The sequence below is a fragment of the Rahnella aquatilis CIP 78.65 = ATCC 33071 genome, from assembly GCF_000241955.1.
Classification (GTDB): Bacteria; Pseudomonadota; Gammaproteobacteria; order Enterobacterales; family Enterobacteriaceae; genus Rahnella; species Rahnella aquatilis.
Window position 1 is genome coordinate 3850978 of record NC_016818.1, and the last position, 57671, is coordinate 3908648.

Genomic DNA, 57671 nt, shown 5'->3' on the forward strand with positions numbered 1-57671 from the left:
TCGAGCAGGGCGATCAGTTGCTGACCGCAGCCGGTTACCAGCAATACGAAACCTCGGCGTATGCCAAACCGGGCTACCAGTGTCAGCACAACCTGAACTACTGGCGCTTCGGAGATTATCTCGGCATCGGTTGTGGCGCACATGGCAAACTGACACAACCCGACGGACACATCCTGCGCACCGTGAAAACCAAACACCCGCGCGGTTATATGCAGGGACGCTACATGGATAAACAGCATCCGGTAGAAACCGCAGATTTGCCGTTTGAATTCTTCATGAACCGCTTCCGTCTGCTGGAAGCCGCGCCGCGTGAAGAGTTTGGGTTGTATACCGGGCTGGACGAATCCGTGATCCGCGCACAGCTTGATGACGCGATCGCCAAAGAATATCTGCTGGAAACCGACACGCACTGGCAGATCACCGGCAAAGGTAAACTGTTCCTCAATTCACTGCTGGAGCTGTTTCTGGCGGAGTAAGCGGTAATATCGCGTAGAGCCAAAAAAGAAAAGGCCTTCCGGTTTATCAGCGGAAGGCCTTTTTATGCCTGACGTTTGAAACTGACGATTATTGTTTCAAATCTGCCAGCAAGGCTTTGTGCTGAGTATCCAGATTGGTTACGCGTTTACAGACGTCATCGCCAAAGGCTTTGAACTCTTTTTCCTGCCTGTTCCACTCTTCCTGAATGGCTTGCTGCAGGCCGCCAAGATTCCCCATCATTGCCTGCAGCGGATTTCCGCCGCTGGTTGCCTGTTTGAGGCCCATCTCGTTGATGCTGTCCTGCATCACACCGCCCATGGTTTGCTCCATCAGCTTCTGGCCATTCTGCTTAACCTGATCCACCGCTTTATGGTGGAAAGTCAGGCCGTCAGTGCGGTGCTCAATAATGAGGTTCATCTGCTCTTTCAGTTGCTTATCGAGCTTAACCAGACGATTACGCACATTGCTGTCAGAGCCCAGTTTCTCGACGATCACCCGGTCAACCGCCACACGGCCTTTTTCGAGATGCGCCGTCGCACCCTGGTCAATCCATGGCAGGTCACGGCGTAAACCGGCCTGATAGTCGATGGCTTCCTGACGCTGTCTGGCGCTCAGGGTGATGTCTTTACCGTTGAGGGTCACGTTACCATTTGGGGTGATCAGCAAATCACCGCTGTTACCGACCACCTGAACGGTCTGCGGCTTGATGATCACGTCATCTTTAGGCTGTACGCCACATTGATAATCAGCCTGAGCACTCCATGCACTTAGCGCCAGCAATGCAGCAAGTCCGGTTTTTACCACTCCACTTTTTACTAACATGTACTCTCCCTTAAGACAGCAAACTCAAAAAATTGAACGGCCAATACGTTGCGCCAGTAATTCTAAGGCAGCAATACCTGCCAAAGAGTTCCCTGCCGCATCAAGTTCCGGCGACCATACCGCGATGCACATCTCCCCCGGCACCACGGCAATGATGCCGCCGCCGACGCCGGATTTGCCCGGCATCCCGACGCGATAGGCAAATTCACCTGCACCATCGTACATACCGCTGGTCACCATCATCGCATTAATCTGCCGCGCCTGACGGGCATCAATAAGCGGTGTCTCACTGCCGAGCGGGTGCCCTTTATTGGCCAGATACACAAAGGTGCGCGCCAGTTCTTCACAACTCATCCGCAGTGCGCAGTAATGAAAATAGGTATGCAAAACGGTGATGACATCGTTATCAAAATTGCCGAAAGATTTCATCAGATAAGCAATGGCGGCATTGCGGTCAGAGTGTTCAAATTCAGAACGCGCAACGTGCCGATCGTAGTTGAGATCTGCCGATCCGGCCAGCTGACGCACCACTTCCAGCATTCTCTGCTTCGGTGCCGAAAGACGTGTTTGCAGCATATCGCAGACCACCAGCGCGCCCGGATTGATAAACGGATTACGCGGTTTTCCCTGTTCCAGCTCAAGCTGTACCAGAGAATTAAACGGCTGACCAGACGGCTCCTTGCCGACACGCTGCCAGATTTCGCTTTCCTGATAACGGGTCAGCGCCAGCGTCAGGCTAAGAACTTTTGAGATCGACTGGATCGAGAAACGCATATCGGCATCACCGGCACGAAAGATCTGCCCCTGCGTGGTACACACGGCGATGCCTAAATGATCGGGGCTGACTTCCGCCAGCGCGGGAATGTAACCGGCCACTTTACCGCGACCTATCAGCGGCCTGACCTGCGCAAGAATATCTTCCAGCAAACTGTTATCAAGTTCAGTACCCAACGTCCTGCCTCCAGATGTAACAAAGGTGCCGGAGAGGCACCTTTTTGAGATTCAGAGATCCTTAAGATCTGCGGGGATTAATCCCACCAGATATCGAATAAATCGCTGACTTCTACGTCTTCCATTTTATGGTCTTCCAACCATTTTTTAACCTGCGCGCGCTGTTCATCAGTGCAATGACCGATGTCCTGACGGCATACCAGACCTTCCCATTGCAGATAGCCACTGCCGTCGAAGGCCAGTTTGTTTGGCTCGATCACACCGTCAATAAATTTATCCAGTGACTCGTCAATGGTTTCTACCGCGGTACCTTCCGGGAAACGCCATTTTACAGAGAAGCCCAGTTCCTGGAACTCGGCAATGTGTAACTTCTTACGTAAACGACGACTGCGATTTGTAGCCATTATTGCTTCCTCTCAAACATCAGATCCCATACGCCGTGGCCTAAACGCTGGCCACGCATTTCGAACTTGGTCACCGGACGAGATTCCGGACGCGGAACATAATTGTTTTCCTGCGACAGGTTCGCCCAGCTTTCTAAACCGGTCATGACTTCAAGCATGTGCTCCGCATACGGCTCCCAGTCGGTTGCCATGTGGAATACACCGCCCACTTTCAGTTTCTTGCGCAGCTTCTCAACGAATTTCGGCTGCACGATACGGCGCTTATTATGGCGCGCTTTGTGCCACGGGTCAGGAAAGAATAGCTGCACCATGTCGAGCGAGCCATCCGGAATCATTTTTTCCAGCACTTCAACCGCATCGTGACACATCACGCGCAGGTTACTGACGCCCTCTTCATGCGCGGTCGCAAGACAGGCACCCACGCCAGGCGAGTGAACTTCAATGCCAATGAAATTCTGCTGCGGATTCTGTTTCGCCATCGTGACCAGCGACGTGCCCATTCCGAAACCGATTTCCAGCACAACCGGTGCTGAGCGACCAAATAAGGCATCAATATCCAGAGGTTCTGCCTGAAACTCCACGCCCATTTCCGGCCAGAAGTTGTCCAGCGCGAATTGCTGACCTTTGGTCAGACGGCCCTGGCGGCGGACAAAACTACGGATACGGCGCATCGCGCGACCGTTCTCGTCAAACTCCGGTGAAATGACGTCGTTTTTCATGGTGTTTCCACTCCGATTGGCAAGACGCGGGACCCGCGCGCGGATGCCTGTGCTTTGGTCACTGAATATAAGGAAAGGCGCATTATCCAAACTTACCTCCGATTAGCAAGGTTTGCGGGCAGGAAATCCGTCAATACAGTGCGGAAAGTTCCGGTTTACAGCCAGACGGGAACTGTGATGTGATCAGCCCCGTCTTTTAACCCTGCCGGACCGTCATTCACCCATGTTGGAAGCCCCTGATTTTATGGAAGCAAAAAGTTTTTCGCCGCTGGTGCTCGACTGGTATCAGCGCTATGGCCGCAAAACGCTGCCCTGGCAAATCGCCAAAACGCCCTATAAAGTCTGGCTTTCAGAAGTGATGTTGCAGCAAACACAGGTAGCGACTGTCATCCCCTATTTTGAACGCTTTATGGAACGTTTCCCGACGGTGTCTGATCTCGCCGCCGCGCCGCTTGATGAAGTACTGCATCTTTGGACCGGGCTGGGTTACTACGCCCGCGCACGAAACCTGCATAAAGCGGCCCAGACTATCGCCAGCCAGCACGGCGGCGTATTTCCGACAACCTTTGATGAAATCCTTGCTCTGCCCGGCATTGGCCGTTCCACTGCGGGCGCCGTTTTGTCGCTGGCGCTCAATCAGCATTACCCCATTTTAGACGGCAATGTGAAACGCGTGCTGGCCCGCTGCTATGCCGTTGACGGCTGGCCGGGCGAGAAGAAAACCGAAAATAAACTGTGGGCGATCAGTGAAGACGTCACACCTGCCGAAGGGGTCGCGCAGTTTAATCAGGCAATGATGGATCTGGGTGCAATGGTTTGTACCCGCAGCAAGCCGAAATGCGAGCTATGCCCGGTGAAATCAGGCTGCGCAGCTTACGCACACAACAGCTGGGCAAAATATCCGGGTAAAAAGCCTAAGGCGACGTTGCCGGAAAAAACGGCCTTTATGCTGATGATCCAACAGGAAGATAAAGTCTGGCTGGAGCAGCGTCCGCCGGTGGGCCTGTGGGGGGGATTGTTCTGCTTTCCACAATATTCGACCGAAGACGAACTCGCGCTGGGGCTGCAAAAATACGGTGTTACGCAAAATGCGTTGCAGCAGCAGACCGCCTTTCGTCACACTTTCAGCCATTTCCATCTGGATATCGTCCCGATGTGGTTAAATCTGCGTTCTACGGCGGGTTGCATGGATGAAGGTGCGGGTCTCTGGTATAACTTAGCGCAACCACAATCCGTCGGGCTGGCCGCGCCGGTAGAACGTCTGCTGATGCAGTTAGCAAAGCAGGCTCCTGGCAAATAACCGCCCCAACAGAACGATCGATAAGGAATTAGCATGAGCAGAACGATTTTTTGCACCTTTCTCAAGCGCGATGCCGAAGGGCAAGACTTCCAGCTGTACCCTGGCGAGATTGGCAAACGTATTTTTAATGAAATTTCTAAAGAAGCCTGGTCGCAATGGATGGCCAAACAGACCATGCTGATCAACGAAAAGAAACTCAGCATGATGAACCCGGATGACCGTAAATTGCTGGAACAGGAAATGGTAAATTTTCTGTTTGAAGGTCAGGACGTTCATATCGAAGGCTATACCCCGCCATCAAAATAATCATTTGTAATAATGGTTGAAACATTAAGGCAGGCGCTCCGGGCGCCTGCTTCTTTCATCAGAAACGGCTTGTAAGATGAAGAAAATTTTAGCTTTGCTGGTTATCGCCCCCATGTTGATCTCCTGCTCCGGCAGTAAGAAAGACCAGTTCAACGAAGCTTATGTGAAAGATACCAACGGATTCGACATTTTGATGGGGCAGTTCGCCCATAACATCGAAAATATCTGGGGCCTCAATGAGGTCCTGATCGCGGGTCCGAAAGACTATGTGAAATATAGCGATCAGTATTACACCCGCAGCCACATCAACTTTGATGCGGGTACCATCACTCTTGAAACCATTTCAGGCACCGATCCGGCTGCCAGCCTGCGCAAGGCAATTATCAGCACCTTGCTGGTGGGCGATGACCCGGGCAACGTTGATCTCTATTCCGACGTCAACGATATCCAGATCAGCCGTGAACCGATGTTGTACGGTCAGGTTCTCGACAACACCGGTCAGCCAATCCGCTGGGAAGGCCGCGCAGCCAGCTTTGCCGACTATCTGATCCAGAACAAGCTGATGCGTCGTCAGTCCGGTCTTCATGTGATTTATTCCGTGACGATTCAGATGGTGCCAAACCACCTGAATCAGCGTGCGCATAAATACCTGCCGATGATCCGGGAAGCTTCCGCGAAATATGGCGTCGATCAGTCGCTGATACTGGCGATCATGCAAACAGAATCGGCCTTTAACCCGTATGCGGTCAGTAACGCTGATGCGCTGGGGCTGATGCAGGTTGTGCAGCACACCGCTGGCGTGGATGTGTTTAAATCGGAAGGGAAATGGGGCAAGCCAAGCCGCAGCTATCTGTTTGATCCGCAGAACAATATTAATACCGGCACCGCGTATCTGGCGATGTTGCAAAATGTGTATCTGGGGAATATCAGCAACCCGACATCGCGCCGTTATGCGGTGATTACTGCCTATAACGGTGGGGCGGGCAGCGTGTTGCGCGTGTTCTCACAGAACAAAGCGCAGGCGTTTAACATCATCAACAATATGTCACCGGGCGATGTCTACACCACGCTGACGACCAAACACCCGTCAGGGGAATCACGCCGTTATCTGTATAAAGTGAACAACACGCAGCGCAGCTACCGCCGCGTGGACTGACCGTTTTGTCAGCAAACAGCCCTGAAGCGGAGGCAGAATAGCCGCCGCTTCAGGGCAAGACTTGCTTGATTGCCTTCAGATAACGGGAAATAACGATCTTTTCATCGAACTCCCTGACCATCTTTTTCCGGCTCTCATTGCCCATTTCCAGGCGTTGCATATGAGTCATATTAATTAGCCGCTCCATCGCCCGTGTTAAGCAGTCCGTATCTTGTAGCTCACACAGAAAGCCATTTATCCCGTCGTCTACCGTCTCCTGACAGCCAATATTACGGGTGGTAATCAGCGGCTTTCCCATTGCTCCGGCTTCAAGTAATGATTTCGGCACGCCTTCACGATAAAAAGAAGGCAGCACAATACAATCAACCTGCGCGATTTCCTGCTCAACATTATCGGATGTACCCAGATATAGAATATTGCCTTCCTCAATCCAGGCGGCCATACGTTCAGTCTTCACCGCTGCCGGATTGCTAACGTCCAGAAATCCCAACAAGCGAAATTCGCAGCGTTGACCATGACGCTTCTTGAGTTTACGTGCGGCTTCAACATAATGCTCAACCCCTTTGGAATAAAGCATGCGTGCAATCAGGATGAAACGCACGACATCATCGTCGGGTGCCGGTGTCACATTAAAACGAACCAGATCAACCCCAGAACCCGGTAACCGTTCGGTATGTAAGTAATCAGGTAGCATTTCAGTCAGGAATAATTCGCGGTCATCCTCATTTTGAAAAAATATTTTGGCCGCGTAGCGCTGGCTGAACCGATACAGATGCTGACAGATTACCCTTACCATCCCTTTGCTCATGAAAACACTACCCAGTCCGGCGATATTATTAATAGCTGGAATATTCAATACCTTTGCTGCGAGCGTAAAGTAGATATTATTTTTAGGTGTGAAATTAAGAATGACATCCACTTTTTCTTTACGTAATACATACCAGGACGAAAGCAGAGTAATAAAATCTTTAATAATGCTCGTCCCACCAGAGTCTATTTTCACTGAAACTGTTTTACATCCCAGTTCAGCAAGACGGTGAGTATATTCATCCACAGGTGAGATGGCTATAACCTGATAGCCATTCTCTAACAGAGCAAGAATAGTGTTTTTACGAAAATTATAAAGATACCAACTGGTGTTGGCGGTGATTGCGATGGTGTTTTTCTTATCGATTCCGTTCAAAATTATCGTTCCTTTTTGTTGCAAAAAATAACTTTTAACTTTTATTGCAATACATCCTGTTTTATCCTTAAAGATTTCCAGCATGAATCAGAATATTTTTCTATTGCAGGAAGATTGTTACCTGTCACAGCATTGACATTACAAATGCTGTAATCTCCTTTACTTGCAGATGAACTCTTATTATCAAAGATGTGAAAATTATTATTAACCTGAATGGTCGGAATTACTGATTTGATGAGAATACCCCGGACAACCTTGTCGAAGATATTATCTTTGATCGTGACGTTATCAGGAACAGTCCCTCCCGCATGCCTCAGACTTACCACAATAGCAGCCATTCCATGCACATCGGTGAAATGATTACGACTGATCATGATGTTATAAATACGCTGAAGCGAAGTGTTAGGCTCCAGATCAATGCTGCCAGGCATTCCTTTACGGGAAATACGGGTAAAGCGATTTCCATCAATAAGGATATCATGCCCGTCAATAATACTAATGCCGTTACGGTTACTGAAGTTAACGCCGTCAAAGACGACGTTTCTTATGATAATATGGTGGTTTGAAACAACATTCCCCTGCCCGACATAAACTCCATCGCCACGAAACCCTGTGAGGTTTAAATTTGAAAGCGTAACATCGTGTGCATTGAATATACTGATCAGAGGGTTATGCTCTGCAAACCCATTTTTTTCTGCACCACCAATAAAAGAAACCTCCGAAATTTGCACATTACTGACAGCCCTTGTGCCATCGCCCGAAGAAATATTTATCACGCCGACAGTATCCGGTGAGATAAAAGTCTGTTGAATTTGCGCCCCTTTTTCACCGGAAAGCGATGTATTGCTGTCAATGAAGAGAGGATGACCGAGAAAACAGCCCGGATGAATTATTTTAATCTTCGTATTTTTTATTTTTCTCTCTTTAAAAAAGTGATAAATGTCAGGCGTAATCAGGCAGTCAATGATGACTGTTTCAGCCCGACATAAAGAGCCGCTCATCAGAAATATCAGTACAATGCAAAAAAAACACAGAGAATTTTGCACTCTAGACACTCCTGCGGGAAAGCAAAAAATATTTATAGTGGTTGAAGAAATCAAAGCGAATTCTTTCTAATAACTCAGGTTGATAAAAACGCGCTTTATTAAATGAGTAACGCGCCATCATTAACATTTCCTGACGGTTATTCAGTAAGTTTTCAATGTTTTTTGCCAACCCGTTTGCATCATCTGGCTTATGCAAATATTTGCTTTGACATAATTCGGGCATTCCTCCGGCAGAACTGGTGATCACGGGGCAGGCTCGCGACATGGCCTCTATCACAGCCCGTGGCAACCCTTCCTGATTACTCGGCTGCACATAGAGATCGACAGCATCAAGAAATGAAATAATGTCTTTCCCCGGCGTTCTTGGCCCGGAAAAAATAATATTGTCACGCAAGGATAACTCATCAATCAGTTTAATATTTTTGAACTTACTTCCCGCACCCGTGATTTCAAGAACGATCGAAAACCCTCGATTTTTTAGCCGATAAATTGCTTTATAAAGGGTATTAAAACCTTTATGTGGACTGTCAAGAGAAGCAATCATGCCTATTTTGAAAGGCCCACTGGAAGACGCAGTGATTTTATTCAGTCTTTGATTAAGAACATAAGCTGAAGTTGGCAATAATTCTACGTTAGAAGCAGACACTACATTATGTGTGTTGGGGTAGCGTTTTTGCAAAAAACTGCCTGTAACATAAATAGCACCCCAGGCTTTTTTAATCACCTGCTTCACTCGCCAGGTTAACACCGGGGCATAGAGTAATCCTTTCAATGAGCCATATCCGATCATCGCATCCCAGGGGCACGCTACCACTTCAACAACATAAGGAATATTCATCTGCCGCGCAAGCTTTGCGGTAATAAGACCTGTTTCGCTGGGTAACCTGATCACAACGCCGTCACAACCTCTGAGAGCTTCTTTAATTACGGTAACATTTTTACGGGAGGTAAATAACACAGATTTCAAAGAGGAATTATTTTCTATTTTTTTAAAAATCATTCCATCGCCGCTGGCCAGAGTCCAGTGCGGCGAAAATGAGGAATCAATTTTATAACGAGATAAAACTATTACTTCATCAAAATGATGAAAATACCTGGCAAAAGCAGAATAAGGAAGTTTACCCGGAGAATATATTTTCTCGCCATGATGAATAAAATAGTGGTCATGCGCAAAAACCATTTTCATGGTAATTCCTTAACTTTCATTGCAGGGGCTCCAGCATACACCCCCGCAGTCAGGTGTTTTTTGGTAACAGAATTCGCTGCTACCACGACATCAGAATCAATGACCGAGCCTGCCAGGATCCTTACTCCGCATCCCACCCATACATTTGAAGCAATACAAACATTTTTCAGGTCGAGCGACTGATATTTAAAGGGCTGTCCGCAAAATTCGTAACGATGTTCAAAGGAGATGATCGAAACAGAATGTGCAAACGACACATCACTGCCCACAGAAATATTTCCAGCAGCATCAACATAAGCACGTTCATGAAAACTGATATTACTACCCAGTGAGAGGTTTTGTGGATTTTTGAATACGCACCATCGTCCGATATAGACATTCTCTCCGCACTTTTTTACCAGCGTACGAATAAGAATATAACGGATCCCCACCCCGATTCTTCCGGGAAAACCGGAGAAGACATCCAGAAGATAAGCGCGAAAAATTTGCGGGAAAAGAGATGTTATGGTACATAAAACGAGAATAACTCCCCGCCAGCGACGAAAAGACGCACGACCAGTTTTTATATTTTCAGACATATAACCTCAATATTTCTGCCGCATTCTGCCTGATTGAAAAACGCCCTGTTATTACATCAGTATTAATTTTTTTCGTTGCTGACTGAGTCATCAATACATCAATTTCTGATGTCCATGCGCAGAGATCGCTGAGTGACTGATGGGAAATACGCTCAGTCACATCAATAAGCCGGGGAACTTGCAAGGACGCTATGACCGGTAATCCGGCGGCCTGAGCTTCAATAGCCGCAAGCCCGAGACCTTCGTGCAGCGACGGAAACAGGAACACATCCATAACATCGCGTAAAATTAACAATGCATCGTTTCTTGCGCCGGTCAGGATAATTTTGTCAGCGAGACCTCGCTCAACGGCCATTTTATGTAAGTCTTTCCGTAAACTTCCTTCACCTACAATCAGTAAACATACATCTTGATCCCGGTATTGCGACAATATTTCAAGCAGGAATTCGTGATTTTTTACGGATTCCATTCGCCCGACGGTTCCCAATACGAACGTGCTTTCAGCAATGCCCAAATCATGTTTAAGGCAAGTGGGGGCAGTAAATACCAGACGATGGAAATTTTTGCCACAGGGAATAATATTGACCGCAGGTGCCCCTGTTTTATAGTGGCAACGCGCTGAATCTTCACTTACCGCGACGCAACAGGTTGAATAACGCTTAGCCAGGAAAATTTTGAAATCGATTTCAATGCGTTTTATCAGACCAGAATTTTGGTAGTGCAGCGCTCGATCTGAATGAGCATGGGAAATAATCCGCGCAATTCCACACCTTTTAGCAATGTACGCCACGAGACCATTATTGAAGCTGACATGACTATGACAGACGTCAAATTGGTTTTTCCTGAAAACGGAGAATAAGGCAGTCAGGTATTTCAGCGGTTTTTTATAAGAAGGAATATGTATTATTTTGCAATCCATAGCTAATAAAACATCTTCGTAAAACCCTTTATGGGGTTTATCGACGATAAAGATGTGCTGAATACTTTCTGAGGTTTCTACTACAAAATCAAAAAGCCAACTTTCAATCCCACCGATATCCAATTGACCTAACAGGTGTACAACGTTAATTTTCTTCATCTGATATCCCTGAGGCGTAGGTTCTTAAATAAAGTAGTATGGAGAAAATAACCAGGGGCATAATGAGCAATTGTTTTCTGAAAACGGCATCCCCCACGCTTCCAAAAGTATAATCGGTACGGATAGCGTAAAATCCAACCAACGTCATTACGGCAGAATAAATCAGGACACACATAATCGATGACATCAGTCTGGGGTCCAAAATGAGTGTGGTATATTTTATTGTCCTGATAAGAAGAAGAACTACAGTCACAATGACACAGAGCGCAGGTAGCAATGTAAACCCCTCATAATTCATCCACTGCGCAGGGTTAGGAGCCATATACATAAAAGCAAAAATCATGGGCCAGTTAATAATCAGCAGAATAGATTTAAAAAATGCGGCCAACATGAGAATAAAAAAAGCCCCTAACGTGATGAACTTCATTGTCCGATAATATTCCAGAGTAAAAACCACATACAGAAGTGCGGTTACGGGAGAATAAGGTCGGAGCAGGAAACAATAGCCAGCCAACATCAGTATCATAACGGCCTTGAATAATCTCACCACGTTCCCCTGCGTCTTACAAAAATCGACTAACGCTAAAGCCAGAAGGATCGTCAGGAAGAAAATAAATATATCTTTACCAAAAACTGAAGAAAAATAATTAAACGTCGGAGAAACAATAATCAGGGATATCAAAACACAGCGAAAATCAACTGAACTCACATTAAAAAATAATCGACTCATTGCCGCGATGCTCATTAATTTAAATATAAAATTGAAAATGATAATATAAAATGGATCTTTGGTAGGCATCAAACTATAAAATATATGGACTGGTGCCCCGAAAATAAAGAAGGATCCCGGCCCTTCAGTCATGCCGTTCTCATGCATTGCGGCCATCCTCGCCACAGCACCGGATAAAATTTCATTCAGCGAATTATTTGACAGTAAAAAATCATAATATCGCACCGCATCTATTCCGGGGAAAATATTAAAAACATTAATACAATAAAAAGTATAAACAGCAGAAAATAGTAGCGCCGAAATGATTAAATAATTATATCGTGCCCCTGGAGTGGTAAGCACGGGAATGCTCAGCGCGGTCAATGTAAAAATCACCCCGACTACAGCATCACGGGCATCAAAAATAAGATGTGTTATACATACAGAAGTGAGCATCATCAAACAAAGGTAAATAACACCGCGTTTTAAATTAATATTCACTGTTACCTCACTGGCCGCTCTCTGTCACAGGCCTGAACACAGTTATATACATCAGCAAAGCCACAAAATTATTTGAGAAAAATAGCACCCATGGCACACAAAACACGGTCATAAACTTACAAACGAAGAGTAATATAACGCAATGAATAACCCCCCCTGTAAATGTACAATAAGAAATTGCTTTACTCTTCCCATAAAAAAAACATGTCGATGCCATAATCAGATAGAATCCCTGCGATAAAAATGCAGGCACCATAATTACTACAAATCGTTTAACGTCCTTATACTCCTCACCCGCTACAAGATTGTATACTCCCTCAGGAATTAACTGTGCGACAATGGTTACCAGTGTGCTCAGGCAAAAATACCCAATGAAGATCAGCGTAAAGTGTTTACGGCTGATTTTATTATTTTTCAACTGACTGTATAGGTGAGGGGTTAATGCTTTATTCAGGGCCATCAGCACCACAGTAATAATTACGCTTAACTGAAATGATGCAGAGTAATTTCCCAGCGTGGAACTGGAAAAATAATTACTGATCATAATCCTGTCCAGTCCTGACCGGGCCAGAAAGCTCATATTATGAATAATGAGTGGAATACCAAAAATTAGCAATTGTGATGATGTTTTTTTAACGGTATCAAAACAAAAATCGGCCTGCTTCAGCCAGGTTCTATTGGAACATGAAGAAATAAATATTGAAATCAGGAAACCAAGAATAATCGCGTAAACCCTGATTTCATAGCTCACCTTAAAATAGTACAAGAACAATAATGTGATAACGAATGACATTGCTGCATTAATGACTTGAGCAGTCATGTATTTCTTCGCTTCTTTCCTGGACTGATTAATCGATACGAGGTTTGTATAAATACATTGAAAATACCCCGCAATCGCGGCAAGAATGATTATATCACTCGGATAAAAAGCATATACCCCAGCAACGCAAAGGATAAAGGCAACGGATGATATAATGACAGAGGAAAAGAAATAGTCTGCCGAGTTGTAATCTTCTTGCGTATATTCGTACTTAATTATTGCGGCAGATGCGTTTAGTCCAATGAAGACAAAAAAGACCGAGACGTAAGCATTAAACAAGGATATTTCCCCATACTGCTCAGGGCCTAAAGCACGTGAGAGAACAGGGAGAAGAAGGAAGGGGAAGATTTTTACAATCAGTTCCCCGCCGACATAAATAATACTATCACTGAATATCTTTCTCATTATTTTCACTAACTGGCATGATAAGCATTGTCATTCAGTCTTGATTGGCAAAAAGTAAGAATCTCTTTTAACCCCGCAATGTCAAAAACTCAGTGGTAAATATTCATGTTTCAGGTGAATGATATTCATATATTTCTTTTTTTCCATAGTTATAAAAACCTGAAGGCTTATTAACTACTGCGTTGAGTATCACTCCATTAATATCAATATTATTTCTGTTAAATACTCTGATTGCGGATTCTATTTCACGTACTGTGCTCTGCTCAAATTTAGCGACCAGCATAGATATACCTGCATATCTACCTATAATAACAGCATCGCTTACCGCAAGGGCTGGTGGCGCATCAAGTATGACGAAATCATAATTGTCTGAGGCCCAATGTATAAGATCGTGATACTGCTTACGCAGCAAAAGCTCTGAAGGGTTTTTTGACAACTTCCCGCGAGTGATAATATCCAGTCGGGGGATTTTAGTGCTCTGAACAGCTTCCTGATATGTGATTGAACCCGTAATGGCCTCTGTTAACCCGACGTTCTTAATATCGAAGATCCGATGCGCGTATCCTTTTCGCATGTCACAGTCAATATATAAGACCCGCTTTTCACCCTGACTCACTACCACTGCAAGGTTGGAGCTGATGAATGTTTTACCTACCTCCGGGGTGGCACCGGAAATCATCAGCACATTTGAACCAGCTTCCATCATTGAGAAATACAAGCTGGTTCTTAAATTCCTCAGGGCTTCTATCGCAATATCTGATGTTTTTTCAAGGGCTAACAAACTAACAGGCCGAGTATCTCTCATAGAATTAGAATAGTGGTTATTCCTCCACTCTGACAAAGGTACATTCGAAACGACATTAAGACCGATATCTTCAAGTATTTCTGCGGAATCGATACCCTGCTGCAATGAGACTTTTGCCAGTATAAATCCAACTGAGGAAATCAATCCCAGGCAAGCAAAGATAAATATTGCCAGGGCTTTATTAGGCTTGACCGGTTTTAATCCTGTGACGGCACGGTCGATAATTCTGACAGAGCCAATTGTACTTGCCTGGCTGATTTTAAGTTCCTGTTGCTTATTCAACAACTGCATATAAATGAGCTGACCCGATTGGACATCACGCGTCAATCTGACGACTTCCTGTTGCATCAGAGGCAAGGTGCTGACTTTTTCATTCAGATTTTTCTTTTCATCTTTCAGAACCTGGATTTTTTCAATCAATGCTAAGTAAGCCGGATGTTGTGTGGTATATAGTTTTGAAATTTCGGTTTCTTTAAGGATAAGCTGATTAATCTGGCCATCGAGTTGCACCATGCTATCGAGAGTTGATTTTGCTTCCATCGGTAAATCAACGGAATTATTACGGCTTCTGAAGGCGTTTAATTTCGTTTCCGCGATACCGAGATTGTTTTTTACCAGTGGAAGCTGACTCTTAATAAATCCCAGACTCTTCTCTGCTTCTTCCGCTTTTCGATGAATACTTTGAAGAGCATAGCAATCAATAATTGTCTGAAGGATGTTCTTAATTTGTTTACGATCCCTGCCATTGTAGCTAATAGTCAAAATACCGGTATCTTTACCCTGATCGATGACGTTAACATTAGCCCGTAACTCCTCAATGACCTTGAGTACTTCAACTTTAGTAACAGAAAACTTATCTCCCTTGAGAGCATTTATTTCGTTCACTTCAATACGAAATTCAGGAGTATCCAGTATCTTCCCTGCCATTCCTGATACGGTAGCACCGGATGGTGACGTTATCTGATACTCAGCGTTACTGAGAATTTCAAGAGTATAAGAATCTCCGATAACACCTCCGCGTGGCTCAAAGATATCCACCGAAATCCGCGGCACTCCAGGCTGTGAATAACGTCGTATCGCCTCTCCAATGATGGGGAAACTGGTAAAACGAACTTCAGTATCCAGATTCAATTGAGTAACCGTTTCTCCAAGGATTGCCCGAGAGGTAATCAGTTGCATTTCTGTTGCAGAAACAGGCGATTTCGCCGGCAATAATTGCGAGATATTACTCATCATGTCGATTTCGCCTGAGGGATCGACCTGAACTAAAGCATCAGCATGATAAACCGGGGATGATAAAAAGGCATATAACAAACCGATAAAAACAAAAATAAACGTAATCACAATAATAATGTATCTTTTATCAATGATAGCTCCCATGTTTTTACGTAAATCAAACTCGTCCGGGATATTTTTATTTCCTGACTGCCCCGTTATTTTTTCAATCATTTTAAACCCTGATAATCTAAAGCAGCCTTCCAGCCAGATACTGACTCTTTTATAAGAGAGAATATATAATCAAATGCTTCCATATCTTTTCCATAAGGATCGGGAATTTCTTTGCGCTGATTCCAGTGGCCCAGCAACATAATTTTCCCTCTGATTTCGGGTAAAGAATGAGTGATAGCACTGATATGCGTCCGCTCCATCACCAGGATAAGATCGAACTCCTTACCCCTTTCTGGTGTGAACGGCTTCGCCTTATGATTTTCCAGTGATATCCCGTGGCGTTCAGCCACCATTTTTGCCATGTGATCAGCCTCTTGTCCGTTAAGCGCAGACAAGCCTGCCGACTGTATATTTTTTTCAGGCAGCCTTTGTTTCATCAGGGCTTCGGCAATCGGTGAGCGACATATATTCCCCACGCATACCACCAGGATAGAATTAAATATCACCTTTTCTTACCAGTTCCGAATATAATGGGCAGTTTCCGTCAGATCGTGAATCCCGGTAATGGTTGGCAATAATTGTCCGATAATGCGGTTCCATTTAGCCAGTGGAGCTGTCGTCACATAAACAATATCGTAAGGCTCAAGCAGGAATTCGGTTCCCAGCACCAGTGCTGCAGCATCACTTGCATTCAACTGGTAAATGTTCGCTATTTTCTTTTTAGCATCCCCTTTCAGGGTTCTGATGACAAATACCCCTGTGGCATCCGCCGTTAACGGATCCATGCCTTCGGCATTAGAGAGGGCTTCGGTCAGTGTCATGCCACTACGATCCATGCGTAATGTTTTTTGCTTTTTCACTTCGCCCATCACGAACACTTTCAGCTCGTCGTTTCTCGGGACATAAAGAATATCTCCCGGCTCAAGCAAACGATTCTGCCGCATATCTCCATGCTTCATTAATGACTGCAGTGAAATGAGGGATTTCTCGCCATTATGCGACAACACAATATTATTCCAGTCTGCATTTTCACTTAATCCCCCCGCCAGATTAATTGCGTCCATAATGGTCATGGGAACGTTAGTAACAGGTAACTGACCGGATTTTTCCACCTCACCGGTGACATAGACTTTCTGCGAGCGGAACGTCGCAACATTGACATCGACCTGCGGCGACTGGATATATTGGGTGAGTCTGGCGGTAATATCACGACGAATTTCAGAGGTCGTTTTGCCTGCCACTTTGACCATACCTATATAAGGGTAAAATATGGCACCCTCGGCGTTAACCCAGTTTCCGGCATCGCCGGCACTTCGATACTGACCAGCAGGTGTCGTCAGTTCAGGGTGATCCCATACCGTAATTGTTAATATATCGCCGATGCCAACATAGTACTGGTACTTGTTAACACGTGAATCAAGGTCGCTATTGACTGTCGCAATGGCAGGATGACGACCAAGTGATTCCACCAGTTTAGGCGTGATGGGATAAATATCGACCATCGCATCAATATCCTGATAAGGGCCGTTTTCTTTCACGACATTTTTACCGGAAGTACTGAAACCGATACCAGGCGATAACGTACATCCACAAAGCGATACTACAAATATGATGAGTGGGATAGTAACAATCTTACCTTTCATGACGTTTTAACCGTTTATTTTCATGGGGAGTAGATTTAATTTTGGTGTTCTTTGCAAAATCCTCACAAGGAGTCTGGAGGGAATGTTGTTACTCAATTCAGGGATCGATAAATATTGCACTAGCATTGAGTATTTTTTCACGCTACCGCCCATGGATGTTGTAGATATCCATTAGAATAATGAAAACGCTAATAAGCACTTTACAAAAAATATAATAACAACCTATCTCCGCTTAAAAGAAGCAGAATTTGAACATATCTTAAACTCAGTATAATGCCGACGATAATAAAAGATCACTTATCGTCGCATTTATTGCACTGATATTTCTATGGTTTTATTATGAGACTCATCTCCTGGGGAGACTTCTGAGTATTTTGTATGAATCACCAGCCAGTGACGAACTAAACAATAGGTGACAAAAATCAGGCAGAATAAAAATAAAGACAGCAGTTCATTTACTTTAAGAATGTTTAATCCGATACCAAATACATTCATCCCAAAAGAGACAAGAAGAATAATACTGAGAGTTTTTTTATTTGAGAAACCATAATTTATGAGCACGTGGTGCAGATGCGTTCTGTCTGGCTGGAAAGGAGAATTTCTTCGAATGAGACGCCCAAACATCACCGCAACCAGATCCATCAGTGGGACAGCGATCAACCAGATTGCCGTTGCAGGTGTCATCACAGCATTATATTCCCCGGTGGCTAGCATGATAGCCCAGATAACCGTAAACCCAAGGAATGTACTCCCCGCATCTCCCATAAAAATTTTCAACCTGGAACAGCTGACATTCAGGAGAATGAAAGGAACAATTGCCGCAATAAAAAGCTGACAGTACAGCGCCATATGCATTTGCCCTGCCACAGCAAAGCAGATTGCCAATCCCGTAAATGACAGAATACTTAACCCGCCTAACAGCCCGTCAATTCCATCTATCATATTGAAAGCATTAACTGATGCCCAGACAGCCAGCAATGAGACAGGGAAACTTAGGATCCCCAACCTGAGCTCGTAATTGTTCCACAAATTGCCGAAAGAGCTAATATATACGCCGTCAGACATAATGATAATTGCACCTGCCGCCTGAACAATCACGCGAAGAAATACTGAAAGTGCATAGCGATCGTCAAGAACACCGATACAAACCAGAAGGAAGCTACTCATCAGAAAAGCATTGTTGTGTGCAACGGAAGGAAAAAAAAGTAAATTTATTACCACCACCGTGAGATAGATAGCAATGCCGCCTACCAGCGGAATATTACTGCTGTGTTTTTTTCTGTAATCAGGCTTGTCGACCAGTTTTAATTTAATACTTATCGCTCTCACCGCCAGTAAAAAAATAAAACAAATGATAGGGGTGGCAAATAAAAATCCGTACATTCCGTTAGCATCCTTTTCCATGGAATTTTTATTTTCAACAGTTCAACTAAGCTTGGCAATTTATAGGAACGGAAAGTAAAAAGCAACATCTGGAAACAAGTTTGATTTGAAAGTTGAGAAGAAGAACATGAAAACAACACGTGTAATTAATATAATACTAAGCATACAAAAAACTAATTATTTGCTGCAACTAATAACGCATGCCAATAATTAAACGAGCTCACACAGACTATCTATATTAATGGCAATACTTGAAACAATAAAACATTTACAAAACATATCAATTCCATAAATAATGGAGAGGCTATTGCCTCTCCATTATTTGAGAACCAGCAAGTGGATAATTTATGTTTTATAGGGAATTACGCAGAAACCACATACCCCATCACACGCTTCCAGCCGACCGTTTTTTTCTCAATATACACACCCTGTAATTCCGGCGAGAAACCCGGCAGCAAATTGATGCCTTCTTCCAGCGCCATAAAATAGCGCTGAACCGCCCCGCCCCATAATTCACCCGGCACGACACACAGCACGCCAGGAGGATATGGCAGCGCGCCTTCTGCGGCGATACGGCCTTCGGCATCACCAATCGCCACCAGTTCGATGTTATCGCGAATAAATTCGTTATGCGCATCCTGCGCATTCATCACTACCTTCGGGAAACTCTTCTCACGGAACATCTCTTTCTGTAACTCTTTCACATCAAAGCTGACGTAGAGATTATGCATTTCCTGGCACAGCTGGCGGATGGTGTAATTGCGGTAGCGGTCTTCGTTTTTACGATACACCGTCGGCAACACTTCGCTGAGCGGCGCATCTTCTTCGATGTACTGCTCAAAGCGCACCAGTTCTTCCACCAGCAACTGCATTTTGGCTGGTGTTTCCGCCGGGGTCAGCAGGAACAAAATCGAGTTCAGGTCACATTTCTCCGGCACGATGCCATTCTCGCGCAGATAGTTCGCCAGAATGGTCGCCGGAATGCCGAACTCCGTGTATTTACCGCTGGAAGCCTCAATGCCCGGCGTGGTCAGCAGCAGCTTGCACGGATCAACAAAATACTGTTTTTCGGCATAACCGTCGAAGGCGTGCCAGCGTTCACCCGGCACAAAATCAAAGAAACGCACATCGTTGGCCATTTCATTGGTTTCGTGATCCTGCCAGCGTTTGCCGCCGACGGTTGGAGGAACGAACGGTAAAATCATCGAGCACTGATCAAGCAGCATTTTGCGGGTTTCGATGCCAAGCTTCACGCACTCCATCCACATGTGTTTTCCGCTGCCACCGGCATGAATGCGCGCATTGACGTCCAGCGCGGCAAACAACGGGTAAAACGGGCTGGTCGACGCATGCATCATAAACGCATTGTTGAGTTTTTTATGGCTGCAATGACGTTTCTGGCCTTTGATATGATTGTCTTTTTTGTGGATCTGCGAGGTCTGAGAGAATCCGGCCTGCTGCTTATGTACCGACTGCGTAACGATAATGCCAGGGTCATTTTCGTTAAGCTCCAGCAGCAGCGGCGAGCATTCTTTCATCATCGGAATAAATTGCTCGTAACCGACCCATGCGGAATCAAACAGGATGTAATCACACAGATGACCGATTTTATCGACCACCTGACGCGCGTTGTACACGGTACCGTCATAAGTACCAAGCTGAATAATCGCCAGACGGAACGGACGTTTTTCTGCCGCGCGGTGAGGTGCCACTTCTTTGATTTGTTTGCGCAGATAGGCCTCATCGAAACAGGCCGCATCAATACCGCCGATAAAGCCGAACGGATTACGCGCTGTCTCGAGATAAACCGGCGTAGCGCCCGCCTGCAACAGCGCACCATGATGGTTTGATTTGTGATTATTACGATCGAACAGCACCAGGTCATCGCGGGTCAGCAGCGCGTTGGTAACGACTTTATTGGCCGCAGACGTGCCGTTGAGCACGAAATAGGTTTTATCTGCGCTGAAGACTTTAGCCGCATACTTTTGGGCATCTTTCGCTGAACCTTCGTGGATCAGTAAATCGCCCAGTTTGACGTCCGCGTTACACATGTCAGAGCGAAAAATATTCGGGCCATAGAAATCATAAAACTGGCGCCCCGCCGGATGACGACGAAAAAACTCACCGCCCTGATGTCCCGGACAGGCGAAAGTGGCGTTCTCCATCTCGACATACTTTTTCAGCGTATCGAAAAACGGCGGGAACAGCGCTTCTTCATAAGCCTGCGCGGCAGATTCAATCTGCGCGGCATAAAATGCCTGACTGGCGTCCGACAGCGTGATTACGCCTTTCAGCAACGGCAGAAACTCAGGTAATACCTGCTCCGTACCCTGCACCGCAACAAACGCGGGAATACCAAATCCCAGCGTTTCAATCTCCGCCAGCCTGCCGTGATTCAGGTCTCCGACAGAAATAATGATGGCCGCAACGTCCGCGTAATCGGCGCGACGCAGATCAACGACCAGACGTGCAGTCTGGAGATAAGGGGCGACGGAAGCGCTTGCTGCAAGTTTTAAGTGTTTCATTCAGACTCTCAAACGGTTAAGTAAGAGGGTGTGCCAGATGGCACGGCAATGAGCGGGATCTTACGTCATACAACCTAAGCGCAGAGTCCGGCCCGGCAATTGACGTTGGCTAAGCGAGATATCGAGTGCAACAGAACAATGCCGGTGTGGCAAAGCGGTGACAAATCGGGTTTCAGGCCAGGCCACGTCTGATAGACAACAGTAAAATCAGAAAACGGCTCTGTTTTATTTTCTGTTTTTAATAATGCCTAACAGCGAGCAAACGGTAGCCTTACCGCATGAAAGGGACTGCAAAAGGAGAAAAACTGAAATCGTGGTGTTTACAGCACCCGGAGATCATCATCAGATTGTTTTTGCACTGACCAACAGCGCGATGTGATAAACCAGCCATGCCGCAACCCTCTTGAGCTGTCGCGTGAAAACGGGAACAGAGTTGTTTAATAAATCGGCGCAATAATGGCATCTTTTACCCCCCTGTTCAACCCTGAACATACTGCGATTTTCTTACAGAATGCGAGATGGATTATGCCCCGGATTTCAACGCTTTTCGGGTTCATTGCCGGTTGGGAACAGAGGGTAAGCAGCCTGAGCCGTAAGTTAAATCGACAAATCGTCGTAAAAAGCATCAGTCGGGTGACGAACCCCGCTGTTGTCACAAAAAGCCGTTGACGACACATGCCCGATACGGTTTAATGCGCCCCGTTGCCCGGATAGCTCAGTCGGTAGAGCAAGGGATTGAAAATCCCTGTGTCCTTGGTTCGATTCCGAGTCCGGGCACCATTTTCAGAGCCTGTCCGTTAAGGATTGAGATCCTTAACGGGCATGACATAAGTACCCGAAACAGCTTCATGTGATAAATAGGCTTATCGCATCGATTGTTGAACATTCGGGACTAAGAAGCCGGAGAGTGTTCGATGCACTCTCTGGCATTCTCACGTCATTCCGATAAGAATTTTGACAGTATTCCACCGGTAGTGTCAATCTTATGTAAAGAACCTCCCACTTTTTTGCTTTCAGTCACTTAGATTTAACTCAAGATTAATCCTATCCTCCAAAAACTTCATCTAACGCTACACGTAAACTGTCCATATTACCTTCCACATACTCCAATGTCACATTGACCGTTGAATGTCCCAGTAAAGCTTGAACCGTTCTTAGATTTCTATCAGGGGACTTCATCATATTTGTGGCGATAGTATGCCTGAAACGATGAGGTGAAATTTCTGAACGACATTCTTTGGATAGCCGCCGGAAAAAAGCTCGCAAGTGTTGGGGATCCATACATCCATGTTCATCAGTTCGCTTACTGGAAAACCGGGAAACATTGAAAAGAGGGTCTTCAGGTTTCGCTTCAAGCGCTAAAGACCTGTCATAAAGCGTCTGCAGCCCGGGACGAAGCCCTTTGGCAATAGGGACAGCATGTTCACGATGATTCTTTGCTGATTCAGCTCTGAGATTAATGGTCCCGGCCTCAAGATTTATATCGCCAAGCTTTAGATTCAGAAGTTGGTTTTGCCGCATGCCTGTGTATTTAAGAGTATCGAGCACCGTTAGCCAAAATCAGGCAGGCAGCAAGGCGCATCGCCTTGGATGTTGCACTGTTCCCATTCGCTCCGCTTCATCATAAGACTGCATAATAAGATATATACTGCTCATCTGATTAGGTGTCAGGGTTTTCTTACGCTTAATGTCTGGTCGGGCAACGACACCGTTAAAAGGATTCTCCCCACGTAGCGGTTTGCACTGAGGTAATCGAAATAAAAACGGGCATCCTGACCATTCTGGTTGGCTACGACGCGGGCCCTGTCCAGTCCGGCCTGAACCTGGTCAAGCTGACGCATCACCAGAGCCAGTTCATCTTTTTCAGAAGCCTGTATCGGGAACGTGCTTCTCCGTGCTGCTTTTAGAGCAAGGTGTGAAGCGGACATTCTGCCCCCTTATTAAACTTGCCAGCAGTGAGTCGACAGATTGCTTAAGAACAATACGTTTCAATAAATGCGGAGAACCAGAAGGGCATGTTCAAATAAAGTCCCTGCGGTGATTCGTTTTTAGAAACCGACTAGCCCTCACCCCTTTATGTTTATAGCTGGCTTTGGTTCCCGGAATTCATCTGCGGTATTTTGGTAGTAAGGTTCTTTTAGAACGAGGTCTTTGTTGTGCCAGCGCTCTTAGAGCTGCCGAAACGGCGAAGAAAGTTGGCCTTATGTTAAATCCCGTCACCTAGCAACAAATACATCATCATGATTTAAAACAACAAATAAATTAAAACCTTTTGTATAAGTAATTATTTCCCTCATAACTGGGCACGTTGACGGCCTCCGCAATTCAGGCATAGCATGCAAACACTGTATGTAAAAACATATATATATATACAGCATTAGTGGTATGGCAGAGCACTAAATATAGCGAACCTGATGTTAGTTAGTGAGCCATAAAACGCATACCACACTTCCCTTAAGTAAAAAAATATAATGATTGAAAGAGGAAAAGACTATGCCTGGATTCAGTTATAACGGTGACGGTAAGGTTCCCACGGGCTATTTTAATGGGCCTCCGGTGACCTATGATTCTGACGGCTCTGTGCGTGTAAATCTATCTCATGTTGATGAGGGCAGTACGAATACAGGAACTGGCAATGCAGGCGGGCATGATACCGGCAGCGCTTCGGGGTCATCCGGTTCTGTAGGTAGTAATTGGGCTGGCTCTGGACCAGTTAATACGTCGTTGATTAACGCCACCATTTCAGAAAGCCTGAGTAACTTACTCGTCGCAGTAACGTCTACCGCATCTTATCGAATATTGCGCGCGGCTTTTGATGCTTTAGCTCTTGTTCAACAGCCTGTTGCACGTGACCAGATTGTTCAGGCCTGGCAGCGCGCCCATGACCTGATGCCGGATAAAGTGACAGAAAGTTATGAAACCGGCGGAAGCAATGGTCATACAGCAACCCGAACAACCGATAATGCCGCTAAAAAAACGATGGCCCAGGCCGTTACTCAGGTACTGAGCGATCTTCAGAGTGCAATATCTCAGCATCAGAAAGCAGGCGCTGCAGCCTCGGAGGCGGCAGCATCTGCAGCTGCGGAAGCTGAAAAACAAAGACAGGCGGCGATTGCCGCTGCCGGCATTGCGGGGCTGAATCAGTCGGTTTCTCAGTCTCAGGCGAATCTGAATACTGCGACCGCAGAGCAGTCGCGTTTGCAGCAGGCAGCGAATGTCGCTGCGCAAAACGCGGTGAATCTTCGACAGGCCGCTCAGTCAGCCGAGTCCGCTGCGCAACAGGCGGCGTTACGTGCTAACCAGCTGAATGCACAGGCCGCCAAGCTCACTAAAAGGAACGGTGACTATGGTCACTGGGAAACACGTGATGTTGGCGGGAAAAATGATCGAACTGTCAGCATTTTTGTCACTGAACTCACCGGTAGCACGTTGAATGCGGCGCGGACGAACGCAACAAACACTCGTAACTCTGCCAATCAGCAGGCTGGCCAGGCCAGTGCGGCAGAGCAGGCCAGTGCGGCGGCGGCGGTGGCCGCACGTGATGCAGAAACCCATCGACAGGCTGCGCAGGCAGCGTTGACAGCTTCACAGCAGGCTGCGTCACGCGCTGCGGAAGCTGAGCGGCAACGTAAGGCCGCAGAGGCCGCCGCCGCGGCGGCAGCAACCGCCGCCCGAGCAGCAGAAGCTGAACGACAACGTAAGGCGGCAGAAGCCGCCGCCGCGAAACTCGCGCAAGCTATGCAGGCACGCCAGGTTGCAGCTGACTCGCTGAGAACAATCAGTATTCAGTCTGTCCGTGGGATCCCTTTGAGTGCTTCTATGACCGGTACACCCATTAGCTGGGCTGTAGCATCCGAAGGCGGCGTTGTGCTGGGTGATGATGTCGTCGGTGCTGCCTGGGGCAGAATCAGCGCCGCCCTCGCCGAATTGCGCGGTATTGCCACGGCAAGTCTGGCTGGCCCGGTAGCCGTGACGATTGTGGGGCTGCTGTATTCAAGCGAAGTAGGTGTGGGCAGTGATGTGGTACCGGGACGGGATATCAGTACGTTGATCTCCGGAGACGTCTTGTCTTTGCCCGATTCTGCGGTATTAAATAATGCGGCTGATACGAACGTGGGTATTTCTATGCCCGTTCGCGGTCAAATGGTTATGCGTGAAAATGGTACGTTAGAAGCGCAACTGGTACGTACCGGTATTGCCGGCAGCGTTCCGGTCGTAAGAGCTGTAAAAGATAATAAAACCGGTTACTGGAGTTATACGCTGCCGACAATGGCGGGTGTGCCGGCACAGACCATTCTGGTGAGTCCTGCAGATGCGCCTGGTGTAAACACGCCTCTGACGATGGGCGGTCCGGTTCCATTGCCTGAAAACATCGTGCATACAGGTAACCCAGTCTCCGCGCCACAGGGCGTGACAGTCACCACGACGCCGGTGGCAGACGATCTGGATTTTAGAGACGTCATTCTGATTTTTCCGGCAGCGTCCGGGCTGAAACCGCTGTACGTGATGTTGCGCAGCCCCCGGAATATGCCCGGTACCGTCAGTGGTAAAGGCCAGCCCGTTGGGGATAACTGGCTTGGGAACGCCGGTGTGGGTGATGGTGCGCCGCTCCCGAGTCAGATCGCCAATAAACTGCGTGGCCGGACGTTTGGGAGCTTTGATTCGTTCCGTCGAGCTTTCTGGAAGACAGTGGCCGATGATCCTGAACTAAGCAAACAATTTGATCCTAACAGCTTAAATACGATGAGAAATGGACGAGCTCCATACGTTAGAAAACAAGATCGAATTGGCAAACGAGTCAAAATTGAGTTACACCATAAACAGGAAATTTCTAAAGGTGGGGATGTATACAACGTTGATAATCTGAATGCAGCAACCCCTAAAAATCATATTGAAATTCATAAAGGTAATTGAAAAATGGACAAAACAATATTATCTGATTTTACTGAAAGTGAGTTTTTGGATTTTGTTACCGGGATTTGTAAAGACACTTATAAAACAGAACAAGAGCACATTTCAGCAGTACTTCTGTTTGAACTGTTAACAGAGCATCCAGCAGGTTCAGATCTGATTTATTATCCAGAATCTGGAGTTGATAATACTCCCGTAGGAATAGTCAAAACTATCAAAGAATGGCGAGCTGCCAACGGTAAGCCAGGATTTAAATCATAATAGCAAAGTCGATACGGCCCTCATATGAGGGTCGTATCGAGGATTAGCTGATATTCGGAAATAGCCCTACGCTCACATAGATTAGCTCAGACTTGAACTGACAAATTTCGTAGGTAGAACATCATCAAATCTGACAGTCCGGTTTGAGCGAGTGTAGTCCCTCCTGAATTTAGTCTGACCGCTTGATAGAGTTCTCTGGTTAAAATACAACCAAAGGAGGCTCATCATGAAGAAAGCGCGTTTCACTGAAACTCAGATCCTGCGAGTTCTAAAAGAAGTTAAAGGGGGTCGACATGTTAAGGATGTGTGCCGTGAAAACGGCGTGTCGGAAGCCAGCTATTACAACTGGAAATCTAAATACGGCGGTATGGAGCCCTCTGATATCAAACGAATGAAAGAGCTGGAAGATGCCTGACGAAAAAGCTTTGGGCCCAAATTGGACCGGTGGCGGAAGGTAAAATTCGTTAGGCATCCCTTATCCATCAGAACCTGTACACGATTTTTCGGGCACATCCTCTACCCAAGTTATACTTTTAAAGTTTATTTGTTCAATGCCGATAAGTGCTTAATTGCTTTTATTTAACGGTAATACAATATGGATAATCCTATAGTCAGTTCCAAAAGTAATAAAGTTACAGACTATGAACATTTGAAGGAATGTTTAAGAAAAGAAGTGATAAAAAGAGATGGGGGCAAGGCATTCTCATGGTTGAAAGTTCTTCACCGCGTTGCTTTTAATCGCAAAAAACGCTTCTACTTTTGGTGGCGAATTGCAAACTATTTGTATAAATCCTCATCATCTCGTCAGCGAAAAATCGCCAAAATCATTGGAGTTAACTTAGCCAGAAAGTATGGTGCAGACATAAGCATTGCTGCGCATATCGGAACCGGTATGAAAATAAACCATTATGTGGGGATCGTAATCAGAGCAGAATGTGTGATTGGCGACAATGTGAATATCCGTCAAAACACGACTATTGGAAGGAAAAAATCAACACCTGATATAGGATATATCACAATCGGTAATAACGTCGATATCGGTGCTAACTCCTGCATCCTTGGGGACATAGTTATTGGAGACAATGTCACTATTGGAGCAATGTCATTTATCAATAAAGATATCCCCGCAAACACCCTTGTTTATAGTCAAAAAACTACTCAGATCGTAATTAAAGCCCCTGTAAATAATTCTGTGTAACTGCCACCGTATTAGAGGTGATCGCTCAGGCGGTCACCGAACTCGATAATAAAACGGCTCATCGCCAACCGCCAGTTCTGGATCGGCATACTCCATTTTTTGAAGCATCCCTGATTGCCAGATAGATAACCCTACGCACCGAGTCGTCTGTCGGGAACACCTTTCGCTTTTTGATGGCTGCGAGGATAACGCTGTTCAGCGATTCGATGGCATTCGTGGTGTAGATTGCCTTGCGGATATCAGGCGGATAGCCGAAGAACGTATTGAGATTTTCCCAGTGGGTAATCCCCCCCTTAAACTGCGCTCTCTGCCAAGCTCAGCCTTTGATAAGCGCTCTAAACTAAAGAAATCAGAAAGCGATTGTCTTTTTTAATGATTCCAGGGCTCAAGTTTTTTCCTAACTCGTCGATAAGTGATCTTCTTTTACGTATTGACGGTGTTGTATACATGTTAGCTTCTTCGCAGGACAAAATGTCATCCAAATACTATCGAAGGGACATTGATGGCCTAAGGGCCATAGCTATCCTTTTGGTTGTGATATTTCATAGTGGATCACTACTCTTTCCTTCAGGTTTTATTGGCGTTGATATATTTTTTGTTATATCCGGATATCTCATTACAAATATAATCACATCACAGCAGCATGAAAACACCTTCAAACTAAGTGAATTTTACAGAAGAAGACTTTGGCGTATTCAACCCGTACTGATTTTCATGTGGTTGGTTGTTTGTATATTAATAAGCCTCACATACTTGCCAATTGATTATATAAGTTATGTTCATAGCCAAAAATACTCTAGTCTTTTACTTGCCAATCAATATTTTGGCAAATCATCGGCAGAATACGCCTCCCCAGACACAACAGTCATGCCACTTCTGCACACATGGTCTCTGGCAATCGAATGGCAGTGGTACCTTATCCTACCTCTTGCTCTTTTAGCACTAAAAAAGGTCGCACCCCGCCTCAAACCTGCTAATGCCATCTATATTTTTTTCGCTATTTCTCTGATAACTTCAATAACCGTGATGTCTTTCAAACCTTTTGGTGGTTATTATTTTCTCACAACAAGGATTTATGAATTCCTCGCAGGCGGTTGCGTTATATTTCTTGAACGTAGATTTGAGGGAAAGGTAAATAATAAAATCCTCAACAACATATTAGGCTTATTAGCTATTAGCATTATTCTTTACGCCGCTTTATCTCAAGGGGTGCTTAGGGATTATCCTAATCAATATGCAATACTCGTGACTCTATCAAGTGGGATCCTCATATTCATTGGTGCTGCTGATAAAGAAACCATTCTGACGAAGTTTTTTAGTAGCGCGCCTATGACCTATCTGGGTAAATTATCGTACTCCATTTACCTTTGGCATTGGCCGATTTTTTCTATTAATAACTATATCTATGGTGAGATGAGCGCGGTTAGAGTCTTTATATGTATGTTAATAACCATAATTTTATCTTTTATATCATACTATTTTATTGAAACACCGCTCAGAAAAGCAAAAGTCTCTCTACTTAAAACCCTGTTACTTTTAGTTTTGTTACCAGCTTTACTCGCAACTGTCATATATAAGGTTGTAGACAAAAATCAAGGGTACTCATTTAGGCTAGGACATAATTATGATGCGTCTTTCAGGCTCGAAAAGATTTATTCGCAAAAGGCTCTTCATCGCAATGACTGCCTGGACGGCAAGCAAGCCCCCTCTGAATGTGAGTTCGGCGACCTCAAAGCGACAAGAACAGCACTCCTGATAGGCGACTCAAATTCTAACCACTTTTGGGGGTTTTGGGATGTAATGGGCATTAATGCTCATGTTAAATTTACAGCTCTCAGTACCCCTTCATGCCTCTCTCTGCCTGGTATTTATCAGTTCGATTGGTGGATATATAAAAATCAAAGCTATCTGAAATGTTATGAAAACACACAACACTATTATGAGCTCATTAAAAATCGTCACTACGATTACGTCATCATAGGTGAAATTTGGGAACAATATGCACAGGGCCCTTGGTTAATTAACTCTGAAAATAATCCTCGCAGTGAATCGTTATCACAGGCCCGAATGGAAGAGGCTTTGCGTAAAGCATTAGATATTATTATTGCCAGCGGGGCTCGCCCTATCTTAATGAGAACTATTGCGCCGATGCCAAAAGGGTATATGGCTTGCCGTGCAAAAGAAGCCATTCTACGCCACCCTTATAATAAAGAAGCTTGCGATTCTACGCCGACAGGAAGTTCAGAAAATGAGTGGACCATGGGTTTGTTCAAAAAAATGACAGATTCTTACCCGACCTTACAGTTAGTAGATCCAAAAAAAGTACAATGCCCTCAGGGGGAGTGCATTACACAATTAAATGGGATAGGAATATATCGAGATGTAGGGCATATTACTGATTATGCATCTTATAGTTTTGGTGAATATTATCTTCGCTGGTTTGGTAATCCATTAAAATAACCACAAATTAAATTAAAATAACTGGTAGCCATACTCCAGCTACCAGTTAAATTAAAATTTGGCATATTATTTATAGTTACTGATATCCCACAAAATTAAATATACCTGAGGAACATCCCTCAGTAGCATTAGGACTTGAATAGATAGTGTAGCTTGCTTTTGCCGGAACGGGGAAGGATATAAAGCCACTTTTTGCCCAATCAACATTATTATCACTGGCATTAGCCACGATAAAACCATTTACCGAAGCGGTTAGGATGTAAGTATCCCGCTTAACCGAGCACCAGATCATCACCGTTCTGAAGTCTGTTGAAGCCGGACGTACCGTCAAAAATGTCTGCCGCGAAGCGGGAATATCTGAGGCTTCGTACCATAACTGGAAAGCGAGGTATGGTGGCATGGAAGCCTCTGATATCAAAAAGATGAAGGATCTTAAGGACGAAAACCGCTGTCTCAAACAGATGTTTGCCGACCTGAGTCTGGAAAAACGCGCGTTAAAAGACGTCATTGAAAAAAGCTTTAAAACCAGCGATAAAGCGTGAGCTCGTCAGGGATGTGAAAGAGATGTTTTCGATGAGCGTACGCCAGGCATACAGGACATTATCGCTGAGCAGGACGGTCTATTTTTACCAGCCCGATACCCGTCGCGATGAGCCGGTGATCCAGGCGCTGACTGAATATAACAGCGAGCGGCCTCATGAACCCCCGAACAACCTGACGCCAGAAGAGGACCGGCTGATGGCTGAAAAACCGGAGATCTCAAAAAGTGTGTGGAACTAAAATAGGTGTGCCTGCAGTAAATTCGGAATCGAAGCATGAAGGTAACTCACTGTTATTCGGTAATTTCATTGATGTGGAAGCGAATCCTTGGTTCGATTCTGAGTCCGGCACCATCTTTAAAGAAAACCGTTTATGGCGCGTCTTATAAAAGATCATGGACTCTCCCCCGCACTTCGTTCGATGACTCGCCTTTATCAGGCTCGCCCTGCGGGCCAGCGGCACAGCCGTTGTTCAAACCAATCTGCCAGCAACTCCGCCCCGTGGTGACACGAATACGTTGTTGCCACAACATGGTTTTTCTCCTGAAGTGACCTTGTTCTGTCTTTTGCGAGACCGGACTTTACGGATAAATCCGTAACCCTGCCTCTTTTCGTCACAGAAACTATACTTTATTTTCATCAGGATAGTGACGCTGGCAGGAGACGCAATGACCCAACAAACCCGGCAGTTTTCGTTGAAGATACTGACGATTAATACGCATAAGGGCTTCACCGCGTTTAATAAACGCTTCATTTTACCCGAGTTGCGCGACGCGGTACGCACCGTCAGCGCCGATATCGTCTGCCTGCAGGAAGTGATGGGCGCGCATGAAGTGCATCCGTTGCATGTGGAAAACTGGCCTGACAAAACCCATTACGAGTTCCTTGCTGACACCATGTGGAACGACTTTGCCTACGGGCGCAACGCGGTCTACCCCGAAGGTCATCACGGCAATGCCGTGCTTTCACGCTACCCCATTGAACATTATGAGAATCGCGACGTGTCGGTCGCGGGCAGCGAGAACCGGGGCCTGTTGTATTGCCGCATCGTGCCCCCGCAGCTTGAGTCTCCTGTCCATGTGATTTGCGTACATCTGGGCCTGCGCGAAGCGCACCGGCAGGCGCAGCTCAACATACTGGCCGACTGGGTTAACGCTTTCCCGGCGGGAGAACCGGTGCTGGTGGCGGGCGATTTCAACGACTGGCGGCAAAAAGCCAGTCACCCGCTTAAAGAGCAGGCGGGCCTTGATGAGATTTTCACCCGCGCGAAGGGCCGCCCGGCGCGCACTTTCCCGGTCAGCATGCCGCTCCTGCGTCTCGACAGAATCTATGTGAAAAATGCCCATGCCAGCGCGCCCGCAGCGCTGCCGCTGCGCAACTGGCGTCATCTGTCCGATCATGCCCCGTTAAGCGCGGAGATCCACTTATGAAAACCGCATGGCGGGAAGGCAACCGCATCCAGCTTCTGGAAAATGGCGACGAATATTACCCGGCTGTATTTGACGCTATCGATAACGCTCAGCGTAAAGTGATTCTCGAAACCTTTATCTGGTTTGAAGATGAAGTGGGTCACCGGTTGCATGCGGTGATCCTGCGTGCCGCACAGCGCGGTGTCGATGTGGAAGTGCTGCTCGACGGTTATGGTTCGCCTGATTTAAGCGATGATTTCGTCGGCGAACTGACGTCAGCAGGCGTGGTGTTCCGCTATTACGACCCGCGTCCGCCACTGTTTGGTATGCGAACCAATCTGTTCCGCCGTATGCACCGTAAAATTGTTGTCATCGACAATACGGTGGCGTTTGTCGGCGGGATTAATTACTCCGCCGAGCACATGTCCGGTTACGGTCCCGAGGCCAAACAGGACTACGCCGTGCGGGTGGAAGGCCCGGTGGTGGATGATATTTTGCAGTTTGAGCTGGAAAACCTGCCCGATCATGCGCAAACCCGCCGATGGTGGCAGCAACGTCGCCGCTATCATGCGGCCGAAAACCGCCAGCCCGGCGAGGCGCAGGCGCTGTTTGTCTGGCGCGATAACGACGATCACCGGGATGATATTGAGCGTCACTATCTGAAAATGCTCGCCAACGCGAAGCGCGAAGTGATTATCGCCAACGCCTATTTCTTTCCGGGCTACCGTCTGCTGCACGCCATGCGCAATGCGGCCCGCCGCGGCGTGCAGGTGAAGCTCATCGTGCAGGGCAAGCCGGATATGCCGATTGTCAAAGTCGGTGCGGAGCTGCTGTACAACTATCTGCTGAAAGGCGGCGTACAGGTGTATGAATATCGCCGTCGCCCGCTGCACGGCAAAGTCGCGCTGATGGACGATCACTGGGCGACGGTCGGCTCCAGCAATCTCGACCCACTGAGTCTGTCGCTCAACCTTGAAGCCAATCTGATTATCCACGACCGGGCGTTTAACCAGACGCTGCGCGAGAACCTCCACAGAATTATCGCCAGAGACTGCCAGTGTGTGGATGAAACTATGGCGCCGAAACGCACCTGGTGGAACCTGGCGAAAAGCGTGGTGGTGTTCCACTTCCTGCGTAAATTCCCGGCCATGGTCGGCTGGCTACCGGCACACACGCCAAGGCTGGCCCTGGTAAAGCCGCCCGTACAACCCGAAATTGAAACACAGGATCGGGTGACGACAGAAAATTCGGAGGTGAAACCCTAATGTCTGCTTCGCATCCGGGATGGCGTCTGGCGAAAAAAATCCTCACCTGGATTTTCTTTATCGCCGTGGCCGTGCTGCTGGTGGTCTACGCCCGCACGGTCAACTGGGAAGACGTGTGGAAAGTCATTCGCAATTACAACCGCACGACACTACTGATGTCGGTGGCGCTGGTGACTGGCAGCTATCTGCTGTACGGCTGTTACGATCTGCTTGCACGCGCTTATTGCGGGCACAAACTTGCGGCGCGCCAGGTGATGCTGGTGTCATTTATCTGCTACGCCTTTAACCTCACGCTCAGCACCTGGGTGGGTGGCATCGGCATGCGTTACCGGCTCTATTCCCGCCTGGGTCTGCCCGGCGGTACGATCACGCGTATTTTCTCACTGAGCATTACCACCAACTGGCTGGGCTATATTTTGCTCGGCGGAATTATCTTCACCTCCGGCGTAGTGGAACTGCCTTCGCACTGGTACATCGACGAAGGCACACTGCGCATTCTCGGCATGGTGCTGCTGGCGATAGTGGCTGTTTACGTCGGGTTCTGCGCCTTTGCCAAACGCCGCCATATGACGATTAAAGGGCAAAAGCTGGTGCTGCCGTCGTTTAAATTCGCGCTGGCACAGATGGTGATTTCCAGCGCCAACTGGATGGCCATGGGAGCGATTATCTGGCTGCTGCTGGGTCAGGATGTGAACTATTTCTTTGTGCTGGGCGTGCTGCTGGTCAGCAGTATCGCCGGGGTGATTGTGCATATTCCGGCGGGGATCGGCGTGCTGGAAGCGGTGTTTATCGCCCTGCTGGCCGGAGAACATACCTCGCAGGGCACGATTATCGCCGCGCTGCTCGCCTATCGCCTGCTCTACTACTTCCTGCCGCTGCTGCTGGCGCTGGTGTGCTATTTGCTGCTGGAAAGCCGGGCGAAGAAATTGCGGGCGAAGAACGAGAAGTCGATGGCGAAGTGAGCCGCCGGAGCCTTATTCCAGACCGGGAATATTCACGCCAAACGTTTGCAGCAGCAGAATGATATTGAGCGCCACAATCACCACCGTGCCAATAATGGAAAACACGGCTGTCAGGCGGCTGTTAACAAACTCACCCATGATGTCGCGGCGGCAGGTGAATATCACCAGTGCAATCATCGGAGCAGGCAGCGCCAGGCTGAGCACCACCTGGCTGTATACCAGCGCGTCGGTGGCATTCACGCCCAGCGCCACCACGATAAACGCGGGGATCATGGTGACCAGACGGCGCAGCCAGACAGGAATGCGAAAGCCGACAAAGCCCTGCATGATCATCTGGCCTGCCATTGTGCCGACCACTGAGCTGGAAATACCGGAAGCGATCAATGACAGCAGGAAGAAGCCTGCCGCTCCCACGCCTAACAGCGGCGTCAGGGTGTGGTAAGCCGTTTCGATTTCCGCCACCTCGCTGTGACCTGAGTGGAAGGCACCCGCCGCCATAATCACCATCGCGATATTCACCAGTCCGGCGAGAGTCAGTGCGATCACCACTTCAATATTGGAAAAACGCAGCAGTTTACGGCGTTCGCCTGAATTTTTGGCGTGAGTACGGTGCTGAGTCAGCCCGGAGTGCAGGAAAATCGCATGGGGCATTACGGTGGCGCCGATGATCCCTACGGCAATGGTCAGCGCCTGCGCATCGGGCAGTTGCGGTGTCACCATACCCAGACCGGCCGCGGCCCAGTCAACCGGCGCGATAAACATCTCCACCAGATAACACAGTGCAATCACCGCCACTAACCCGCCGATCATCAGCTCAATGGGGCGGAAACCGCGCTTTTCCACCATCAGAAGCCCACAGGTCACCAGCGCCGTGATACCCATTCCGGCCAGTAACGGCATATGGAACAGTAACGACAGCCCCAAAGCACCGCCGAGGAATTCGGCCAGGTCGGTCGCCATCGCGGCGATTTCGCTGCCTCCCCACATGCCCCAGACCACGGGTTTGGGGAACTGGTCACGACACATTTCCGCCAGATTTTTATGGGTGACGATCCCGAGTTTGGCGGAGAGCGCCTGAAACAGCATGGCGATCATATTGGCCATCACCACCACCCACAGCAGCGTGTAGCCATAGCGGGAGCCGGCCTGAATATTGGTCGCGAAATTACCCGGGTCCATATAGGCGATCGAGGCGATCACCGCAGGACCGGCAAACAACAGCGGTGTCATCAGGCCGCGTTTGCGACCGGACATGACGTTAACAATCGCCGCATTGGTTCTGTCAGTTAAAGAAGACGTCTGGCCTGTTCCACGCATACTGCACCCGCCCTGTTCTTGCTTGTTATTTTTGTGTGAATTTCACCCGGCAACGAAGAATATAGCACTGGCTATACTCTATAGCGCAAGCTTAGTCTGAGGGTAATTAAGGGCTTTATGTTTCAAAATATGAAATTTCAATCATTGCCTGAGATTATAAAAATGGAATGATTTTTCTGAGGATGAATCCGGTGTGACGACATCGCAGGGATGAAAACCAGACAGACATCACACTTTTCTGACAAACAAACCGGCTGCATGTCCCTGCTATCAAGTTTTCCCGCCAGGGTGCCGTTAACTTAATCAATAAATCTCATCCGGTTTACATGACCAACTTCATTTTTTCCGACAGATTTCTCTCCTGTGCTTCCTGACAGGCTACTCCGATAACGACGTTTTACGCACCAGACTGATTGAAATGTTGTCATAAACTTAAGGTGCCTGCGCACTTTTTTAATCGCAATTTCAGGGAGTTACCTTTATGTCTTTTAAACACACTACTGTACGCACCCAGCTTACTCTGGGGTTTGGCGTTTTAGTCGTCATTGTCCTCGCCGTAGTGCTGCTCTCTATCAATTCTTTAAGCCAGGCCAATAACAGATTCAAAACCCACGTGCAGCAGGTTTCCGCCCGTGAGGCTTCAGTGAATTTAATTCTCAGTGGCGTAAAAGACAGCTCACTGAATATTTACGGGCTGGTGCTGGTCAGCGAGCCTGCTGATATCGAAGCAGGGAAAAGACAAGTGGCGGCGGCAGAAGAGAAAACCACTGCCGCGCTGACCCAGCTTCAGGCGGCAATTAAAGAACATTCAGACGTCACCGATAAGGATCGGCAATTCGTGACCGCGATTATCAATGCGGAAGAAGCTTACCGTCCGGTGGCTAAACACATTGTTGATCTCGCCCTTGATGAGAAGAAAGCCGAAGCAATTGACCGCATGAATCGCGAGTTACGGCCTCAGCTTACGCTTCTGCTGAATACCACCAATGACTATCTGAAATACAGTAACGCGCGCGCTAAAGAGAGCCTGAATACCGCACAAGACGCGTATCAACAAACCCGCCTCATTTTCATCATTATCAGCCTGGTCGCCCTGAGTCTGGCGGTCATTCTGGGCGGCATTATTATCCGTTCACTGTTCCGTGCGTTGGGTGAAGAACCGGTTGTTTTAGGTCAGGTCGTACAGCGTATTGCGGCGGGTGATCTCAGTGAAGTGACAGGCGCGAAAAAAGCCCCACAAAACAGCGTGCTGGCCGAACTGGGCGCCATGCAGGTGAAACTGCATCAGTTGATCAACCAGGTGGCTAATTCCGCAGAAAGCATTGTCAGCGCCTCAACGGAAATTACGCTGGGCAATGAGGATCTCAGCCGCCGGACTGAAGCTCAGGCTTCCTCACTGGAACAGACATCCGCCAGCATGGAGGAACTGACCGCGACGGTGAAACACAACGCCGACAACGCCCATCAGGGGAATCTGATGGCCACCAATGCGTCACAAGTGGCGCAGCGCGGCGGCGTGGTGGTAGAACGCGTCGTCAGTACCATGCATGAAATCGCAGAAAGCTCAGGCAAAGTGACACAAATCATCACGGTCATTGAAGGCATCGCTTTCCAGACCAATATTCTGGCGCTTAACGCCGCCGTTGAAGCAGCCCGCGCCGGTGAACAGGGACGGGGTTTTGCAGTGGTTGCCGGAGAAGTGCGCACACTGGCGCAGCGCAGCGCCAATGCTGCGAAAGAAATTAAGAACCTGATTAGCGAGTCTGTTGAACGGATCAATGTCGGTTCTAAGCTGGTGGATGAAGCGGGCACCACCATGATGGAAGTCGTGAATGCTGTCAAAGGCGTCAACAGCCTGATGGCTGAAATTACCCTGGCCTCAAGCGAACAGCATACGGGCATCGATCAGGTTAACAAAGCCGTGGTCAACATGGACGAGGCGACGCAGCAGAATGCCGCGTTAGTGGAAGAAAGTGCGGCGGCGGCAGACAGTTTAAAACAACAGGCCCATATCTTACTGGAGGAGATTTCTGCGTTTGATATTTCACGCGCGGGAAATCTTAATGTCACTGCAACGGCCACCCGCTAAGGTATTTAAATGAAAATTTCCTGCGTTTTTGCCGTGGCAGCAACCCTGTTTGCCCCGGCAGCCCTTGCCGCCAGCAATCAGAACATCACCATTGGCCTGATTACGAAAACCGACACCAACCCGTTCTTTTTGAAAATGAAAGAAGGCGCCATGCTGGGGGCCACCGTACACGGGGCCAAACTGCTTACCGCAGCCGGTAAAGAAGACAGCGATTATCCTTCACAGATCGTCGCGATTCAGTCCATGGTGGCCGCCGGCGCGACCACATTGCTCATTACGCCAAGCGATGCCAAAGCCATTGTGCCCGCGCTCGATGAGGTCCGGGCGAAAGGCGTACAGGTCATTGCCCTCGATTCTCCCACGGATCCGATCAGTGCCGTCGATGCCCTCTTCGCCACCGATAACTATAAAGCGGGCGAACTGATTGGTCAGTATGCGCAGGCGGCCATGCCGCTGACGTTCCCCGGACAACCTCTCAAAATAGCCATGCTGGATTTATCGCCGGGACATCTGGTAGGCGCAAGAAGGCACAACGGGTTTATGAAAGGCTTAGGTTTACCTGCGGCAGGTGCCGAATCCAGTGAACTGTCAGCCACTCCCGAAATTGTGTGTGCAGGCTATAGCGAAGGGGCAGAAAAACAAGGCTACGAGGTCATGACAAATTGCCTGAAAGCCCATCCGGACATTAATCTGGTTTACACCGTCAACGAACCGGCCGCAGCGGGAGCCTACAAAGCCTTGCAGGAGGCAGGTAAACAAAAGAATGCCATGATTCTCTCTGTGGATGGCGGGTGTGCGGGCGTAAATTACGTGCGTGAAGGCAAGATAGCTGCCACGGCCCAGCAGTATCCTTTAACGATGGCGGCGATGGGGGTTGATGCTGCCGTTGCCTATGCCAGACACGGTAAAAAGGTTTCCGGGTATGTGGATACCGGCGTCACGCTTATCGCCGATAAACCCATGCCGGGTCTGCCGAGCAAAGATACTCAGGCAGGGCTGGATGCCTGTTTTGGCGCTAAATAAACGGCTTTCCTGAAGGCAAAAAAAAACCGGAGAATGTCAGCGCATTCTCCGGCTTTTTTCGTGCATCTTCTTTTAGCAGCGACTGGCGTTATCCGTACAGTTTCAGGCGCGCCGCTTTTTTGGCGGAGGCCAGATCAGCCTGCACCATCTCAATCACCAGATCCTGTAATGAGGTTTCAGGGGCCCAGCCTAGCTGACGCCGCGCTTTTGACGGATTAACTGACACCTTGCTGACCTCCGACGGACGGATATAACGCGGATCGACGGCAACAATCACATCCCCGACTTTCAGCGCCGCAGCGACCGGGCTGATAATCGCCGAAATCACGCCTTTTTCTTCCACACCTTTACCGACAAACCGCAGTTTGATCCCCAGTTCAAGGGCCGCAAACGTCACGAACTGCCGCACCGTAAACTGCACGCCCGTGGCAATGACGAAGTCCTCCGGTTTGTCCTGCTGCAGCATCAGCCACTGCATTTTGACGTAATCTCTGGCATGCCCCCAGTCACGCAAGGCATTCAGATTGCCCAGATAAAGGCACTTCTCCAGCCCCTGAGTAATATTCGCCAGGCCGCGCGTAATTTTACGCGTCACAAAACTTTCGCTGCGCCGCGGCGACTCATGGTTAAACAGAATGCCGTTACAGGCGTACATACCGAATGTTTCCCGGTAATTCACGGCTGTCCAGAAATCACTGATCCTGGCGACGGTCTCCGAAGGCGGAAGATTAAACGTCACCATTTCATTGATGGTCATCCCGTTAACCAGCCCGCACAACGCGGAAGAGGAAGCATGATAATAACGGGTTGTACGCTCCAGCCCCTGCGAACGGATGGCCTCGAGCATTCTCAGCGCGCTGATCCCGGCCACGGAATACGCAGAATGGGTGGCCGTCTCACTGGTGATATCCAGATTATAAATTTCGTCCGGGCGAATTAACGCCAGCAAGCCCGGCAAATCTAAAATTTCACCCCAGCCATAATGATGAATATGAAAATCAGAATTGTTTGCCTGTAAATCATCACAGACAGATTCAGTAGCGGGTAACGGGCCATGCAGAATAATCCCATGGACTGTATAGCCTTTTTTAAGCAAAAGCTCAGTCAGATAAGATCCGTCCTGCCCGGTGATATTGGTAATAAGAGCGACCTTAGACATAGTAAACCCTTTGATTACAATTTAAAAACGCATCCGGACAGATGCACGATTATAATTGCAAGGTTATGTTGAGTAAGATGAATCGCAGAATAAACAGTCAACGACAGAAAAATGAACAATATTATAAATGATTAAAGCATTAATAAACGATGCGTTTTCGTTCGTTAAAGTCATGCCATTTTGTTTTGATATACTCATCCAGCTCATCATGAAATCTTTGCGCAGAAAACTTTAAAGCGTTTTCGCGGCAGTCCCGCGGCAGGATGGAGTCTTTAATTTTATCAAAGTGATGCACAGCCTGAATCAGTGATTCCGCCGTTTGTTCTGCGAAAAACACCCCGGTGGCATTAGATTCACCATAAGGTCTGATGGTCTCCAGCACGCCGCCTTTGCCAAAGGCAATCACCGGCGTCCCGCTGGCTTGTGCTTCGACCGGCGTAATCCCGAAGTCCTCTTCAGCAGCAAAAACAAACGCCCGGGTGCGCCGCATGTAATCCTGCATCACCTCGTCAGGCTGATAGCCCAGTATTTCGATATTGCTGCCCGCTCTGGATTTTATTTTCGTCATTTCAGAGCCGTCACCGATCACCACCAGTTTCTTATCCGGCATCTGGCTGAATGCTTCAACAATCAGATCGATACGCTTATAAGGCACCATGCGTGAGGCAGTAAAATAGAAGTCTTCTTTATTCTCCTGCAAAGTAAAACGCTCTACATCAACAGGAGGATAAATAACATCCGCATCCCGGCCATAGACCTTCTTAATTCGCCGGGCAATAAACTGGGAGTTAGCGATAAAGTGATCCACGCCATTAGCGGTCCGGTAATCCCAGATCCTGATTTTATGCAGGAACCAGCGGGCCAGTTTACCTTTCAGGCCCTTATTCAGCCCCGCCTCACGCAAATACTGGTGCTGAAAATCCCAGGCATAGCGGATCGGAGAATGTACATAACTGATGTGCAATTGATCAGGACCGGTCAGTACGCCTTTGGCGACGGCATGACTGCTGGAAAGTACAATGTCATGCCCCGTCACATCAAGTTGCTCGATAGCCAGCGGCATTAAAGGCAGATACTGCTGATATTTCTTTTTCGCAAAAGGTAACCGCTGGATAAAAGAGGTCGTCGCTTCTTTTCCATAGAACTTCTTCCGGGATTCATCAGAAAGAAAATCGACAACAGAATAAACATCAGCCTGCGGGTATAATTTAATAAATTCTGCGATAACTTTTTCGGACCCCGCAAATGTCACTAACCAGTCAGCAACAATCCCTACACTCACATCATGTGACATAATTTAAACCTTATAAAATGAAAAGTGAGCAACACCAACCCGCAGCGAGTTATTATCACTCACTTAAATAAGATATTTTTAATCGTTACATACTACGAAGGATAGAAAGAATTCTTCTGGTTTGTTCCTGCATTAATTTTGTATTTGCGCGGGATTCAACGTTTAAGCGTACAACAGGTTCTGTGTTAGAACTGCGGAGATTGAAACGCCATTCGTCAAACTCAAGACTGATCCCGTCAGTATGATCGACGTTAACCGCCTCACCTTCATACATGGCTAATACACGAGCAATGGATTCTTTCGGCTGCTGCAAATAGCTGTTGATTTCGCCGGATGCGGGATAGGCAGTGATCCGGTCATTAATCAGCTGACGAAGAGATTTGCCTTTCAGATGCAATAATTCAGCGACCAGCAACCAGGGGATCATCCCGCTGTCGCAATAATAGAAATCGCGGAAGTAATGATGGGCGCTCATCTCACCGCCATAGACCGCATCTTCCTGGCGCATACGTTCTTTAATAAATGCATGGCCGGTTTTTGACATCACAGGCACGCCGCCTGCACCGGTGACAATATCAATGGTATTCCAGCTCAGACGCGGGTCGTGGATAATTCTTGAGTTGGGATATTTCTCGAGAAAAGCATCGGCAAGCAGACCGACGATATAATACCCTTCGATAAAATTACCGGCATCATCGAAGAGAAAACATCTGTCAAAATCGCCGTCAAAAGCGATCCCCATATCGGCTTTGTGCTTAATGATGGCATCCGTCGTGTCCTGACGGCACTCCGGCAATAACGGGTTAGGAATACCGTTCGGGAAGGTGCCGTCGGCCTCGTGGTGAACTTTGATAAATTCAACCGGTACTCCGGCTGCAATAAAGCGCTGTTCGATGGCATCGACAACATGACCGGCCGCACCATTACCCGAGTTAAACACCAGTTTTAAAGGCCGGGTAAAATTCTCAAAATTGATAAAGCTGAGCAGCTTATCAACATACTCATCCAGCACAGAGGCTTTCTCGTAACTGCCACGCTTAGCCTGATCGACCGGTGGAAAATTATTAGCCTCCGCCAGCGCCTGAATATCGCGTAAACCGGTATCGCCGCTGATCGGACGGGAATCTTCACGGACCAGTTTCATGCCGTTGTAATTCATAGGATTATGGCTGGCGGTTACTTCTATGCCGCCATCGAGGGACAGATAAGACGTTGCAAAATAGATTTCTTCCGTACCGGTCACGCCGATATCCACAACGTCAGTTCCCGCATCCTGCAAACCTTTCGCCAGCGCAAGTTTTAATGCTTCGCTGGTTAAACGGACATCGCCACCTAATACCATTTTGTGTGGTTTTAAATATTCCCCGTATGCACGCCCGATGCGATAGGCAATATCTTCATTTAATTCGACGTCTAATTCACCGCGGATATCGTAAGCTTTAAAGCAAGTTAATGTACCTGACATATTTCATCCCCAAATTAACAGCGACCATAGTGATCTTTTATACGGATAATATCGTCATCTTCCAGATAGGATCCCGACTGGATTTCCAGAAGTTCCAGAGGAATTTTTCCCGGGTTCTCTAACATATGCTGAGCACCAATAGGGATAAACGTGGATTCATTTTCACTGAGCAGATAATTTTTATCTTCGAGAATAACCCTGGCGGTGCCCGACAGAATGACCCAATGCTCCGCACGGTGATGATGCATTTGTAATGAGAACTGTCCGCCCGGTTTAACGGTGATGCGGTTTACATGATAACGGGGGGCAGTCACGACATTATCGTTACGGCCCCACGGGCGATAGGATTCGCGGTGCAAACGATATTCCCGCCTTTTATTACTCTTCAGATATTCGACGACTTTTTTAACGTCCTGCACCTGGTTTTTATCAATCACTAAAACGGCATCTTTCGTATTGACGATAACCAGATTATCCACACCAATAGCGGCCACCAATTTCTCATCGGTGTTGATATAACAATTCTTCGCATTATGGGTAAACACATCGCCATTGACGGCATTCCCTTCGGCGTTTTTATCATTCACTTCCCAAAGAGCCGACCAGGAACCCACATCATTCCAGCCCGCATCTAACGGAACAACAATCGCATCGGTGGTTTTTTCCATGACGGCATAATCTACAGACTCATCCGGACAGGAAAGAAATGCTGTTTTATCTACACGGATAAAATCTTGTTGCTCATCAGTATGCGAGGTTTCAATCGCTTTCTGACAGGCTTCGAGTATGTCCGGCCTGAATTTCGCCATCTCTTCAAGAAAACGTCTGGCGCGGAACAAAAACATGCCGCTGTTCCAGTAATACTCACCGCTTTCCAGATATTGCAATGCGGTCTCAAGATTTGGTTTCTCGACAAAACGCTGCACCCGAAAAACAGAATCGGCATCACTGCTGAATTCTGTTCCCCGCTGTATATAACCGTAGCCGGTTTCAGGACCTGTCGGCACGATACCGAACGTGACCAGTTTCCCCTGCTCAGCGAACGGAATAGCATTCTGCACGGCCTGATGGAAGGCCTCCGGAGACTCGATAACATGGTCGGCTGCAAGCACTAACAATAACGGGTCAAAACCGTTGCCGATGGCACTGAGTGCAGCCAGGGTAATCGCCGGCGCCGTATTGCGCCCGACAGGTTCAAGAATAATATTATCGGAGAGCTGGTTTATTTGTCGCAATTGTTCGGCAACAAGAAAACGATGCTCTTCATTACAGATAACCAGCGGTGCAGAAACGTCCAGCCCTTTTAAACGGGTGACCGTTTCCTGCAACATTGAATTATCACCATACAAACGAAGAAATTGTTTTGGATAAAGCTCACGAGACATTGGCCACAAACGGCTACCGGTGCCGCCAGCCATGATTACTGGAAGGATCATAGTTTTCGTCTCAAAAATAAAAGAGTTAAATAAGATTAAACCACCGAATAAAACCACTCAGTGCGCAGAGGAATAACGTACACATCATTCAGCAGAGTACAGAGGGATATGAAAATCACTATGCTTTTATTTTAAAAGCAGTCTTAAGCATAAAATAAAACAAATAGGGGGAAATTTTAATAAGTGAAATGGCGGAGAGTTTTTTCAAACTGAGCGATTTCGATAATTTAGGAACATAAGAGAGATCAATAGAGCGCCTGATATCAATAACATCTTTTAAGGGCGCGCCATATCTGACGGCATTAATAAAGACCATTAAAATCACCAGATAACTGTGCTTTGCCCACTTTACTTTATCAGTTTCAGAGATAATAAGCGGCGATACCAGTGTTTTTGTTCGGTTCAGATATTCCAGGCGATTTAATATTTTTAGGTAAGATTGTTTAGTTAGTGACGAAGCATGCTGAATATAATGATATTTTCGTTCATTACCGAAAGAGATGCTTGCTCCGTTAACAAACATTTTCATAATCACTTCATAATCTTCAAAAACGGTCAATGTCGTATCAAACCGAATACCATCAAACAAGTCGCGTTTAAATATTTTGTGCCACAAATATCCCGTTACCTTGCCCTCCAGCATGGAAAAAACAGCATTTTTACCTTGTAAAATGGTACCGGACGTAAAATCATTTGTTTTGCCAACGGGTATACCCGATGGATCTTCAGAAAAATACAGGCACTGCCCCATACTGGTATTATTTTTCGTCATAATTTCGATCAGGTAACTGACAAAATCAGGCTCAAGATAATCATCTGAATCTAAGAAACAAATAAAGTCGCCGGAAGCGTTATCAACCAGTGTATTTCTCCCAAAAGAAACCCCCTGATTGACCTTATTGTTAATGACCTTGTGCTGGATATATTCAAACTCTGCAAAAAAAGAGCTGACAATTTGTCGCGATGAATCTTTTGAGCAATCATCGACGATAACTATTTCAACATTTGAATATGTCTGCTCTGCCACTGACTGAAGCGCTTTTCTGAGAAACTTTTCTGAATTATAGACTGGAATTAAGATACTCACTAAGGATGAGTTTTTTTCCATAATCTCATTTATCCTCTCTGAATAATTTTTCTTGCAAGAGAAGAAATCATTGTTCTCTTACTCACTGAGGAGAAAGTAAAAATTAACGCGAAATAAATTACTGCGCCAATACCTATTTTTATAATTAACCCAAACCAGGACTCACTCAGGACAGCGTATTGTTGCAGGGCCATGAGTATCATGCACATCAGAACAGAACAAATAACGGGCGTGATCAACTCTTTGACATATTGTTTAAACGTTAAATTCAACAGCGTCAGGGCACACCATGCCGAAATAGGATACAACAGCACAGTTCGAATGGAGAAGACGAGAGCCGTAGCGATAAGTCCAAATCTTACGAAGAAATAAAAAGCCACCACATTAGTAATCGCGTAAACCAATGTCAGCCGTGCCTGCCATTCAGGCTTATCTCTGGCAAACATCACTGAATGATTATAATAGCCAATTGAAGTGACAAAACCGACAGCGCTGACAATTTGCATAATGGGGACAGAATTCATCCACTTATGCCCTAAAAGTAAAAAAGTAATATCATGGGATAATGATGCAAGCCCCACAAAAGCAGGCGCAGTGACAAGCACTGTTAAATACGTCGCCTGCAAATACTTCTTACCAAACTCATTAATATCATTTTTATAACGGCTGAATGCAGGCAGTGAAACACGCATTAAGGCCGATGCCAGAACCAGATTCAATGTATTAACAATACGTTTCCCTGCAGAGTAAATCCCGGCTGCGGCACTCCCCAGGAAATAAGTTATGAAGAAAACATCGCTATTCTGATTTGCAAAGTTAGTGACATTGCTCAACGCGACATGCTTTGAAAATCCCAGTGATTCCTTCATTGATTCTCTGGAAATTTTCATTCTGGGCTTCCAGGGTGTCGCCACCCACAGCGCTACCAGTGAAATCAAAGATGTCACAACTTGCTGCACAACTAAACTGGCGACGGCGAAGCCATTGTAGGCCATGACTACCCCGACAATACCGCCGATAGAAATCGACGTCATAGAACGTATCGCTAACGGGCGAAACATCATATTATGCGACAGCCAGGCTTCATGAGTACGACTCAGACCGCTCACCAGAATAATAACGCCAGTGCCGCGGATCACATTGGCTAATTGCGGCACGTTCATATACGCCTCAATAAAAGGAGCGGCGAAAAAAACAATCAGAAAAGCGGGAACAGATAAAGAAAAACACAAAAAAAGAGCAGAGTTATAATCGACTTCAGAAGGCGATTTTTTCCTGACAATTGAAGTGGCAATACTATCAAAGATAACGCTTTTGAAAAATTGAGTTACCAATAAAGAAATACTTAACATGCCATATATACTGGGCGTTAAAATCTTAGCAAGTACAATAAATATAACAAACGTAATGACCTGAGACGCAGTATTATCCAGAATAGACCAGATTGCACCAGAAAGAATGGTGGGTCTGCGGGCGTTTTCTTGAGATTTCAAGGTTACATCCTTTACATATCACTTGCATTTTGAAAGTATATCAACACCAGCCAGCAGACGTTCTACATTATTAGTAAACTGATTATCTTCACTCAAAAAACCAGGCTGCTTCCTGGCAGCTAAAAGGATATTGGCTGCGTTATCGATAAAGCGATTATCAAGATTTAATTTAGCGGTTTGTTCAATAACCTGCATGCCTTTATTAGGGATCCGATATAAAGCAAGACGCATCATGTCATGATAATGAGGCCACCATTTTTTATTTTTCAGCTCACGCTGCTTTTTAAAATAACTCACGGCATATTCGACATCGGCATCAGGTAAATGGTATTTCTCGCCATAAACATATAAGCACTTATCACGCATACACTCACGCAATGAGCTACTCCCCAGCACTGTCGGCCTGTAGGGTTGTTTGATGGTTTGTGTCCAGTCCAGCCATTTAAATGTATTGATTTGAGAGGATGTGATTAAAGGAACCCACGGTACACGCAGCGCATCGGCAATAATGGCCGCATGCATGGCATCCGCCAGTACCAGTTTGGCATTTCGGATTTTTTGAATAACGGTCTTCGCATCCGACTGTGGATTCACAAATTCAACCCCGGCCTGCTGACAAACCTTTTCCCACTGCCCCGTGACGAGCGCATGGTGATGCGGAACAAAAATCACCCCCTTGCGCTCAGCTTCTGACAGAGGTTTAAACTCGGCGAGCGTGTTTAACAGCGCGGCGCCATCGGTAATAAACTTATCTTTCGGCAATCCCAAAATTTCAGCACTGAGCGGCCCCCTGACACACAGCGTTTCCCACGAACTGTCACCAAAGTTGGCCGGTGGATAGCCATAACCCACCCCGCTCGAGAAGACATACCACTTTTTAGCAGGCGGCATGGCGGAGGTAATAATGGTGCCAATACCGGATACCCTTACGTCCTCATTGTCATCAAAAAAGCCGGGAAGTAGTGCATCCCAAATCCATGCGTTAAGATCATCCCCAAAATTTCCATGCGCAGATTTATAATAGTAAATTTTCAATTTATCACCGGTTAATATGTAAAGGCTGGTCGAGTAGAATATTTAACATCCTGGAATACGATTTATCCTGATCAAATTCGTTATCAATTTTTTGCTTTGCATTACGGCAAATATCCGGCAACAGACCGGGATTATCGATTATTTCGCAGACGACACCCGCAATGCTGGCGGCATCATTTTCATTGACCAGAAAACCAGACACCCGATCCTCAATGAGTTCGGGTATCCCGCTATGAAACGTCGATATTACGGGTATACCTATTGCCATTGCTTCCATCAATGCAACCGGGATACCTTCCATATCACCATCTGCCGCCGTGACAGAAGGGAGTAAAAACACATCCGAGTTATTTAAATATTCAGAGACAGTTTCTTGCGTCTGCGCACCTAAAAAGGCAATTTTGTCACTCAGTCCAAGACTGGCGACCTGAGACTCAAGTTCTTTACGCAGCGGACCATCCCCGATAATGGTGTAATCAAAGTCAACGTTTTGCTGTTTTAATAACAGGCAGGCATTAATAGCGACTGAAATGCCTTTTTTCTCTGTGAGTCTGGCTATAGAGAGTAGTTTTATTGGATGATTAAGATTGGGTCTGGGTTTGAATGGGAATCTGTTTACAGCAATACCCATTCTTATTACATGAATATTATTGTCATGACCTGACATTGATTTTATTTTATTAGCCCACAACTGACTGACGGGGAAAATAAAATCTGCGCTATTAAATAACTTTAGATAATCATCATGAAATAAATTTAGAATACGGGCTTGAGAAATATCATTACCATGAAAAACGGCGGCTAATTTCCCTCTAAGAAAACCCAGATTCCTTAACTGATTAGCCAGAGCAGCCGTGGTGCCAAAATGTGAAATAATGACATCAGACTCAATTTTTTTTTCATTCCTGGAGAGGATCTGAGGAAGTAAGAGTGTCTTTGCGTAATAACCGTATTTTTTAACATTAATACTTTTAACGGCCGAATAATTGAAGACCGCAGGGGCGAGGGATTTTATCCGCCCAAATACCCTGGAAAATTTTCCATGCGGTTCACTTTTAAGCAGATATTGTGTTTTATCCAACAAGTCAAATTCTTTAATGACTTTATGTTCTATGCCCGAATCGCCGGGAAAAACAGAAGCAATTCTAACATCACATCCCTGATTAATGAAATAGGCTATCTGATTGAGTATAAATGTTTCCGATAACACAGGAAATTTATACACAAAAAACAATACTTTCATAGCGCCTCTTTATTTTTTAATAAAATCCATCTTTTATAACTAAGAAATATTTATTATCAGATTTTAATTGTGAATTTTTTACAGAAAACAACGATCTGTTTTTTAAATTAGGATTGAAAATATTATCTTTAATTACCGGCTGCTTTGTCAGATTTCGTCCAGTCACTACAAATGCATACGCTGAAAAACCAGTAAATGTATTCTTTTGCATCTCAACTTCATCAGAACTCCCGTGCCCGGAATTTATTGTGAATATCGCACTATTCCTGTTCCCAGCGCTAAGTACGTTGATCTCATTGGAAGTCATACTTAAACTATTAAAGTTCTGAAATAAAGTGCTATTAACATTATATTTATCAGAGTGATAGATGAATTTATTATCGGTAAAAACAACTTTATTTAAGCCATTTAGCATACCCATATCATTTGAAAAAGACTCAAACTTGTTATTCTTAAATATAATAACAGCATCACTTTTATTACTGGCCCTGGAAGCAAAACACCTCATCGATTTATTTAAAGAATTTTGTGCAGTAATATTGTTATTTTCAAAAATAATAGGACCAATCAAATGAGGATCAAGATTACCGTAAATCATGCATGCGCCGACATCTTTCAAATAATTTATTTTTTTGGTACCCGCACGATTCAGATAATCCCCAGCCCTGACAACGATATTGTTCTTATGAGTCAGGTTTCCCATTGGGATGTTAAATCTCTTCAACTCAGGTCCTGTCGCAAAAACGGCCAATTCACCATTTGTGCAGAACTTTATGGTATTACCATCTGAAATGCAGTTATTACCTCCCTCCCAGTCAAGACCCACATCAGAGCAATCATGGATGAGATTTTTTGCCGCATATACATTTTGAGCACACGCGCTCCATATTCCACCTTTTACCTGTGATATTTGATTTTCATTTATTTTTATGTTTTTAGAAAGCCACAACTGAATACCATGATATGAGGTTGAAATACTATTCCCCGCATAAACACAATTTTTACTCATATAATCTAAAATGGCTTGGCCTTTGCCATTAGAAATCCGGCAGTTTTTAACCGTGACATTCGTTTTCTTTTCTATTAGAAAACCATTATTTCTAAAACCACCACCATTAATAATAACCCTATCAATATCGCAGTTATTACCTACTTCTAAAGTTTGCCCTTGATTATTTTGGCTTCGTTCCGGATCGTGATTAACATCGCTGGTCGCGTAAATTACCGCTCCGTCAGAAGCTGACAGACGAGTATCATCAGCTAACCTGGCCATACCACGCGTGAAAATACTCACGTCGATAATTTTATCAAGTTTGCATTTCAAGAAATCCTTGAAAGCCATTGTATTATCCCCGGGTTTTCCATCCATACCATAATCGCTGGCACGAATTTTGTTGCCCGCTACAACACGTTTTATCCGTTCGCCACTGCTATTAATAAAGCAATATCCTCCATCATCAGGACTTTGCTTATCTGCGAGGTCAACTTTGAATGTCCCACCACCTTTCCCAGACCCATTAGAGTATTCAGCCAGATAAATTATCTGCCCTTCCTTGACTGAACTCAGATTGCGTAATGCGGTGACGTCGGCACATTTTATGTCGGCGCTACTGTCAGTTTGACTGGCAAATACTCGCTCCAGTCCCCCTAACACTGGGTAACATAACGCAAATTTTATCAATCCTCTTCGATTTACACCCGCAGACATAAGTTATGGCCTCTGGTTTAACGTTCTGACTGTAAAAAGTAGTTATGTTTTGATATTAAGCATAGCAATGCCAGGAAGAAAGGGAACAATGCATTTACAGGGAAAACCACTTCTAGCGGGAGGTTAATGCCGCCAATAAACACAGCAAGGCAGAAAGTCAGAGCACAAAGCCCCAGGATATAAGTCGGATCATTTTTGATATATCTGAAATGTTTCTTATATGATTTCAAATGTTGGCTAAACCGGTAAAGAATAGTGATGACCATTCCATACATAGCCAAAGTAACTATTATTCCAAAATTCAATAAAATATTGACGTAGGCACTTTCTGCAATCCAGCCTGGTGGATTAAACCCCAGAACATCAGGAATACCTATATTGCTTAACGCACTAAATAAATTAGCATGCTGATCAATTGAACCTTGTTTAGTAGAAAGGATATTCTGCAGAATAGGTAACTGAGACAATAACATAATACCAATTACGCCAAAAACAAGCGAGAACCATGCTGTTACCAGTTTAGTAAAGCTAACAGGCATGCTAAGAGTCATCACAACAACAATCGACAGCATCACTGACGCCATGCCGGTAAAACTTATGGTCAATAATAAATTAATGGCATATAAAAGATAAAATATTGTTTTCTTATATCCATAGTAAGACATACCAACAAAATAAAGGGCAGCCAAAAGAAAAGCATAACCATTAGGATCATCTTGTAATGAACCAAACCGTACCGAAACACTTCCCGCATAGGCAAGTGCAGGTAATCTGTTAAAAAAGTAGAACAATAAATATTGAATTAAATCATAAAATAAGAAAATCCAGGCGGAAACTTTTACTATATTATATATTTTATTAAAAAGTTTCTCACGGTCATACTGGCCTATCAACATAAATATAAATACTGGGAAAAAGCATACTGATTCAAATGCATAAGCATCTCGTGATAGAACAGTAACAGACATGGCATATAAGCAAAACAGCATTGACAAAATAATATAAATAGAATCATTTTTTCTGTCTTGTCGCACTGCAACAGAAACACCATAGGGCTTTACTTTGTACTTATACATTGCCAAAACAAAAATCATTAAACCAAAAGTGGCGAAAATAATAATATACTTCCCGCTTGATAGCCAAAGAGGGGTATCAGAATAAGTTGGTGATGTCCTTGCATTGTTTATTCTAAATATATACCTGTAAAAATTATAATAAAATACGGTGAAAAGATAAAAATAAACCAACTTAATCATAATATTCTCTGGTATTCATCATGATGGTAAGGAAATAATTAATGATTCTTCGGTTAGCCTGTGAACGCCTCAATGTTAAATCGCTGATATAGCATCTTTAATCTTATTAACTGTTTTATCCCATGTGTATAATTTCACATGTTCCAAACCTTTCTCGATCATATGCTGTCTCAATTCAATATCTAAAAACAACTTACTGATTGAGTCCGCAATATCAGCAACATTTGTTGGGTCAACCAGTATTGATGCATCGCCTGCAATTTCCCCCAATGAAGTTGTACTGGATGCAATTGTTGGAACACCGCAAGCCATCGCCTCAATAACCGGAAGTCCGAACCCTTCATAAAGAGAAGGCATAATGAGTCCCGTGGCGCCGCGATAGTAAGAAGGTAGTTCATCATCTCGTATGAAACCGGTAAATTTCACACGATCGTTAAGGTTGAGTTGGCTGATAAGATCGGACAATTCAGGTGTCGTATTTCCGGATAACAATAATACGGTATCACGACCCGTATTAGCCTGCGCAAAAGCCTGTATCAGGCGCACTTCATTTTTATGGGCCTTCCTGTTACTGACACAAAAAAGATACCTGTAACCCGGGGTATACGGTTTTACATGGGGAGAAAAATCATTGGAAACACCGTTACCCACAACGACTACTTTAGATTTTTCCACGCCTGACCATTCGACGATTCTATTTTTAGAAAACTCAGAAACAGTAAAGATAACTAATGCTTTTTTACAGCCTCTTTTGAGAATTATATTATAATAAATCCTTTTGAGCAGACTCGAGTTACCAGGCATATCTATATGATTTAAATCGTGTATCGTGATGATAGATCGACCTGCTGCAACATAAGGAGCATTGAATCCCGGAGTAAAAAAAATGTTCTGATTAAATATAAGCGCCCGGGCCGTAATTAAGACATCAAAAATACTGGTCGGCTTTATTTTAGAATTTAAATAGCTATTAAACTTTAATCTTTTGGTAATCTCTGTGGAAAAACGTCCGATGCCATGACTTCCTTCCCAACGCTGGTCATAAGTAATTTTTTTCACCAATCCCCCTTTTACCTATAAATCTTCACATGAGTAACTCAGACCATTTATTTATTATATTTTCCGTTCTGAACTCTTGTAATTTGAAGTTGAATTCAATTTCGCCTTTCACAAACTTATTGATTATCTGAACCAGCCCGGTTTCATCATCAAATAAAAAATCTTTATTATCTGTCAATAACTCTGGGATCCCACCGACCTTTTTTCCAGCGACAGGAACATGTCTGCCCATGCTTTCAATCAAAACACGTCCAAAGGGTTCGTTCCATTTAGAGGGGACAATCAGCAAATCAACACTATCGAGAAAATCATTTGCATTTCTGTTACCCAAAAAATGACATTTTACTCCGAAGGAATTCGCCAATACTTTCAATTCTTCTATATACTCTTCATCGCCAGTTCCTGCTACGTGAACCTCAATCTTACCTTTCAGTTCTGCACTAATTCTGGCAAGTGCATTGAAGATAATATCAATACCTTTCGTTTTATGTACTCGTCCCAAATAACCTATTTTAATCGTGCCCTGCTTAAAACCATCATAAAGTCGCTGGTCAATAACAGTTCCAAGGCAGATATTGTATATGACATGTTTTTTAGCTGCTGAGAAATATCCGTATTTAAGATGTTCATCAACAACAAAATGACTAATACCTATAACATCATCAACATATTTCGAATTGTGTTTTTTTGGTAGAGTGATAGTTTCACAAAGTTTACACCTGGAATTGCAATTATCTTCTTTAAACATATTTGCATTAGGGCAAAGTAGTGAGTAACTTCTTAATATATGCACAGTTCTTATTTTATTACTTTTTGCAACTTTCCATATTATAGATGAAATATCCTCGATGGTGCTGGTAATCAATACGTCTGGTTTTACCTCAGCAAGGATTTTCTTTAATTCACCTTCAATAAATATATTATTTGAATCAATCAGATGCCAGGCAATTTTTTTTACCGGCCCAGCATCTGCATTCTTGAAAGACCAATAAACATTTTTATATTTTATTCTATGAACTAATACTCCCTCAACGTTTTCTTTTTTATTACTGTCACTGATTGTCAGTACGGTGACATCAAAACCTAGTTTAACCAGAGTTTCAGAGAGTGTTTTGGTCGATATTTCACCGCCCCCTGCAATGTCAGGATAGTAAGCTCTGCATGCTATTAATATTTTCTTCATTACTCGAGACCTACCTCTTATATTGAAATGCAAGCATTGCTCAATAAAAATGAATTTCATTTAACAGCTTGCATAAGAGATCATGCACGGGGATTTTTATTATCTGAATAATCGTATCCATAATGGTTGTAGCCATAACCATAATAGCTGCTGGCTTTTTTAATTATCCCATTGAGGATGCAACCTTTAATCGTGACACCACTTTGCTCAAATCGTCTCGCACTTACTTCAATTTCTTTAATGGTATTTTGTTCAAATCGGGCAACAAGAAGTGTTGTCCCGGCATGACGTCCAATGATAGCGGCATCTGTAACGGCCAGGATAGGTGGTGTATCAATAATAACCAGGTCATACTTAGCTGAAGCCCAGTTAAGCAATTCCTGGAATCTTGCGTGCATCAACAATTCTGCTGGATTTGGCGCTACCTGTCCACGGGAGATAAAATCGAAGTTGGCACTTTTGATGTTCTTTACACCGCTTTCAAAGCTTATGCTTGATGAAATCAGATCTGAAAGCCCCATTTCATGTCCAACTTTAAGCATCTTATGGGCAATACCTTTGCGCATATCTCCATCAATTAATAATATTTTTTTATCTGCCTGAGCCATGACAGCAGCCAGGTTTGCACTGACAAAAGATTTACCCGCTCTTGGGCTTGGCCCTGATATCATTAATATATTATTGGTGGCTTCGAGCATAGCGAAATGTAAACTTGTCCTCAAACTTCGCAGCGCTTCGATTGAAATATCAGCAGGGTTATCTACTGCAAGGAAACTGGTATTATCTTTATTTTTACCTTTAACCTTTTTCCCAGTGTTTATTACTGAGTTTTTCAACAGCCAATCTGAGCTTGGGATACTGGCATAAACGCTGATACCCAGATTTTCAAGCTGTTCAGGGGATTCAATACCTCTATGGAAAAATGCCTTGAACAGGATTACACCAACAGCGATAAAGCCACCCAAAATAAAACTTATTGCGACAATTAATCCTTTTTTAGGCTTAACTGGGATTGGATCTGTAACGGCGTGGTCAATAATCCTTACATTACCTATTGCACTCGATTTTGCTATTTCCAGCTCTTGCTGGCGATTTAATAATTGCATATAAACAGCTCTGCCAGAATCAACATCCCTGCTCAACCGCACGACTTCCTGCTGGGTAGACGGCATAGCTGAAACTTGCTGATTCAGACTCAAACGGTTTTTCTCGAGAACTTTTCTCTTTTCCAACAATGCCTTGTATTTAGGGTTGTCTTTCGTATAGAGCTGTGATATTTCAGCTTCACTGAATGTTAGTTGGTTGAGTTGGTTATCAACATTCACAATCTGATCTAATACAGATTTTGCTTCTAAAGAGAGATCTATTGAATCTTGTTTCCTGCGATATGCATTGAGTTTATCTTCAGCAACGTCAAGGTCTGAACGCACCTGGGGCAATTGTGATTGCAAAAATTCCAGACTTTTAGCATCTTGCGCTGCTTGTCTGGCGATATTTTGTGCCAGATAGTTTTGAGTAATACGATTGAGAATCGCTGATATTTGTGCACGATCTTCACCCGTCAGAGTCAGTGTTAACATACCTGAATCTTTACCCTGGTCCACGACCAGAAGATTTTTTTGCAATTTCTCAATCGCGCTCAATTTACTCTGATAATTAATGGTAAAAGAAGTACCTGGTTCCGCAACTATCTCATCGACGAGTATCGTTACCTCAGGTTTTTCTAATACCTTCCCTGTTTGTCCGGAAAATGAGAAAGATTTTCCTTCGACTTTGAAATTATTTTTATCGATAACCGTTAAGGTCACTTCTTGCTTGTCATTCCCAATTTGGGGAATATACAGTTTTGTGACTTTAAGAGTTCCCGTTTTTGCACCTGTCAGACGGGCCCATCCTTGTCCGAAAACAGGAAAGTAGTTTTGTTGGATCTGAGCCTGTAAATTGAGATCATCAACGGTTTTCCCCAGGATCATACGCGATTGTATTAGCGCTATCTCCGGTTCTGATTGCGGTTGAGCTTCAGGAAGAACCTGACTCAGGTTTTCCAGCAATACATTCCCTTGCTTTTGCTCGACTTGTACTAAAGCATCCGCCTGAAAAACAGGGGTTGAAAAGAGAACATATAAAATAGCAATAATCGTGAATATCCCGGTGATGCTAATAATCAATTTTTTATGATCTAAAAGCTCACCAATAATCAGGCTCAGTTCAATTTCATCTGAGTCAGGAACAGTAGGTTTTTTTGTGAATGCCGATGTCATGCAATAATTTCCTGAAGGTTATCCATTTAGTTTTTCAACCCAGCGAAGGCAGGCTTGCTCAATAAGTTGATACACATATTCGAATGCCTCATGGCTCTTACGGTAAGGGTCCGGAATTTCTTTCTGTTCTAACCAATATCCCAAAAGAAAAACCTTACCTCTTGCTTCTGGTGATACGCCGCTAATAAATTCGATATGAGACTTTTCCATTACCAGAATCAGGTCATATTTCCGACCAAGTGATGACTTGAATTGAGTTCCTTTATGCCCGTCAAGAGATACTCCATGTTCCTGCGCTACAGCGATAGCCGATGCATCTGCTTCATGGTCCACTAAAGCGGCAATACCTGCCGAGTCTATTTTCTTCTCTGGAATTAATTTCCGTAACAATCGTTCAGCAAGAGGGGAACGGCATATATTGCCGGTACATACAACCAGGACGGAGTCAAACATAGTTAGTTCCAGTTATGGATATAACGAACCGCTTCGATCGTATTATGTACACCGGAGATGGTCGGGACGATTTGAGATATCACACGATTCCAGCGAACAACCGGCGCGGCTGTGACATAAACGATATCGTAGGGTTGCAATTGGAATTCGGTACTCATTACCATTGCGGAAGCATCTTTAGCATTCAGCTGATAGATATTGGCAATTTTTCCTTGTTTATTCCCCTTAATCTGGCGGATAACAAATATCCCGGACGCATCGGACATCACCTGCGAAACCCCGTCAGCATTCCCTAAGGCTTCTGCCAGCGTCATGCCACTGCGATCCATTTTGAGCGTGCTCTGTTTCCCGACTTCCCCCATGACGAATACTTTCAGATCATCATTCCGCGGTACGTAGAGAATATCACCCGGATAGAGCAACTGGTTTTGGGTTAAATCCCCTTTCTGCATCAGCGCTTCCAGGGAGATGCGGCGATCCTGCCCGTTATGGGTTAATACGACATTGCGCCAGTCTGCGTCCGGTGCAAGTCCGCCCGCGGCATTGATGGCATCAATGACAGTAAGAGGGATATTGGTAATCGGCTGCTGGCTCGATTTCACGACCTCGCCACTGACATACACTTTTTGCGAGCGGAATGACGCGACGCTGACATCTACCTGCGGGCTTTCTATATATTTTGCCAGGCGATTACTGATCTCCTCCCGAACCTGAGAGAC

At 45.5% G+C, this 57671-nt stretch carries 48 protein-coding genes, 1 tRNA gene and 3 pseudogenes (2 of these 52 only partly in view); 16 read left to right on the forward strand and 36 right to left on the reverse strand.

All coding sequences use genetic code 11. The annotated features are described in order from the left end of the window. Positions 1-476, forward strand: the 3' portion of a protein-coding gene (hemW, locus tag RAHAQ2_RS17510; protein ID WP_015698502.1) for a radical SAM family heme chaperone HemW. Its footprint begins 661 nt before the window's first position; the window shows 476 of its 1137 coding nt (coding positions 662-1137); its start codon lies beyond the left edge, outside the window; its stop codon occupies positions 474-476. Positions 477-564: 88 nt separating this feature from the next. On the opposite strand, the gene RAHAQ2_RS17515 is transcribed toward hemW, so the two are convergent. The 4 genes from RAHAQ2_RS17515 to trmB all read right to left on the reverse strand — a co-directional run bounded on the left by RAHAQ2_RS17515 (position 565) and on the right by trmB (position 3373). Further along, entirely contained in the window at positions 565-1299 is a 735-nt protein-coding gene (locus RAHAQ2_RS17515; protein WP_015698503.1) for a YggN family protein, read from the reverse strand. Positions 1300-1323: 24 nt separating this feature from the next. Next, positions 1324-2250 (reverse strand): glutaminase B, encoded by a 927-nt coding sequence (gene glsB, locus RAHAQ2_RS17520; protein WP_015698504.1) that lies wholly within the window; start codon positions 2248-2250, stop codon positions 1324-1326. Between the two features lie 77 nt (positions 2251-2327). Beyond that, entirely contained in the window at positions 2328-2654 is a 327-nt protein-coding gene (locus tag RAHAQ2_RS17525; RefSeq protein ID WP_015698505.1) for a YggL family protein, read from the reverse strand. Continuing rightward, positions 2654-3373: a tRNA (guanosine(46)-N7)-methyltransferase TrmB gene (gene trmB / locus RAHAQ2_RS17530; protein WP_037040240.1), complete on the reverse strand. Its 720-nt coding sequence runs from the start codon at positions 3371-3373 to the stop codon at positions 2654-2656. The genes RAHAQ2_RS17525 and trmB overlap by 1 nt, the downstream gene beginning before the upstream one ends. A 223-nt stretch (positions 3374-3596) precedes the next feature. On the opposite strand from trmB, the gene mutY reads away from it, so the two are divergent. The 3 genes from mutY to mltC all read left to right on the forward strand — a co-directional run bounded on the left by mutY (position 3597) and on the right by mltC (position 6135). Further along, positions 3597-4673: an A/G-specific adenine glycosylase gene (gene mutY / locus RAHAQ2_RS17535; protein WP_015698507.1), complete on the forward strand. Its 1077-nt coding sequence runs from the start codon at positions 3597-3599 to the stop codon at positions 4671-4673. 33 nt (positions 4674-4706) lie between these two features. Beyond that, positions 4707-4979 carry an oxidative damage protection protein gene (locus RAHAQ2_RS17540; protein WP_013576841.1) on the forward strand — a complete coding sequence of 91 codons (273 nt, stop codon included), beginning with the start codon at positions 4707-4709 and terminating at the stop codon, positions 4977-4979. 76 nt (positions 4980-5055) lie between these two features. After that, entirely contained in the window at positions 5056-6135 is a 1080-nt protein-coding gene (gene mltC / locus RAHAQ2_RS17545) for a membrane-bound lytic murein transglycosylase MltC (protein ID WP_015698508.1), read from the forward strand. Between the two features lie 49 nt (positions 6136-6184). On the opposite strand, the gene RAHAQ2_RS17550 is transcribed toward mltC, so the two are convergent. From RAHAQ2_RS17550 to speF, 12 genes are all read right to left on the reverse strand, one after another. Further along, positions 6185-7318: a glycosyltransferase family 4 protein gene (locus RAHAQ2_RS17550; protein WP_037040244.1), complete on the reverse strand. Its 1134-nt coding sequence runs from the start codon at positions 7316-7318 to the stop codon at positions 6185-6187. Between the two features lie 41 nt (positions 7319-7359). Further along, entirely contained in the window at positions 7360-8364 is a 1005-nt protein-coding gene (locus RAHAQ2_RS17555; protein WP_015698510.1) for a glycoside hydrolase family protein, read from the reverse strand. 1 nt (position 8365) lies between these two features. Continuing rightward, a complete protein-coding gene (locus tag RAHAQ2_RS17560; protein ID WP_015698511.1) occupies positions 8366-9550 on the reverse strand; it encodes a glycosyltransferase in 1185 nt (394 codons plus the stop codon). Then, positions 9547-10128 carry an acyltransferase gene (locus tag RAHAQ2_RS17565; RefSeq protein WP_015698512.1) on the reverse strand — a complete coding sequence of 194 codons (582 nt, stop codon included), beginning with the start codon at positions 10126-10128 and terminating at the stop codon, positions 9547-9549. The genes RAHAQ2_RS17560 and RAHAQ2_RS17565 overlap by 4 nt, the downstream gene beginning before the upstream one ends. After that, entirely contained in the window at positions 10121-11206 is a 1086-nt protein-coding gene (locus RAHAQ2_RS17570; protein WP_015698513.1) for a glycosyltransferase, read from the reverse strand. Before RAHAQ2_RS17570 ends, RAHAQ2_RS17565 begins: the two co-directional genes overlap by 8 nt. Continuing rightward, positions 11193-12416 carry a hypothetical protein gene (locus RAHAQ2_RS17575; protein ID WP_015698514.1) on the reverse strand — a complete coding sequence of 408 codons (1224 nt, stop codon included), beginning with the start codon at positions 12414-12416 and terminating at the stop codon, positions 11193-11195. The genes RAHAQ2_RS17570 and RAHAQ2_RS17575 overlap by 14 nt, the downstream gene beginning before the upstream one ends. 7 nt (positions 12417-12423) lie before the next feature. Then, positions 12424-13641 (reverse strand): oligosaccharide flippase family protein, encoded by a 1218-nt coding sequence (locus RAHAQ2_RS17580; RefSeq protein ID WP_015698515.1) that lies wholly within the window; start codon positions 13639-13641, stop codon positions 12424-12426. Between the two features lie 103 nt (positions 13642-13744). Then, complete coding sequence (locus RAHAQ2_RS17585; protein WP_015698516.1) at positions 13745-15895, reverse strand: polysaccharide biosynthesis tyrosine autokinase; 2151 nt, start codon at positions 15893-15895, stop codon at positions 13745-13747. Next, on the reverse strand, positions 15892-16341 hold the full coding sequence (locus RAHAQ2_RS17590; protein ID WP_015698517.1) for a low molecular weight protein-tyrosine-phosphatase: 450 nt from the start codon (positions 16339-16341) through the stop codon (positions 15892-15894). Before RAHAQ2_RS17590 ends, RAHAQ2_RS17585 begins: the two co-directional genes overlap by 4 nt. A 6-nt stretch (positions 16342-16347) precedes the next feature. Next, complete coding sequence (locus RAHAQ2_RS17595) at positions 16348-17478, reverse strand: polysaccharide export protein (protein ID WP_015698518.1); 1131 nt, start codon at positions 17476-17478, stop codon at positions 16348-16350. Between the two features lie 309 nt (positions 17479-17787). Then, the gene (gene wecA, locus RAHAQ2_RS17600; RefSeq protein WP_238532040.1) at positions 17788-18882 is read right to left on the reverse strand and encodes a UDP-N-acetylglucosamine--undecaprenyl-phosphate N-acetylglucosaminephosphotransferase; all 1095 of its coding nucleotides are present in this window, start codon (positions 18880-18882) and stop codon (positions 17788-17790) included. Between the two features lie 341 nt (positions 18883-19223). Continuing rightward, complete coding sequence (speF, locus tag RAHAQ2_RS17605; RefSeq protein ID WP_015698521.1) at positions 19224-21386, reverse strand: ornithine decarboxylase SpeF; 2163 nt, start codon at positions 21384-21386, stop codon at positions 19224-19226. Positions 21387-22090: 704 nt separating this feature from the next. Here speF and RAHAQ2_RS17610 point away from each other — a divergent pair. After that, a tRNA-Phe gene (locus RAHAQ2_RS17610) sits at positions 22091-22166 on the forward strand. A gap of 264 nt (positions 22167-22430) precedes the next feature. Here the strand turns inward: RAHAQ2_RS17610 and RAHAQ2_RS25110 are convergent. Together RAHAQ2_RS25110 and RAHAQ2_RS17615 are read right to left on the reverse strand one after the other, a co-directional pair. Further along, complete coding sequence (locus tag RAHAQ2_RS25110; protein WP_238532041.1) at positions 22431-22934, reverse strand: site-specific integrase; 504 nt, start codon at positions 22932-22934, stop codon at positions 22431-22433. Between the two features lie 119 nt (positions 22935-23053). After that, positions 23054-23314, reverse strand: a complete 261-nt coding sequence (locus RAHAQ2_RS17615; protein WP_015698523.1) for an integrative conjugative element protein, RAQPRD family — start codon at positions 23312-23314, stop codon at positions 23054-23056. 565 nt (positions 23315-23879) lie between these two features. Between RAHAQ2_RS17615 and RAHAQ2_RS17620 the strand changes: the two genes are divergently transcribed. The 4 genes and pseudogenes from RAHAQ2_RS17620 (at position 23880) to RAHAQ2_RS17635 (ending at position 27756) form a co-directional block, all read left to right on the forward strand. After that, positions 23880-26300 carry an S-type pyocin domain-containing protein gene (locus RAHAQ2_RS17620; RefSeq protein ID WP_015698524.1) on the forward strand — a complete coding sequence of 807 codons (2421 nt, stop codon included), beginning with the start codon at positions 23880-23882 and terminating at the stop codon, positions 26298-26300. Between the two features lie 3 nt (positions 26301-26303). Further along, positions 26304-26558, forward strand: a complete 255-nt coding sequence (locus RAHAQ2_RS17625; RefSeq protein WP_015698525.1) for a bacteriocin immunity protein — start codon at positions 26304-26306, stop codon at positions 26556-26558. Positions 26559-26784: 226 nt separating this feature from the next. Beyond that, positions 26785-26967: pseudogene (locus RAHAQ2_RS17630) on the forward strand (transposase); the annotation flags it as partial. 186 nt (positions 26968-27153) lie between these two features. Then, positions 27154-27756 carry a serine O-acetyltransferase gene (locus tag RAHAQ2_RS17635; RefSeq protein WP_015698527.1) on the forward strand — a complete coding sequence of 201 codons (603 nt, stop codon included), beginning with the start codon at positions 27154-27156 and terminating at the stop codon, positions 27754-27756. A gap of 11 nt (positions 27757-27767) precedes the next feature. Here RAHAQ2_RS17635 and RAHAQ2_RS25115 read toward each other — a convergent pair. After that, a pseudogene (locus RAHAQ2_RS25115) lies at positions 27768-28039 on the reverse strand (transposase); the annotation flags it as partial. Positions 28040-28203: 164 nt separating this feature from the next. On the opposite strand from RAHAQ2_RS25115, the gene RAHAQ2_RS17640 reads away from it, so the two are divergent. Further along, positions 28204-30216 carry an acyltransferase family protein gene (locus tag RAHAQ2_RS17640; RefSeq protein ID WP_158309247.1) on the forward strand — a complete coding sequence of 671 codons (2013 nt, stop codon included), beginning with the start codon at positions 28204-28206 and terminating at the stop codon, positions 30214-30216. Positions 30217-30292: 76 nt separating this feature from the next. Here the strand turns inward: RAHAQ2_RS17640 and RAHAQ2_RS26005 are convergent, their stop codons facing one another. Further along, positions 30293-30616, reverse strand: a complete 324-nt coding sequence (locus tag RAHAQ2_RS26005) for a hypothetical protein (protein ID WP_148267137.1) — start codon at positions 30614-30616, stop codon at positions 30293-30295. Between RAHAQ2_RS26005 and RAHAQ2_RS25120 the strand changes: the two are divergent. The 4 genes and pseudogenes from RAHAQ2_RS25120 to RAHAQ2_RS17665 form a co-directional block, all read left to right on the forward strand. Beyond that, a pseudogene (locus RAHAQ2_RS25120) lies at positions 30504-30888 on the forward strand (transposase); the annotation flags it as partial. The gene RAHAQ2_RS26005 and the pseudogene RAHAQ2_RS25120 sit on opposite strands and share 113 nt — an antisense overlap. 535 nt (positions 30889-31423) lie before the next feature. After that, positions 31424-32185: an endonuclease/exonuclease/phosphatase family protein gene (locus tag RAHAQ2_RS17655; protein ID WP_015698531.1), complete on the forward strand. Its 762-nt coding sequence runs from the start codon at positions 31424-31426 to the stop codon at positions 32183-32185. Next, positions 32182-33429, forward strand: a complete 1248-nt coding sequence (clsB, locus tag RAHAQ2_RS17660) for a cardiolipin synthase ClsB (RefSeq protein WP_015698532.1) — start codon at positions 32182-32184, stop codon at positions 33427-33429. Before RAHAQ2_RS17655 ends, clsB begins: the two co-directional genes overlap by 4 nt. Beyond that, positions 33429-34391, forward strand: a complete 963-nt coding sequence (locus RAHAQ2_RS17665; protein WP_015698533.1) for a lysylphosphatidylglycerol synthase transmembrane domain-containing protein — start codon at positions 33429-33431, stop codon at positions 34389-34391. Before clsB ends, RAHAQ2_RS17665 begins: the two co-directional genes overlap by 1 nt. A gap of 12 nt (positions 34392-34403) precedes the next feature. On the opposite strand, the gene RAHAQ2_RS17670 is transcribed toward RAHAQ2_RS17665, so the two are convergent. After that, positions 34404-35708: an Nramp family divalent metal transporter gene (locus RAHAQ2_RS17670; protein ID WP_015698534.1), complete on the reverse strand. Its 1305-nt coding sequence runs from the start codon at positions 35706-35708 to the stop codon at positions 34404-34406. Positions 35709-36189: 481 nt separating this feature from the next. Between RAHAQ2_RS17670 and RAHAQ2_RS17675 the strand changes: the two genes are divergently transcribed. Together RAHAQ2_RS17675 and RAHAQ2_RS17680 are read left to right on the forward strand one after the other, a co-directional pair. Further along, positions 36190-37797: a methyl-accepting chemotaxis protein gene (locus RAHAQ2_RS17675; RefSeq protein ID WP_015698535.1), complete on the forward strand. Its 1608-nt coding sequence runs from the start codon at positions 36190-36192 to the stop codon at positions 37795-37797. 9 nt (positions 37798-37806) lie between these two features. Next, the gene (locus RAHAQ2_RS17680; protein ID WP_015698536.1) at positions 37807-38820 is read left to right on the forward strand and encodes a substrate-binding domain-containing protein; all 1014 of its coding nucleotides are present in this window, start codon (positions 37807-37809) and stop codon (positions 38818-38820) included. 88 nt (positions 38821-38908) lie between these two features. Here the strand turns inward: RAHAQ2_RS17680 and RAHAQ2_RS17685 are convergent, their stop codons facing one another. From RAHAQ2_RS17685 to RAHAQ2_RS17755, 15 genes are all read right to left on the reverse strand, one after another. Continuing rightward, on the reverse strand, positions 38909-39979 hold the full coding sequence (locus RAHAQ2_RS17685; RefSeq protein WP_015698537.1) for a GDP-mannose 4,6-dehydratase: 1071 nt from the start codon (positions 39977-39979) through the stop codon (positions 38909-38911). A gap of 139 nt (positions 39980-40118) precedes the next feature. Next, on the reverse strand, positions 40119-41273 hold the full coding sequence (locus RAHAQ2_RS17690; protein WP_015698538.1) for a glycosyltransferase family 4 protein: 1155 nt from the start codon (positions 41271-41273) through the stop codon (positions 40119-40121). Between the two features lie 85 nt (positions 41274-41358). Then, complete coding sequence (cpsG, locus tag RAHAQ2_RS17695; protein ID WP_015698539.1) at positions 41359-42738, reverse strand: phosphomannomutase CpsG; 1380 nt, start codon at positions 42736-42738, stop codon at positions 41359-41361. A 14-nt stretch (positions 42739-42752) separates the two neighbouring features. Then, positions 42753-44174, reverse strand: coding sequence for a mannose-1-phosphate guanylyltransferase/mannose-6-phosphate isomerase (locus RAHAQ2_RS17700; RefSeq protein WP_015698540.1), 1422 nt, complete (start codon positions 44172-44174; stop codon positions 42753-42755). A gap of 118 nt (positions 44175-44292) precedes the next feature. Then, a complete protein-coding gene (locus RAHAQ2_RS17705; RefSeq protein WP_015698541.1) occupies positions 44293-45282 on the reverse strand; it encodes a glycosyltransferase family 2 protein in 990 nt (329 codons plus the stop codon). A gap of 8 nt (positions 45283-45290) precedes the next feature. Beyond that, the gene (locus tag RAHAQ2_RS17710; protein ID WP_015698542.1) at positions 45291-46754 is read right to left on the reverse strand and encodes a lipopolysaccharide biosynthesis protein; all 1464 of its coding nucleotides are present in this window, start codon (positions 46752-46754) and stop codon (positions 45291-45293) included. A gap of 18 nt (positions 46755-46772) precedes the next feature. Beyond that, positions 46773-47789 (reverse strand): polysaccharide pyruvyl transferase family protein, encoded by a 1017-nt coding sequence (locus tag RAHAQ2_RS17715; protein ID WP_015698543.1) that lies wholly within the window; start codon positions 47787-47789, stop codon positions 46773-46775. Positions 47790-47793: 4 nt separating this feature from the next. Continuing rightward, positions 47794-49032: a glycosyltransferase gene (locus RAHAQ2_RS17720; RefSeq protein ID WP_015698544.1), complete on the reverse strand. Its 1239-nt coding sequence runs from the start codon at positions 49030-49032 to the stop codon at positions 47794-47796. Positions 49033-49048: 16 nt separating this feature from the next. Continuing rightward, entirely contained in the window at positions 49049-50740 is a 1692-nt protein-coding gene (locus RAHAQ2_RS17725) for a right-handed parallel beta-helix repeat-containing protein (RefSeq protein ID WP_015698545.1), read from the reverse strand. Positions 50741-50757: 17 nt separating this feature from the next. Further along, complete coding sequence (locus RAHAQ2_RS17730; protein WP_015698546.1) at positions 50758-51996, reverse strand: hypothetical protein; 1239 nt, start codon at positions 51994-51996, stop codon at positions 50758-50760. A gap of 75 nt (positions 51997-52071) precedes the next feature. Continuing rightward, positions 52072-53055 carry a glycosyltransferase family 4 protein gene (locus RAHAQ2_RS17735; protein WP_015698547.1) on the reverse strand — a complete coding sequence of 328 codons (984 nt, stop codon included), beginning with the start codon at positions 53053-53055 and terminating at the stop codon, positions 52072-52074. A gap of 25 nt (positions 53056-53080) precedes the next feature. Further along, positions 53081-54238 carry a glycosyltransferase gene (locus RAHAQ2_RS17740; protein ID WP_015698548.1) on the reverse strand — a complete coding sequence of 386 codons (1158 nt, stop codon included), beginning with the start codon at positions 54236-54238 and terminating at the stop codon, positions 53081-53083. Between the two features lie 80 nt (positions 54239-54318). Next, positions 54319-56499 carry a polysaccharide biosynthesis tyrosine autokinase gene (locus RAHAQ2_RS17745; RefSeq protein WP_015698549.1) on the reverse strand — a complete coding sequence of 727 codons (2181 nt, stop codon included), beginning with the start codon at positions 56497-56499 and terminating at the stop codon, positions 54319-54321. 18 nt (positions 56500-56517) lie between these two features. Then, positions 56518-56952, reverse strand: coding sequence for an arsenate reductase/protein-tyrosine-phosphatase family protein (locus tag RAHAQ2_RS17750; protein WP_015698550.1), 435 nt, complete (start codon positions 56950-56952; stop codon positions 56518-56520). Between the two features lie 2 nt (positions 56953-56954). Further along, positions 56955-57671: the 3' portion of a polysaccharide export protein gene (locus RAHAQ2_RS17755; RefSeq protein WP_015698551.1), read on the reverse strand. 417 nt of this gene lie beyond the right edge of the window; only the last 717 of its 1134 coding nucleotides appear in the window; its start codon lies off the right edge, out of view; its stop codon occupies positions 56955-56957.

Coding starts and splice junctions, on each gene's coding strand:
- RAHAQ2_RS17515 (WP_015698503.1), bottom strand. CDS start 1,299: ATGTTAGTAAAAAGTGGAGTGGTAAAAACCGGACTTGCTGCATTGCTG.
- RAHAQ2_RS17525 (WP_015698505.1), bottom strand. CDS start 2,654: ATGGCTACAAATCGCAGTCGTCGTTTACGTAAGAAGTTACACATTGCC.
- trmB (WP_037040240.1), bottom strand. CDS start 3,373: ATGAAAAACGACGTCATTTCACCGGAGTTTGACGAGAACGGTCGCGCG.
- mutY (WP_015698507.1), top strand. CDS start 3,597: ATGTTGGAAGCCCCTGATTTTATGGAAGCAAAAAGTTTTTCGCCGCTG.
- RAHAQ2_RS17540 (WP_013576841.1), top strand. CDS start 4,707: ATGAGCAGAACGATTTTTTGCACCTTTCTCAAGCGCGATGCCGAAGGG.
- mltC (WP_015698508.1), top strand. CDS start 5,056: ATGAAGAAAATTTTAGCTTTGCTGGTTATCGCCCCCATGTTGATCTCC.
- RAHAQ2_RS17560 (WP_015698511.1), bottom strand. CDS start 9,550: ATGAAAATGGTTTTTGCGCATGACCACTATTTTATTCATCATGGCGAG.
- RAHAQ2_RS17565 (WP_015698512.1), bottom strand. CDS start 10,128: ATGTCTGAAAATATAAAAACTGGTCGTGCGTCTTTTCGTCGCTGGCGG.
- RAHAQ2_RS17570 (WP_015698513.1), bottom strand. CDS start 11,206: ATGAAGAAAATTAACGTTGTACACCTGTTAGGTCAATTGGATATCGGT.
- RAHAQ2_RS17580 (WP_015698515.1), bottom strand. CDS start 13,641: ATGAGAAAGATATTCAGTGATAGTATTATTTATGTCGGCGGGGAACTG.
- RAHAQ2_RS17585 (WP_015698516.1), bottom strand. CDS start 15,895: ATGATTGAAAAAATAACGGGGCAGTCAGGAAATAAAAATATCCCGGAC.
- RAHAQ2_RS17595 (WP_015698518.1), bottom strand. CDS start 17,478: ATGAAAGGTAAGATTGTTACTATCCCACTCATCATATTTGTAGTATCG.
- wecA (WP_238532040.1), bottom strand. CDS start 18,882: ATGGAAAAGGATGCTAACGGAATGTACGGATTTTTATTTGCCACCCCT.
- speF (WP_015698521.1), bottom strand. CDS start 21,386: ATGAAACACTTAAAACTTGCAGCAAGCGCTTCCGTCGCCCCTTATCTC.
- RAHAQ2_RS17615 (WP_015698523.1), bottom strand. CDS start 23,314: ATGTCCGCTTCACACCTTGCTCTAAAAGCAGCACGGAGAAGCACGTTC.
- RAHAQ2_RS17620 (WP_015698524.1), top strand. CDS start 23,880: ATGCCTGGATTCAGTTATAACGGTGACGGTAAGGTTCCCACGGGCTAT.
- RAHAQ2_RS17625 (WP_015698525.1), top strand. CDS start 26,304: ATGGACAAAACAATATTATCTGATTTTACTGAAAGTGAGTTTTTGGAT.
- RAHAQ2_RS17635 (WP_015698527.1), top strand. CDS start 27,154: ATGGATAATCCTATAGTCAGTTCCAAAAGTAATAAAGTTACAGACTAT.
- RAHAQ2_RS17640 (WP_158309247.1), top strand. CDS start 28,204: ATGTTAGCTTCTTCGCAGGACAAAATGTCATCCAAATACTATCGAAGG.
- RAHAQ2_RS26005 (WP_148267137.1), bottom strand. CDS start 30,616: ATGCCACCATACCTCGCTTTCCAGTTATGGTACGAAGCCTCAGATATT.
- RAHAQ2_RS17655 (WP_015698531.1), top strand. CDS start 31,424: ATGACCCAACAAACCCGGCAGTTTTCGTTGAAGATACTGACGATTAAT.
- clsB (WP_015698532.1), top strand. CDS start 32,182: ATGAAAACCGCATGGCGGGAAGGCAACCGCATCCAGCTTCTGGAAAAT.
- RAHAQ2_RS17665 (WP_015698533.1), top strand. CDS start 33,429: ATGTCTGCTTCGCATCCGGGATGGCGTCTGGCGAAAAAAATCCTCACC.
- RAHAQ2_RS17670 (WP_015698534.1), bottom strand. CDS start 35,708: ATGCGTGGAACAGGCCAGACGTCTTCTTTAACTGACAGAACCAATGCG.
- RAHAQ2_RS17675 (WP_015698535.1), top strand. CDS start 36,190: ATGTCTTTTAAACACACTACTGTACGCACCCAGCTTACTCTGGGGTTT.
- RAHAQ2_RS17680 (WP_015698536.1), top strand. CDS start 37,807: ATGAAAATTTCCTGCGTTTTTGCCGTGGCAGCAACCCTGTTTGCCCCG.
- RAHAQ2_RS17685 (WP_015698537.1), bottom strand. CDS start 39,979: ATGTCTAAGGTCGCTCTTATTACCAATATCACCGGGCAGGACGGATCT.
- RAHAQ2_RS17690 (WP_015698538.1), bottom strand. CDS start 41,273: ATGTCACATGATGTGAGTGTAGGGATTGTTGCTGACTGGTTAGTGACA.
- cpsG (WP_015698539.1), bottom strand. CDS start 42,738: ATGTCAGGTACATTAACTTGCTTTAAAGCTTACGATATCCGCGGTGAA.
- RAHAQ2_RS17700 (WP_015698540.1), bottom strand. CDS start 44,174: ATGATCCTTCCAGTAATCATGGCTGGCGGCACCGGTAGCCGTTTGTGG.
- RAHAQ2_RS17705 (WP_015698541.1), bottom strand. CDS start 45,282: ATGGAAAAAAACTCATCCTTAGTGAGTATCTTAATTCCAGTCTATAAT.
- RAHAQ2_RS17720 (WP_015698544.1), bottom strand. CDS start 49,032: ATGAAAGTATTGTTTTTTGTGTATAAATTTCCTGTGTTATCGGAAACA.
- RAHAQ2_RS17725 (WP_015698545.1), bottom strand. CDS start 50,740: ATGTCTGCGGGTGTAAATCGAAGAGGATTGATAAAATTTGCGTTATGT.
- RAHAQ2_RS17730 (WP_015698546.1), bottom strand. CDS start 51,996: ATGATTAAGTTGGTTTATTTTTATCTTTTCACCGTATTTTATTATAAT.
- RAHAQ2_RS17740 (WP_015698548.1), bottom strand. CDS start 54,238: ATGAAGAAAATATTAATAGCATGCAGAGCTTACTATCCTGACATTGCA.
- RAHAQ2_RS17745 (WP_015698549.1), bottom strand. CDS start 56,499: ATGACATCGGCATTCACAAAAAAACCTACTGTTCCTGACTCAGATGAA.
- RAHAQ2_RS17750 (WP_015698550.1), bottom strand. CDS start 56,952: ATGTTTGACTCCGTCCTGGTTGTATGTACCGGCAATATATGCCGTTCC.